Below are 57,671 nucleotides of genomic sequence, written 5' to 3' on the forward strand. Positions count from 1 at the left end.
GCCTCCACCACCACGGCCGCGACCGCCGCCGTAGCCTCCTCCTCCGCCACCGCCGCCACTACGCGGCTCACGTGGACGAGCTTCATTGACTGTCACGCTACGGCCATCGATTTCATGACCGTTCAGGTTTTCGATCGCGTCTTTGGCGCCTTCGGCATCCGCCATTTCGACAAAGGCAAATCCGCGACTACGTCCTGTCTCTCGGTCCATGATGATGTTCACAGCTGACACTTCGCCATACTGTTCGAACGCGCCACGGAGTTCTTCTTCGGTGGCCTTGAACGAGAGGTTCCCGACATAAATGTTCGTCACTAATCTGATACCCTGCAAACCGTCACCAACAAGGCAAGATGCCTCTCGCATTCGGGCTCGTTTCACTGGAAAACGCTTCCAAAACAAACCAACCAACCCAAATGTGGTGCTCAACTGACTGCGCAGCGTGAACCATCCCGATACCCCAGTCAATCCCATCTTTTTGCCCCTCCCTCGGAATTCGCGAAACAATCCGAGAGCGTTCGAAGCGGCTTCACCCCGGAATTTGCGGGGAACTCAGACCTTCCACTTCCCCGCCAATCCGCCGCCGAGCGGAAGTCTTGACGTCACTTCAGGATGCGTTCCGCGGTTCGTTTGGACGCCGCAATCACTGGAGCGATGCCGACGCCACCCAGTGCGTTTGTGTTCAGGTGCAGCCCCTCGAGTGATTCAACAGCGGCTCGGATTCGCAGGACTTTGTCCAAATGGCCAACTTCGTATTGGGGCATCGCGTCGTTCCAACGCACGACTTTCACCGTCGCGGTGATGTCTTCGAGCGACTGAGTTTGGTCCAGCCCGATCAGTTCGCCTAGTTCAGTACGAACAACGTTAACGATCTCATCATCGCTGCGTTCGAGAATTTCAGGTTGCATCACGCCGCCCACAAACGCCCTCACAATGACATAGTCATCAGGTGCACGCTGAGGAAATTTGGTGCTCGCGAAACTGCCTGCCAAGACGCGGCGGTTTTCTTTTGGCGGCACGACAAACCCAAACGTCGTCGGCAACCGCGAGATGCAATCGCGTCGGACTGCCATCACGACAATCGCGGTTGACGCAAATGGAATGGAGCGAAGCGTGGACGCGGCTTCGTCGCTGAGTGGTTGCAGTAGTGCTGCCGCGACGTGTGCGGGTGTTGAGACGACGACCTGATCAAATTCGTCAGATGCTTGGCCATCGGTTTCCGGTTCGACGTTCAGCTGATAGCGATTGCCCGGAAGTGGGACGATTGATCGCACCGCCGTATTGAGACGAATGTTTTCGCGGCCGGTGAAGTCGGCAAGCGTGTCGATCCATTGCTTCATGCCATTTGGAAACGCGCGAAACTTCTCGTAGCGAGCTCCACTACTGGCTTGCTCAGTGGAGTCTTCACCCGTCCGAATTCGTCGCAACGTCGCTTTGGCGAGCGAACCGTCGTTGGTCTCCATGTCCCAAATTGGTTTCATCGTGGCCGCCATGCTCAGGCGATCGACATCCGCGGTGTAGATACCAGCGACCAGGGGAGCGACGATGTTGTCGAGGCACTCGTTGCCTAGTCTTCGACGGACAAACGATCCGACGCTCTCATCGGTCACGCTGTCAGCGCGTCGTGTGATGAAGCGTTCTTGCAGCAAGCGAAGTTTGCCCGAGAGGCTTAGCAGGGGCGTCGTCAGCATCGACCCGAGTTTGGTCGGACGCATCAAAACGAATCCTTCCGGGATCGGAATCAGACGGTTGCCTCGCGCGATCATCGCGCCGCGACCGAGCGGACTGGGACGCAGCAATTGATCCGCGACGCCGAGTTGCTCACACAAGTCGATCGCTGCGGATGGGGCGGTGGCAAACATGTCCGCACCGTGATCGATCACAAAGGTGCGGCCGTGGTCGTCCGTCAGCGTCTCGGTGTGAATCACGCCTCCGAGACGATCGGAGGTTTCGAAAAGAGTGATGTTCGGAACGGACTTGTTTTGCTTTTGGGCCAACAAGCGGATGTGAACGGAAGTGGACAACCCTGACAGTCCACCACCAATGATCGCAATCTTCATCAATTCATTGAGCTCATTGGTTCATCGATTCCATGCCGTAGTTCGAACCACTTTGGTCCATGCTGCCATCTTCCATCATGGTCTCGTCATAGAGCGGGTCCATTCCCATGTCTTCGTATCCAGAATCGCCCATGCCGTAACCGGAGTCGCCGTAGCCTGACATCCCGTTTGCATTTCGACCACCGCCCATCTTCATCGCTGCACCGGCCATGCTCAGGAATGGTTGAAGTGGTGCGAGCATCTGTTCGGAAGCTTCATGGAAAGCCGTGGCATCGGCAGCGGCTTCCAACGCCGCCAAATTTTGGCTCATCTGGGCAGCCATGCCAGATGCCATCGCAGCGGCGGGGCCCGCCTGAGGGATTGTCAAACCGGAGACTTCGGCTGCGTTCGTTTCGCTGATTTGTTTCCGTTGGTCTTCAACCCACTTCGGGAACTGATCTGCCACGGACTTAGGAACCCAGTAGCCTTCGACTTGTACGAAGTCAATTGTTTCGCCACGGCTCGGACGCCGTTGTCCTGGTTGTTGGGTGCCCGATCCGGCACGCTTGATTGTCGCGGTCTTCTCGTCAAAACGGGCGACCTCCCATCTTGGATCAGACGATGTGAATGACTGAGTGAGTTGCCGAAAGTAAGGTGCCATCGCTTCGCTACGTTCGCGAACCCAGTTTGTCAGGCCCTTTTGACGAATGGTTTCTGAGTTGCCGGCACCTTCGGCAAGGCCGACACGAATCATGTTCGCGACCGGCAAAATCATTTCATCAATGACTTCCACATAAGGGCTGTCGCTGTCGGGAGAACCGGCGGCCAGCCGCGGATGCGATTTGATCCAATTCTGTCGCGTGACGATCAAGTCTGCCCATCGGTGAAGCTCTTGAACGCCTTCGTTCAAACTGTTCGCGTCGGCCTTCTGCAAAGCCAAGTCAGCCAGCTCATCAATGTCACTTCGATAAGAAGGCGGCAACGCATCAATGGCGACTGCCAAATGTCCTTCGCGAAGTTGCGTGTGAATCTGTTGGATCGCTTCGTCGATGGAGAGATTCGGTGCCAACGGTTGGTACGCGGCAGGTGCAGGCGGAGTCGGCAACGGATCCGGGGCAGCTGCAGCTTCTGCGTCCGCGACTTGTCGCAGTTCCTCGCTCAACATTTCGCGTTGTTCTGCCAAGCGAGTCGCGATCTCTTCGGCTTGAATCCGGCTTTCTGCGATCAGCGATTTCATGGGGACGCTGACACGTTTTCCGTTGGACATCAGCAGGATGACGTTGTCGTCCCAAAGTCCAACCATCTGGGCTTGGATCGTTCGGTTGCCAACCAAGCTGGTCCAGTTCTCCGCCGATAAGTTCGACGATGTGCCCAGCACGATCGAAAGAGCGATTGTGCCTGATAGGATCGAGAGACGATGCGGAAGTTGCCGAAAGAAGACTTGGCGATCAAGCATGATCGAAGGTCCGAATGAAAGGTGAGGCGGTGAGATCGCGAAGTCGAGACAAGCGAAGCGAGAGTTACTGCTGTGATAGCAGTCGCTGATTCACTCGGCGGAGGGCCTTCTTTCTCAGCCGATCCGCATCGCTTTGCGGCCAAGACATTTGTCAAAAAATGCTGGGCTGACAAAGCGAGGTGGACACAACCACGCCGCTCGACCTCATCCACTATAGTAACTCAGGCGGACGAGGTCGCCGACGTGAAAAAGGCATCTGGGAGTTGAAAACGCGATGGATGAATTGGACTACCCGGACGATGAAGAGAAGCGTCTGCTTCGCGAGCGGCACTACAACGCGACCATCATCAAACGAATGGATCTGACGGAAGATCTGGCCCGGTTCCGCATCCAGTGCGATGAACCCGTGATGCCGTTTGAGCCCGGGCAGTACGTCGCCATCGGGCTCGGGAACTGGGAACCGCGATTGCGTGGTACTCAACCCGAGGACATTCCAATTAAAAAGTCGCGAAAATTGGTGCGGCGGGCGTATTCCATTTCATGTCCGATGCTTCACGATGCCGAATCGCCCAAAGCGGGTGAGTTGGCGCCCGTCGACCAGATCGACTACTTGGAGTTTTACATCACGTTGGTGCGTCAGGGCGCAACTGCCGCGAGCAAGCCTCCCGCCCTGACACCTCGTTTGTTTGGCAAAGGCGAGGGGGATCGAATTTGCGTCGAACGCAAAATCACGGGGCGGTATCTGTTGGGTGATATTCCGGCGGATGAAAACGTTTTGATGCTCGGGACCGGCACCGGTGAAGCTCCGCACAACGCGATGGCAACCACATTGTTGTCTCGCGGGCACCGTGGAAAGGTCGTCATCGCAACCAGCGTCCGCTATCAGTCGGACATTGCTTACCAGAGCGAGCACGACGAACTGATGCGACGTTTTCCGAACTATTGCTACCTGCCGTTGACGACTCGTGAGCCCAAGAACTTGGAACCGAACCGGCCCGACTACGTTGGCAAGCAATATCTGCAAACCATGTTCACCACCGGCAAGCTGGCGGAGTTGGTTGGTGATCCGCTCGCGCCCAGCAACACGCACGTCTTTTTGTGCGGAAACCCAGACATGATCGGTTACGTGCCGCCCGGCGGAGAGGTCCCCGATCGACCCGGCATGCTGCCTCTGCTTCGGGCTGCCGGTTTCCACGATGCCACAGAAACACCCGGACCTGGCACCATTCGCTTTGAGAAGTATTGGTAAGCTAGTCAGATCCGAAACAAGCGTTCACATTCACCATCCTTCACACTAACTAGCACGTCATCCCACGAGAGTGATCATGGACTTGAACAATACAATCGCGTTGATTCTTGGCGGTGGCCGCGGAACACGGTTGTTCCCGCTCACAAAGATCCGCGCCAAACCCGCTGTGCCCTTGGCTGCGAAATATCGATTGATCGACATTCCGATCAGTAACTGCATCAACAGCGGACTGAATCGCGCCTATGTGTTGACACAATTTTTGTCAGAAAGTCTTCACCGTCACCTTCGGCAGACGTACACGTTTGATCACTTCAGCGGTGGCTTTGTCGAATTGTTGGCCGCGCAGCAAACCGTCAATTCCGGCACCGATTGGTACCAAGGCACCGCCGATGCGGTCCGTAAGAACCTGGTTCACTTGCGTGAAAGCTGGATCAAGCACGTCCTGATTCTCTCGGGCGATCAGCTTTACCGAATGGATTTTCGCGACATGATGCGGACTCACATCGAGTCCGGAGCTGCCGCGACCATCGCTGGTATTCCCGTGACTCGTAAAGACGCGTCGGCTTTGGGGATCATGCAGGTCGACGATAACGGACGTGTGACCGGGTTCGTTGAAAAGCCGCAAACAGAAGAAGAGATCGCAAAGGTCCGCATGGAGCCCAGCTGGATCGACGCTCGCGGCATCGAAAGCCAAGGCCGTGATCTGTTGGCCAGCATGGGGCTGTACATCTTCGACAAAGACCTCATGGTCGACATGCTCGAGAACAGCCTGCACAGTGACTTTGGGAAGGAAGTCTTTCCCGAAGCCATCAATACTCACAAGGTTCAGTTGCACCTGTTTGACGGCTACTGGGAAGACATCGGAACCATCCGATCGTTCTACGAAGCGAACCTGTCGCTCGCTAGTAAGAACCCGCCGTTCGACATTCGCAATCGCCATTCACCGATCTACAGCCGGCCACGCTTTTTGCCGCCAACGATCATGGGCGATGCCAAGATCACTGGCAGCTTGATCGCCGATGGTTGCCGAATCGGCGACAACGTCACGATCGAAAACAGCGTCATCGGTCTGCGAACCGTGATCGGCGACAACGTGACGATCAAGGACAGCGTTGTGATGGGAGCTGACTTCATCGAGATGCGAGGTGCTGCTCGCGACGGGAAGTTGCCAGTTGGCGTCGGTGCCGGAAGCGTGATCCAGGGTGCGATTCTGGATAAGAATTGTCGCGTTGGTGAGAACGTCCGAATCTTGAACGAAGCCAAGATCGATCACCAGGGCGAAGATGATGACCTGCAAATTCGCGATGGAATCAGCATCGTGATCAAAGACGGTCAGATTCCTGACGGATTCAGCTGCTAGTCATCTCTGACTGAATCGAGGCTCGGCGGTTCGCCGCCGAGTTTCTAGGCGGCGATATTCTTTGGCAAAGAGCCGTGTGGCCGAATTTAGAATGGACGTTTGTGGAGCGGGCTACTCGCTGTTTCCAGTGCCCGGCCCTCACCCTCACGTACGCCTGAACGGCGCCGCTCGACCTGATACATCGCTCTCACCCAAACTTCGTTTCGGGAGAGCTGCACCATCGACAAAGATGCCGAAAAGCGGTATCAGAAAACTGAACGACCTCATCGTAGCGAGGGTTCAGGAATCGGCGGCTTCTTTGGATGCGCCGAGTTGTCGGGTGACTGCTTCGATTGGGATTGGAATCCCACGCAGGCAACCTTCGAGAACCAGTTCGGTGCCAACGACGCCTTGGAATCGGGCCACGATCATGCGTCCCCGGCGGGCTTTTTCGAGCTTCACCAGCACGATGAGATTATCGCCGGGAGTGACGACCCCGCGGAAGCGAACTTCATCGACCCCGCCGAAGCCGACCATTGCGGCACCAAGCAGGTCGTGCTTTTGGGTGTAATAGCTGGATAGTTGAGCGACCGCTTCCAGCATCACGACGCCGGGCATGAGCGGCATGCCGGGCATGTGACCGCGAACCCAGAACTCGTTTTCGGTGATCGCTTTGTAAGCGGCGCACGCGTGCTGATCGAGATCCTCATAGAGGATCGCGGTCAGTTGTTCCATTTCGTGCCGCTGCGGGTTGTACTCGCGAATCGCCTCGATATCGGCGATTGGCTTGTCAACGTCCAGCAGAGCCGGATCAAGGATGAATTCGCTGCGTGCCACGATCAGGTCTTGATTTTTTTCCGCTTAGCTTTGCGTGCCTTCGCATTTGCGGGGCGTTTGCCGTGATTGGCTTTCTTCGTTTTCCGGTGGGGCTTGGCCACTGTATCGGTCGCTGTTTCTAAAGGAAAGACGTCTGGAAATGGCAAGCAAATCGGCGATTGAAACCGTCAGCCAACGCAAGCGGATGTTAGCGTTCGCGGTAAACGATACGACCTTTGGTCAAATCGTATGGCGAAAGCTCCACGCGAACTTTGTCGCCTGGAACGATCCGGATGAAGTGCTTTCGCATTCGGCCAGCAACGTGGGCCATGACCTCGTTGCCGGTTTCCAATTGCACACGAAAGCGAGTGTTGGCGAGGGCTTGTGTAACGGTGCCCTCGACTTCAAAAGCTTCTTCTTTCTTACCCAAAATTGAACCTTCTTAGCGTTTGCTAAACTGAACGCCACGGCGAGCACCACGAAGGCCTGGTTTCTTACGTTCCTTCATGCGTGAATCACGCGTCAGGAAGCTGCCTTCACGCATCGGGTCGTGCAGTGCCTCATCGTGGCTGCACAGAGCACGAGCGAGGCCCATGCGAACGGCTCCGGCTTGGCCGGTCATTCCGCCGCCCGAAACACGAATCAGCAGGTCGACCGATTCGGTCAAGCCAGCGGCTTCGAGGGTTTCAGTGATCGCGTAGCGATGTTGGTCGTTGACGAAGTAATCTTCGATCGACTTACCATTGATAGTGATTTTTCCGCTGCCTGGACGAACGCGTACTCGGGCAACACTGCTTTTGCGACGTCCTGTTCCCAGTGCGTCGCCGTTGATCTTGTCTTTTTTAACTGCAATCATGGATCAGACCCGCGTGATGCGGTCGGTGAGGGCGTGTGGGAACTAAGCGCTAGCTTTTTTGCTGGTGCGAACCAATTCAACGGGTTGCTGAGCGGTGTGTGGGTGCTCAGGGCCAGCGTAGATTTTCAACTTGCTCAGCATTTGGCGAGCGAGTTTGTTCTTTGGCAGCATCCGACGAACGGCGTGATACAGCAAGTATTCCGGCTTGCGATCGTGACGATCTTGGTAGCTTTCCAGACGCAGGCCTGGGTAGCCGGTGTACCAAGTGTAGTGACGATCACGCATCTTGTTGCCCGTCATGCCGATCTTGTCGGCGTTGGTGACGATCACGAAATCACCGCAATCAACGTGAGGTGTGTACTCAGGACGATGTTTTCCCATCAGCACGACAGCGATATCGCTGGCGAGTCGACCGAGGACTTCGTCGCTGGCATCCACAACATGCCATTGCTTTTCGATTTGGCCGGGTTTGGCCATGTAGGTTCGTTGAACAGCCACTGCTCACAACTTCTGACAAAAGGGCACCGAAAATTTGAATCGCAGAACCTAATCGACTGAACCCAAATTCGGCAAGGGCTATTTGGGAAACGTTTGTAGGCTTTTTGGGCGAAATGGGATAGCCGAGCTAGCCAACCTTGGACTGAAGTTCCCCCGCGTCGGCGGGTTGGGGCCGAGTCTTGGCGGTCGCCTTCGCTTTTCGCTCGGGCTTTGCCGTCAGTTGAATCGGCGGGACGGAAGACGATCCACCATGAAACGTACGCTTGCCTTCAATGGTGTGGTCGAGCACAAAAGCTCCGCCTGGCATCCCCTTTCGCGGCGAGACACGCAAGATTGACGCATGTCCGCACTGAGGGCATCGAATCCGAAGGCTATGTGTGTCCAACATCTTTTGGATTGAATTGGCAAGTTCTCGGTTTTCGTTGAGTGTCGAGAGCGATTGGCCAACCAAGCGCTGCAGTTTGGATTGCAACGTCAGTCGAACCGTTCGCTGGATTCGGTTGAGTTCCCACTGCAGGGATGTCAGCATCTGCCCCGTTTCGGAACTCTCGGGTGCAGAAGGTTGGCTGCCGGATGGTTGCTCGCTTTTCCCCTCATGCATCGTGGGCCTTTCATTGGCCAAGTCGCCTTCTGGAGAACCACCGCCAGCGGGTCCGCCATCGTATGTGTCGGGTTGATCGTCAGGTGCAGCCAAAGTGGGCGTCCAGGCGGAGGTGCGTGTCGGAGAAGTTGGGGCGACTGATTACTCGAGAAAAGTGGTCGTTGGGACGCGGAAACGAGTTCCGTGAACTTTCCGACTCAAGTCTGGACAAGAGGTTATACAAAATGTATAAGTTGTCCAGCGGGAATCGTTGCAATCGATTTTCTCTGTGTTTTCAGCGTTGTCGGAGTAGTCGCGTTGGGGGGAAAGACCGGGGTAACCGGCGTTTCCCATGCCAGCGTCACAGTTCGCCAGCGAAGAATGCAAACTCCGCTTTTGAAGCGACTTCCAGTGGCGATCTGAGCGGATTTTTAAGTAGTGTCGGCCCACTGGACATTTCCGCCCCCTTCTCGCCCGAGCAGTCAGACAGGCCCATGTCGGTCAATCAACAAACGGTCGAAGAAACCAAAGCGCAGATCCGCGGTTTGGTTAACGAAATCGCAGCTCTCACAAAGAGCGGTGCCACCGCTTCGGAGTTTTATCCGGAGTTGCTGAGCAAAATCATCACTGCCCTGGCTGCGGCCGGAGGTGCGGTGTGGTTGCTGGATGAGGATCAACAGCTTCGGTTGCAGTATCAAATCAACGCAGAGCCGTCGATTTTGACCGAAGGCACCGAGGACGCCGATCGCCACAACCGGTTGATCCGTCGCGCCGCCGCCTCGGGGCAGTCGTTGCTCGTTCCTCCGTATAGCGGAACAACCGACGGAGACGCCGAAGGCAACCCAACCCGTTATCTCTTGGTTTTGGGTGCCCTTCAGCACGACGGTCAAAAAGACGGTCTGATCGAGATCTTTCAGCGTCCCGATACCGCTCCCGACACACAACGTGGCTACCTGCGGTTCTTGCAGCAGATGTGCGAGTTGGCCGCAGAATGGCTCCGCAGCCAAAAGCTCCGCACACTCGGTGATCGTCAAACACTGTGGCAACAAGCCGACTCGTTTGCGCGTGCCGCTCACGAATCACTGGATCTGAAAGAAACCGCCGCCATCGTCGCCAACGAAGGCCGACGGCTGATCGGTTGCGACCGTGTCAGCGTGGCCATCAAGAAAGGTGGCAAGTGCAAGGTCGAGGCCATCAGTGGTCAGGACACAATCGAGAATCGATCGAACATCGTTGCAGCCCTGAACGTGCTGGCGACGCGAGTTGTCGCGGCTGGCGAACCTTTGTGGCACGACGGGTCCACCGAAGACTTGCCACCGCAAATCGAAGAGGCTCTCGAAGACTACGTCGACCTTTCTTATGGCCGTAATCTCGCCGTGCTTCCGCTACGCGAACCGCAACGCAAACTCGGCCAGGAAGCTGAGATGGGTGCGGCCGGCGAAGTCGATCGCGATGACGCTCACCGCGGCGAAGTGATCGGTGCGTTGATCGTCGAGCAAATCGAAACGGATCTCCCGCCTGAAATCTTCCGTCAACGATGCGATTTGGTTTACGAGCACGGTACGCGTGCAATCGCTAACTCACAGGCTCACTCGAATCTGTTCTTGATGCCCGTCTGGCGAACACTCGGACGAGCGACTTGGGTTTTGCGAGCTCGAACACTGCCAAAAACTTTGGGAGTGATCGGTGCGATCGCGGCATTGATCTGTGGATTGATCTTCATCCCGATGGAATTTGACCTCGAGGCCGACGGAACACTCAAAGCCGAAGCTCGCCGGGAAGTCTTTGCGGGGATCGATGGCGAAGTCCGTGAGGTGCTGGTCGATCACAACTCGATCGTTGCCGCCGGTGATCCACTGGTGAAGATGATCAACCCGGACATTGGCATCGAGCTGGAAGATCTGCGTGGACAGATCCGAACCACGATGGCGGAATTGCAACGCATCCGGACTCAATCCAGAAACCGATCGCAATTGAAGGCCACCGAACGGCGCGCGATTGAATTGGAGGAGGTCGAGATTCAAACCAAGCTTGAAGCACAGCGTGCGAAGCTGAAGTTGAAAGAACAGCGAGCGGAAGACTTGATCGTGCGATCGCCAATCGATGGCATCGTGGTTTCGTGGGAAGTCGAGAAGATGCTGCTCAACCGTCCGATTCAAACCGGCCAAGTGTTGATGGAGATCGCCGACCTTTCCAAACCGATGTATCTCGAAATCGAGATGCCCGAAAAACGCGAAGGGCACCTGGATGAGTTCATCCACGACAACAAAGTTCAGACATTGGACGTCGACTACATCTTGGCATCCAACCCCGACGAACCGTTGCCTGCCAAGTTGCCGGTCGAAAACATCTCGTTGCGAGCGGAAACCAACGAAGAGCATGGCTCGGTCATCAAGATGCGAGTCCTGCCTGATCTGGAGGCGCTGAAAGAGCTGTCTCCGAGTCCCGGCACCAAGCTGACCGCGGACGTCAAGTGTGGCAAACGAGCCAGCGGCTTTGTTCTGCTGCACGAAGTCTTTGAGTGGGCCTACAAGTTCGCTTTCTGATTCCTACCTTCTCTTCTCTATTGAATCTTCTCTCTTTGTCCCTCCACCACGAGATCCCTTTGATGAAATCCTGGCGATTGATCGTTGCTGTATTGGCTGGCGTTTGCGTCTCCGCAATCAACGCTGAGCCCGCCACGGCACAAGCTAGCCTGAGGGGCGAGTCCCCACTGGTCGCGGAGTATTGCCAAGTTCGATACATCCGCAAGGTTGACATTCCCGCCGAGGTGGAAGGCAAGTTGGTTGAATTGCCCATCGAAGAAGGGATGACCGTCGCGAAAGACGATCTGCTCGCCTTGGTCGATGACACCTCCGCTCGTTTGGCACTCGAATTCAAAAAGGCCGAAGAGAAAGAAGCTCAGCTCAACGCGGCCAACGAAGTCAACTTGAAGGACGCCCGGAACAACGAAGAGTTGGCTCGAGCCGAAGCGGAATCGTTCCGTGAGCTCTACGAAAAGGGTGCCACGCCTTATTACGAGATGAAGAAGAAGGTGCTCGAAGCCATTCGTGCGTTGCTTCGAATCGACTTGGCGGAAATGCAAAAGAAGATTGCCGAAGCACAGTACATCGCGAAGCGTAGTGAGCGAGAGATCGCCGAGTTCGAACTGGACCGTCGCCGCATCACCGCATTGTTTGATGGTTACATCGAAATGCGAATCGCCCAGCTTGGCGAATGGGTGCAGCCTGGTTCGCCAATCGCAACGTTGGTTCAGCTCGACCGAGTTCGAGTCGGTGGTGACATAGACGCGTTGGCATCCAACGGTGCCGTTCGTGCGGGAGCACCGGTGTTGGTTCGCGTTTTCAACACGGCGAATCCCGACCAGAACTTCGAAGTAAATGCTCCGCTGGGATTTGTCAGCAGTGAGGTCGACGGACAAAAACGCTATCGCATTTGGGTCGACGTGGACAATCAAAAAGACAGCAACGGCAATTGGATGATCAAGCCAGGGATGGAGGCAGAAATCATCTTTCAATGATTTCTAGCACGCTTGCCCGTGCCCGATTTTACCTGCTGCTCTTCTCTTCCTGATCTTCTCATTCGACACCTGGCCCCATGACCACTCTGGCTGAATCACTGGTAAGCAGTTCGTCACGTGCACTGACGGTGCGCCGACGTCCTGACTTGACCGCCAGCCGCCACCACTACCAAGGACAAGGGTATTGGGTGGTCAAAGAGCCGGTGGGTTTGCAGTACTTCCGTTTTCACGACGAAGAGTATTTCATCCTGAACATGCTGGATGGGCATGTCAGTTTGCAGCAAATCAAAGACGGTTTTGAGCAACGGTTTGCACCGCAAAAGATCACGTTTGGTGATTTGCAGCAGTTCATCGGAATGTTGCACCGCAGCGGTTTGGTGATTAGCAATTCGCCTGGTCAGGGAAAGTCGCTTCGAGAACGCGGGCGGAAGAAAAAGAACAAAGAGTTGATGGGGAAGATGTCCAACGTCTTCGCCGTCCGTTTTCGCGGGATCGATCCCGAGAAGATTCTCAATCGGATGTTGCCGATCTTTGGATGGATTTTCACCGTCCCGGCGTTGATCTTCTTCGCTGGGTTGCTGTTAGCGGCGTCGTTGCTGTTGGCGACGCAGTACCAAACGGTTTACGCGAAGCTACCGACGTTCCATCAGTTCTTTGCTGCGGATCGTTGGATCATCTTGGCCGCGACAATGGCGATCGTGAAAGTCATTCACGAATTTGGTCACGGTCTGAGTTGCAAGAAATTCGGTGGTGAGTGTCACGAAATCGGCTTCATGCTGTTGGTGTTCACGCCTTGCTTGTACTGCAACGTGTCCGACTCGTGGATGTTGCCGAACAAGTGGAAGCGGATTTGGATTGGTGCCGGCGGAATCTATGTCGAGATGATCCTGGCGTCGATTGCGGCGTTCGTTTGGTTCTTCAGTGAACCGGGGACGACGATCAATGACTTGTGTTTGAACATGATGTTCTTGAACGTTGTCAGCACGATCTTGGTCAACGGGAATCCGTTGCTCCGGTTCGACGGCTACTACATCATGATGGATTATCTGGAGATCCCTAACCTCCGCCAAAAGAGCACGGAAGTTCTCAAGCGTTGGTTCCAAACCACTTGCTTGGGTTTGGAATTGCAGGACGATCCATTCCTGCCCACACGCAACCAATTCATGTTTGGAATGTTCACCGTCGCCAGTGTGATTTATCGCTGGGTGGTGGTCTTTTCGATCGTATGGTTCGTGATGCAGGTTCTCGAGCCTTATGGCTTGCAAGCACTTGGCCGGATTTTGGCCGTGATTGGCTTCTCGGGCTTGGTCGCTCAACCCGTCATTCAAACGTGGAAATTCATCCGCACTCCTGGGAGATTGTCAAAAGTGAAACGCGGACCGTTGTTAACATCGCTCGCCGTGTTGGGCGTGGTCATCGCCGCGGTGTGCTACATCCCTTTGCCTCACCACATTGATGCGGCATTCGAAATCCGTCCCAGTCGTGCTGGAATGGTTTACGCCGGCGTCGTTGGACGTGTGGAAGAAACCGTGCCGGTTGGGACTCTCGTCAGCACTGGCGACACGATTGCATTGCTGAAGAACCCAGAACTCGAAATTCGTTTGGCTGACCTTCACGGTGAACGCAAGCTTGCCCAGGTGCAACTCGCGAACTTGAAGTCGCGTCGATTGGACGATGCATCCGCAAAGATTCAGATCGAAACTCAGGAAGAAATGCTGGACTCGATCGAAGCGTTGCTTGCCAAGACTCAAGAAGAACTGGACCGTTTGACCGTGCGAGCCAAACGGGATGGTTTTGTGCTTCCTCCACCAGAAAAGAAGGAACAAGATCCTGGTGATGGGCGTCTACCAAGTTGGAGTGGGACACCGCTTCAAGAACGAAACCGAGGAGCGTTGCTGACGGCGGATGATTTGATCTGTGAGATTGGATCGCCCGAAGCATTCGAAGCTGTGTTGATCATCGATCAAGGTGACCGGCAGCTGGTTCGCGAATCGCAAGAGGTGGATCTGAAGCTCGATTCGCGACGATTGGAAACGTTCCACGGTTCAATCGAAGAGATCTCCAAGAAGCCACTGGAGGCCGCGTCGGCTTCGATGTCGAGCCAGACAGGCGGCAGCTTGCAAACCGAAATCGATCCCAAAACCGGACAAATCAAACCTCGTAGTGTTTCGTATCAAGCTCGCGTGCCGATTGATGGAATCGAGATGCCATTGCGACCTGGATACCGCGGTGCAGCCAAGGTTCATGTGGACCCCATGTCGCTTGGTTCACGTTTATGGCGAGTGATCATTAAAACTTTTAACTTTGACTTCTGAGTGGACAAGTAGAAAAGAGAGTCAGGTGTTATTGCCGGTACGACCCACCGACCGCATTGCACAAAAGGTCCTGGTACTTTTCTCCCAACCCCTTCGGAGTGAGCTAGGCTTCCACCATCCTTTCCATTTGACGTGGTTTAACGTTTGGTTTTTGAAGACAAACAAAAAAACGGATTCTTGATCCCCGCTAGTCGCTTTCGCGTTGCGACGTTGGGGGGGATCACTACATTGGCCCCAAACACGCGAATCTCAACTTACCTGTTTCCCTTTTGATTTTTTGGAGAATTTGATGGCAGACGAAACCAAGACGGCTGAAGCCCCCGCCGCAGAGAAGGCCGCTCCCGCTGAGAAAGCACAAACTCAAGCTCAGGCCCCAGTTCAAGTTCAGGTTAACGACGACAACGCCGTCGCAACCTACGCGAACTTCTGCCGCGTGACTGGTTCGCCCGAAGAGTTGATCATCGACTTCGGTCTGAACCCACAGCCGATCGGTGTGCCAAAGGACCCCATCCAAGTCAAGCAACGTATCATCGTGAACTTCTTCACCGCGAAACGTTTGCTCGCTGCTTTGCAAATGTCGGTTGCCCGTCACGAATCCGTCTTCGGTGTTCTGGAAACGGACATCAACAAACGCGTTCGTCCAGGCCTGCAACAACAGCAAGCACCTGCGAAGTCGTAATCGACCCGCAAGAATTGAGATTCAAAAAGCCATCCCGCTTGTTCTTCAGCGGGGTGGTTTTTTTGTGCGCCGGCAGAGAAGGCGAGCTCTGAGCGTATCGAGTCGGTTCGAGGTGGCAAAAACGGGCCGCATCGCGGAAGATGGCGATGCGTCGCTGGGACGCGAATCATTTTTGCCCGCCACTTACCCACCGAACGAAAGATCGGATGTCGTCTCTCGCATCCAATTCCAATCCGTCCATTGATCCTGAATCGCTGCTGCCACGCTTTGGTCTGAAAGAGTTTCGGCCCGGCCAACGTGACGTGGTCGATGCATTGGCCGCCGGGACGGATTGTCTTTGCGTTATGCCAACCGGAGGCGGAAAGAGTCTGTGTTATCAGTTGCCATCGCTGGCTCGCGAAGGAACCACCATTGTCGTTTCACCGCTGATCGCGTTGATGAAGGATCAGGTCGACACCCTTCAGCGGCGAGGCATCCAAGCTCGATTGCTCAACAGCACGCAATCGCCCGGCCAACAAGAATCGGTCATGGAGGAAATGGCCGCGGGGAAGTTGGACCTCATTTATGTGGCTCCCGAACGATTGCGGAACGGTCGTTTCTTAGACGTGGTTCCCAAAGCCAACGTGAGCTTGTTGGCAGTCGACGAAGCACACTGCGTGAGCGAATGGGGGCATGACTTTCGCCCCGACTATTCGCGGCTCGGGCGATTTCGCGATCGCTATTTGGGCGGCGTGCAAACGATCGGATTGACCGCGACGGCAACGCCGACGGTTCGCGATGACATTTGCGAGTTGTTGAACCTGAAACAGCCTCGCGTGTTTGTAACCGGTTTTGCACGAACCAATTTGCGGTTCTCGGTCACGCCGTGCAACAACGATGTCGCCAAGCAGAACGCACTGCGTGATTATCTGGCGAAGCAACCCGGTGCCGGCATCATCTACGGTGCGACACGCAAACGTTGCGAAGAGATTGCCGAATGGTTGCCGGAAAAGACGGGACGCAAAGTCGGCGTGTATCACGCTGGCATGCATCCGGACGAGCGACGCCGTGTGCAAGAGTCGTTCATGAAAGGCGACTTGTCCGCGATCGTCGCGACCAACGCCTTTGGAATGGGCATCGATAAATCGGACATCCGGTTTGTGGTGCACTACAACATGCCGGGTTCGTTGGAAGCGTACTATCAAGAGGCAGGACGCGCCGGACGCGACGGTGGTACGAGCCAGTGTTTGCTGTTGTTCGCCTATTCCGATCGCCAGATCCAAGAGTTCTTCATCGAGAATCGCTACCCATCGCGAGAAACGGTGAAGAAGGTTTACGAATACCTGCTGTCGCGCGAAGAAGACCCGATTGAGCTGACGTTGGATCAGGTGCGCGAAGCGATTGGTGTCCGCGACGGCAGCGAAGCGATCGGGACTTCGGAAACGTTGCTGTCCAAGGCAGGTGCTCTTCGCCGTTTGGACGCCAGTGCCAACCAAGCCGTGCTGCGAATCGATAGCGACGTGCCGACGTTGCTTGATTTCTTGCCGCGTGAAGCCAAGTTGAAACGTCAGGTCATGACGGCGATCGAGAAGATCGTTGGACCTCGCCGCGGCGAAGACGTCTTTGTTCGGTTGAGCTATTTGGCGACACGGGCTGGCGTGGAACGGGTTCAATTGACGCGAACGCTGCGGGAACTGACGAAGCTGAAGTCGTTCGATTACATCCCGCCGTTTCGTGGGCGTGCCGTTCACATCATGCGGCGGGATGTTCCATTCAATCAGTTGAAGATCGACTTCGAAGAGCTGGCACGACGCAAGCAAGCCGAGTACGAAAAATTGGATTCTGTGATCCAGTTCGCTCGTTCAACATCGTGTCGGCAACATGTCATCCTGAATTACTTTGGCGATCCGAACGCGGAAAATTGTGGCCGGTGCGACCACTGCGATCCGGCCGGCGATTGCATGCCCAAGGTCGATCCGTCGAAGTTAGCTTCGAATTTGACGACGGCGAAGACGCTTGGAGAGAGTGGTTCGGTGGGGGCTTTAAGCGAGCAAGCGGGCATCGACATGGCCGCCCTGACAACCGCCATTCGAGTCATCCTCAGCGGAGTCACTCGAACACACGGTCGGTTGGGAAAGAATCTGATCTCGCAGATGCTGGCTGGGTCAAAGAACAAGAAGGTGACGCAGTTGCGGCTGAGTCGACTGAGTACATACGGCATGCTGACGGGCATGAAGCAAGGTGAACTGACCGATGCGATGGATTCGTTATTGACCGTGGGGTTGTTGGACCAGAAAGAGCTGAATGAGCGCAGGCCAACTGTTCACATGACAGACCTTGGTCGCCAAGTGATGAATGGGCACGTGCCGTTGCCACCATCTTTGCAGTTGAAGTTTCCGCTTGCGAAGAAGCTGGCAAAGGTCGCCAGCAAGATCGAATCTGGGGATGTCGCCGAGGAAGAGCCCGGTGACATCGAACCACCCGTCTCGGCGGCGGTGGATGTTGCGGCGAAGCAACCTGAGCAACCATCGCCACAGCAGGAAAGATCCAAATCCGAAGCGAGTGTGGTCGCGGCAGAGCCATTGACATCGAATGATGCCGAGGAGTTGCTCGACCAAGATCTTTCGGACCGGATCAAGCGTTTTCGCCGCAAACGATCGGCGGCGTTGAATGTCGCGCCGCACCGGATTTTGTCCGAGTCCACGATCAAACGAGTGATCCAATCCAAGCCCGCCAATGCGACGCAGTTGGAAGCCGTGTCAGGAATTTCCAGCGAGTTCATTGAGGCGTACGGCAGCGATCTGTTGGAGTTGATCGCCAATACTCTGGCCGAGCACGAGATCGACTGCCCACCGAAATCAGCCACGCCGCCTTCGAACCATCAGGTGGAACCGAGCGAGTCCGCCGAGTCGCCCGCTGTCGATCCGCGACCAAGTCCTGCTGCTGATCGCCCCACAGAAAAGGTCGTTGATCCATCCGCATGGCGAAACGAGTACTGGACCTGGAAGCTATGCCGGGACGGCTACACGTTGCAGCAAATCTCCGAAATTCGCGGTGAGTCAACCGAAGTCCTGGTCGATCATTTGATCGCTGCGGCGCGGGCGGGACAGACGATCGATCCCGCTTGGGCCGACACGCCTGCAAACGCAAAGCGGCTGAGGAATTTGTAGTCGTTGCGGTTCGTCACGCGAGTTCACTTATCCGCTGCGATCAAAACTCACTTCGGTTGATCGGCGTTGTCGGATTGGCTGAGCAGTTCGTCGATCGCTCGCAGGACTCGTTCGGCTTCGTGTTGCAAATCGGCGAGCAGTTCAGGCGATTCTTGCACGCGATTTTCTCGGCCAGCTTCCTCGATGCGTTCGGCTGCTTCTTGAAGTTGTTTGGCACCGAGCAGTCCGCAGGCTCCTTTTAGAGTGTGAGCGTTCCGACGTGCTTCATCGTTTAGACCGGCGGGAATTTCCTTGCTGAGTTGCTCCACCAGCTGTGCGCATTCGGTTCGGAATACAAATGCCAACCGCAGGACGCCGGCCGTTCCGCCGGGGATGCGTGATCGGGCTGAATCAAGATCTAAGCACCCAATGTTCTCCGGCGAGAGCGAGATCGCATCGGAGGTCGAACCTATCGACGGGAACGCGGCGTGGGCAGCGTTGATCGTGGTCGAGTCCTGTTCGGTTGCCAGATGGACGTCTGGTGAGAAAGCTTGTTCCAATGTTTCGTCGCGCGATCCATCGTCGGTGGGTGGCAACTCTCGTTGGTAGGGTGCCAACGCGTCACGAAGTTTGCGACTGTGGATTGGTTTGGTGAGGTAGCTGTCCATACCCGCTTCGCGACAGGCGGCAGCGTCTTCGCTCATAGCCGCGGCGGTCAGAGCAACGATCGGCGTATGACGTTCGGTGCCCCATTCTTCTTGCCGGATGGCACGGGTCGCTTCCAATCCATCCATCACGGGCATGTGCATGTCCATCAACACGACGTCATACGAATCGGATCGCCACTTGGTCAACGTTTCGCGACCGTCGCTTGCGATGGAACACTTGTGGCCGAGCGAACGAAGCAAACCGGCAATGACGTGTTGGTTGGTGACTCCATCTTCGGCGACCAAGACATGCAGTGGAGCGAGTCGTTGGCGAGCGGGGCCACCGAGGTCTTCCTCTTCGTCGTCGTCTTCGCTCGGCATCGACTCCGGGCAAACCGGCATTTTGAGCTGGAATGAAAATGTGGTGCCGAGGCCAACTTCGCTTTTCAATTGCAGTTCACCGCCCATCAATTCCACCAATTGGCGACTGATGCTCAAGCCGAGGCCGGTGCCACCAAAACGACGTGTCGTGGAAGCATCGGCTTGTGTGAACGGATTCAGAACCGCGTCCTGTTGAGCGGGAGGGATCCCGATACCCGAATCGCAAACGCTCAATCGAAGTTCGACCATGTCATCGCGTTCGGGTGATTCGCGACCGTTGGAAGTTGCGGCGAGATCACGATTGTCGGATTCTTCGCGGCGCAGCACTTCGACTCGCACGCGGACGCCACCGTGGTCGGTGAACTTGATCGCGTTGCCGATCAGATTGGTCAGGACTTGGCGAACTCGTCCCGGGTCACCGATTAATCGATCGGGCAGTTCCGGCGAGATGTCGCGTTGTAGCTCCAAGCCTTTCTCGGATGCTTTAAACGAAAACGATCGGAGAGTCGACTCAATCGTTTTGCTGAGCGAGAACGGCACCGATTCCAATTCGAGTCGTCGGGCTTCGATCTTGGAGAAATCGAGGATGTCGTTGATCAGCCGAAGCAAACCATTGGACGACTCTTGGATGATTTGAACGTAGTCTTGTTGGTCCGGATCGAGCTTCGTTTGGGAAAGGAGATCCGCCATTCCGATCAGAGCGTTCATCGGCGTGCGAATCTCGTGGCTCATGTTCGCCAGGAATTCGCTCTTGGAACGGTTCGCGGCGTCGGCCATTCGGACCGCTTCATGAAGTGCGGCTTCGGAACGTTTGAGGTCCGTGATGTCGCGAGAAATTCCAAACGTACCGATGATTTCGCCGGTGTCACTCCGCAGCGGCATTTTGGTCGTCATGCACCACGTGTCTTCACGATCCGGCCAAGTTTCGCGTTCGACTCGGTCAACCAGTGCCTCGCCCGTTTCGATCACACGCAGTTCATCCAGCCGCGCACCTTCAGCGTGCTCGGGGGTAAAGATGTCCGCGTCGGTTCGGCCGTGAACTTCGTCCACACTGGCTCGGCCAAACTTCATCGCCATCGCATGGCTGACACGAATGAAACGACTGTCGATGTCTTTGAAGTAGATCGAATCAGGAATGTTGGCGAGGAGAGTTTTCAGCAACGATTGCTCGAACTGCGTCGCCTTTTCTTTTTCGACTTTCGCGGTCACGTCCCAAAACAAAACCTGCACACCGAGCAAGTTGCCATGATGATCATGCACGGCAGTTTTGACGCGTTCGATCCATCCGATTGAATCGTCCGCCAATTTTGCCGACTCAACGCTGTGCAGTGACTCGCCCGTCTGCATGACCTTTTGATCATCTTCACGATACTTGCGGGCGATGTCCGGTGGGAACAGATCTTCGTCGTGCTTGCCGGCGAGTTCTTGCCAGGTGACGCCGCGCCATTTCAGGTACGAATCATTGGCGAAGACACGCCGTCCATCCGCGGCCTTGATCAGCAGGTTCAGCGGCAACGCGTTGGCGAGCGCGCGGTAGGTCGAGGATGTTTGGAACTCGGAGACACTACTCATCAGTTCACTCGGCACCGCAACGTTTGACCAATGTGATTTGATTCCCCTCGTCATTGAACCACATTTGATCAACGAAGCTGGCAATCAGCAGCAATCCTTGTTTGTCCGCTTGTCCCACTCCGTCGGCACTGGCGGCGAGTGAGCTGGCATCGAGTTCACCGGCTTGTGGCACGTTGGACGTGTCGAACCCCGGGCCTTGGTCGGTGATGACAATGCGAATGGCATGTTCCGAAGCGGTAGCCTCCACGTGTGTCTCACGACTCTTGTAGGGCTCTTGCGACAACCGTTCCTTCATCGCATCGTTGATCATGCCTTCGCGAGCAAGCTGGCCATGGCTCGGTTGTTTGTCGCGGGGAATTTCGAGGTTGCCGTGCAGCATCGCGTTGGTCAGCGCGTGTTCAACGGCGACGCCCAGTCGAACCATTTCGATGCTAGGAAGGAGTTCCATTCCGGCGCTGACTTGCATCAACAATCCCACCAACGGCGAGATCAATTCAGGGTCCGAAGGCAAATCAAACACGAAGACGTTTTTCTTCAGCGTCGAAATCAATTTCGCGTAGGAAGCATCGCTGCGGATGACGCCGAGCACATCGACAATGGTGTCGTTGAGCAAGTCCGACATGCGAGTTTTCGGGACGTAGCCCGCGGCACCGCGACGGAGGGCTTCGGCGGCAAGTTCCTCGCTGCCGTGGCTGGTGACCAAGATGCTGGGGATGTGCGAGAAGTTTGCTCGCATGCTCTCCACCAACTGAAGTCCATTGATTTCAGGCATCTCCAGGTCGGTGATGACGAGGTCCGGGGCTTGGTCTTTTAGGTGCGAAAGACCGAGCTGTCCGTTGGCGACATGGACAACTTCGTGGTTGGCCGCCTGAAGTAGCATCGTCATTTCTACCGCCTGGGTTGCACTGTCCTCGACGAGTAAGATCTTGGCCATCGCATCTACCTCTTTCATGTTGAGCAAGCAGGACAGGCTTGGTTCTGGTGAGGAACCACCCCTAATCTTAGGGTTAATGGGGGAGAGTGTGTGCAGTACCCTTCAAAATTGTCGCTGGAGCGAGCCGAATGACTCTTTATTTTTCTGTTGGATCGGAAACCACATCGCTGACGACAGACGACCTGCGCGACGCTCTGAAGCAGACGTTTGACGCGATCAAACGGCCTGAACGTGTGTTGTTGTTGCCTCCGGATGCGACGCGATTGTTCAGCCGCGCAGGCGAACTGACGGTGCTGTGCCACGAATTATTGGGCGATCGAGTCAAGGACATCATGCCGGCGCTCGGCACTCACACGCCGATGAAGCCCGCCCAGCTGGACCACATGTTCCCCGGTGTGCCCCACGATTTGTTCCGTCCGCACCGTTGGCGAGAGGACGTTGTGGAATTGGGGCAGGTTCCGGCGGACTTTGTCAGCGAAGTCACCGGTGGCATCTACACCAAAAGCTGGCCCGCACAGGTCAACAAGATGCTGCGAGATGGCGGTCACGATCTGATTTTCTCGTTGGGCCAAGTGGTGCCTCACGAAGTGATCGGGATGGCGAACTACAACAAGAACGTGTTCGTCGGCACCGGCGGCGTGTCAGGTATCAACGAGAGTCACTACCTCAGCGCGATGGTGGGAATCGATGAGACGCTCGGCATTGCTGACACGCCGCTGCGAAAGATCCTGAATTACGCCTCGGATCACTTCTGCGATAACATGCCTCTGTTGTACGCGTTGACCGTGATCCAGCAGATGAAGGACGGAACGAAGCACACTCGAGGTCTATTCATCGGCGACGATCACGAGACGTTCTTCCGCGCCGCTGAACTTGCTCGCAAGGTCAACATCACGCACTTGCCAAAAGCCCCCCAGCACGTTGTCGCTTACCTGGACCCCGACGAATTCAAAAGCACGTGGCTGGGCAACAAAGCGATCTACCGCACTCGAAAGGCGATCGCGACCGGCGGTCGATTGACCGTCATCGGTCCTGCTGTGGAAGAGTTCGGTGAAGACCCACGTATCGACCAACTGATTCGCAAGTATGGCTATCGAACCAAAGCCGAAGTGATGCAGTTGGTGGCCGAGAACGAAGATCTGGCGGGCGATCCTTCGGCTGCTGCTCACTTGGTTCATGGTTCTCCGGAGAACCGATTCGAGGTCGTTTACGCGGCCGGGAAACTATCCGATGAAGAGATCGCTTCGGTCGGATTCACGCCGGGTGACCTGGATGCGTTGATGAAACGTTACGACGTTCATTCGCTAGAGGATGGCTTCCACACCGATGTCGACGGATCGGAGTTCTACTTCGTGCAAAATCCCGCGTTGGGATTGTGGGAAGCACCGCTGAACTGAATCAGTGTTCGCCGTGAATCAGTGTTCTAGCTCGAATCACTGAGCCGAATTTTCGCGATCGCGTGCGGCGACTTGTTGCCCGCGTCGCGCGACGGCCAGGATCGTTTTTGAAAACTCGTCCCGAGTCGCTTGGTTGACTTGTGGCAAACGAGCCGCGATGTCCAGCATGGCAGACGGGTTTCGTTCGCTCGCTTCACTGACCTGAGCGATGAACTGTGCGGTCTGTTCAAAGTTGCTGTCCGCGGAACGCCCGATGATGGGACTCATCGTTCGAGCGATCAGGTCAATGCCGAGGCTGTCGAGTTGCACGAAGCAGTCAAGGGTGCCTGAAACTCGGGTGCGTCCGTCTTCGCCCGCCGTGTAAGTTGACTCCAGAACAAAGACACCTTTGCCGCGAATTTCAGTCGGCGTCATTTTGCCGTCGTAAGACCCATCCACCACAAAGATGTGTTTGTTGGCGTCGCCGTAGACGAGATCGACTCGGCATAGCGTTCCCACACCGTCGCTGGCGTCGAGCTGATAAGGACCCGTCCGAGTGGATTGAACTTGGGTGATCCCCATCAGATCCCACAACCCAACCAAGACGTCGGGGTTGCGAGTCAAGAACAGGAACATGTCTCGGTCGCAAGGAACGATCTGCGACGGAAGCCGGCGGAACAAAGTCGGCTTTTCGGCGATGCCCAAAATGCGTTGTTTGGCTTCGTCGGTCAGACGATCCATCGGCAACGCCGCGAGGATCTCTTCTCGGTGTGCCATCGATCCCACGCGAGGCGATCCGGAACCGGGCAGCAACGAAAATCGACGTGGCGCCGAATCCGTTGGCGATTGAGCCGAGGCCACGCTGCACACCATCGCCAGCATCAACGCACTGACCAATGGCACCTGCGCCAATCGGCGCGGCAGCGATGTCGTGGCGACACTGTTCTTCGGGAACGAATCGGTTGTCACACGGGCTCCGACGAGAGAACGATCGGCGGCATTGGCGGCCGCGAAGTCTCGAACCAGGGTGTCTCGCGATGATGTGACCGTTTGGCCATGGCGCATTGCAATCCCGGCGCGAGCTCTCACCCGCACCACCCCCGCTGGTATCGGTTGCGATCAAAATCGGCCCTGAGCTTTTGGCTCGAGGCATTTTTCGTCGCGAAAAAGATCACTCGTGGCGAATGATCATCCAAATTGACCCGGTCGACGTGCGTCAGTTCCACCAAAACTCACGGCGGACCGGTGCTGTTGACGAGCCGCATGCGAATCGTCACCGCTCTCTTTGTTTCGGTTGTGACGGTGGCGCGACGTGAGAAAAAGACGCTTGGGAGCGACGTTCCCGCCGGGGGGACCACGCATTGCCGCGAAAAAAGCGGGGTTCCGCCGGTCCCCTTCGCGAAATTGGGTCGCTGGCCGATACTTGGTTGAAATCGACCCCACTCAACACAACCTCGGAGTTTCCCGGCAGATGGCCAAGAAAACCATTGATCAAATCGACGTTCAAGACAAAACCGTTCTCATGCGAGTCGACTTCAACGTGCCGTTGGACGAATCGCTCGCCATCACCGATGACCGCCGCATTCGCATGGCGTTGCCCAGCATCAAGAGCGTCATCGACCGCGGTGGCAAAGTGATCTTGATGAGCCACCTGGGACGACCGACCGGTGGCGAAGGTGACGAGAAGTATTCCCTGGCTCCAGCCGCGAAACGTTTGGGCGAGTTGCTCGGCAGCACCGTTCACTTCGCGACCGACACAGTTGGGGACGACGCATCGGCCAAGGCGAGCTCGTTGGCCGCTGGCGAAGTCTTGGTGCTGGAAAACCTGCGTTTTAATCCAGGTGAGAAGAAAGGCGACGCTGAGTTCGCCGGCAAGTTGGCCGCGATGGCCGACGCCTACTGCAACGACGCATTCGGAACTTGCCACCGCAAAGACGCATCGATGGTCGCCGTCCCCGAAGCGATGGCTGGCAAGCCACGCGTGGTTGGGCACTTGGTCGCCAAAGAAATTCAGTACCTCACCGATGCGATCAGCAAACCAGAACGACCCTTTGTCGCGATCCTGGGTGGAGCAAAGGTCAGCGACAAGATCAACGTGATCAACAACTTGCTAGGCATCTGCGACGCGGTTTTGATCGGCGGTGCGATGGCTTACACGTTCTCATTGGCCAGTGGCGGCAACGTCGGCAATTCGTTGGTCGAAAAAGACAAGGTCGATTTGGCGAAGGAATTGATGGCAAAGGGCGGCGACAAGCTGCAGCTTCCCGTCGACACGCACTGCGGTGACGACTTCGGCAATATCGCTGGTTGCAACAAGAAGGTTGTCGCTGCGGGCGAGATTCCTGACGACATGGAAGGTTTGGACATCGGTCCTGAAACCGCGAAGAAGTACGCTGATGTCATCAAGTCGGCCAAGACCATCGTTTGGAACGGACCGATGGGCGTGTTTGAAAAACCACCGATGGACGAAGGCACCAAAGCCGTCGCTCAAGCAATCGCCGATGGCGATGCCGTCAGCATCATCGGCGGTGGTGACAGCGCTGCTGCTGTTGATCAACTCGGGTTCGCCGACGATGTCAGCCACGTCAGCACCGGTGGCGGAGCCAGCTTGGCAATGTTGGAAGGTCAGGCCTTCGCAGCTGTCGATTTGCTCGACGAAGCCTGAGCTGAAACAAGCTTTCGGACTTAGATTCTGAGAGTTGAGAGAAGCAAGCGGTTGGTTCATTGGCCCGCAACGCAAGTCGTGGATGTCGATGATCCTCTCGCTTGCGTTCGGCTGGTGCGGCTGCAGAAAGCCAGATTTGGCTTGATCGCGTACCGTGCAAGTTGCGAACGGCGGATGTCAGCCCGTCTCGGAACGATTTCGGAATTGGCGGCGGGATTGCATTAAACTGGGGAGGACATTCGAGTTCTTCCCTCCCGTGCATCCTCCTTCAGGAGCCCGCCGACCATGCCGAAAACCACTCGCTCAAACAACACCACGTCGCCAGCCAACGGCGACATCGCCGCCGGCTGCGAGGCAACCAACCGCCGTCGTTTCATGAGCACCGGCGCGGCTCTGACCGCGGGAGTCGCTGCTACTTCGGCGGCACGTCCGATTCGCGGGGCGGAGCCTGCTGAGTCGGTGAGCCACTCACCCAACTCGCACATTCGATTGGCATTGATTGGAGCCGGTGGTCGTGGTTCCGGAGCGATCAATGATTCGCTCACCATCAACGAAAACGTTTCTCTGGCCGCGATCGCGGACTTGGAAGGCGAGAAGCTTGGCAAAATCTGTGAGTCGCTTTCCAAACGACACGGTGATAAGGTCTCCGTCGAACCCGGCAAAATGTACGGTGGGATTGATGCTTACAAGCGGATTCTCGATGACCCCGAAATCGATGTCGTGTTGTTCGCGACACCTCCTGGTTTTCGGCCGCAGTACGTCGCCGAAGCGGTCGACGCGGGGAAACACGTCTTTGCGGAAAAACCGACTTGCGTTGATCCCGCTGGCTACCGCGTTTGTGTGAAGGCGCACGAGCAAGCCGTCGCGAACAAGACCTCGATCGTGACTGGCACTCAGTATCGTCGGCAGACCAATTACGTCGAAGCGATCAAACGACTGCACGATGGTGCGATCGGCGACATTATCTCCGCGACGGCTCGCTATTGCAGCAACGGGATTTGGAACAAGACTCGCAAAGAGGGCATGAGCGATACCGAGTACCAAATCTACAACTGGATGCATTTCATTTGGTTGTCGGGTGACCAGATCGCTGAGCAAGCGGTTCACAACATCGATGCGATCAACTGGATCATGGGCGGTCCGCCTGAATCTGCTTATGGCAGCGGCGGCCGGTTCACTCGTCCCGAAGGCAGCGAGATGTGGGATAGCATGAGCATCGACTACCTCTATCCTGGCAACCGAACCGTTTCGTTCAAGTGTCGTCAAATTCCAAACGCCCAGAGTGACAACTCCAATGTCATCTATGGCAGCAACGGCATCTGCACGATCTACGGACTCAACCGCGGTGCTGAGATCCGAGACAAAGATGGCAACGAAGTGTGGTCGATGAAAGGCGACATTGGTGCGGCATACAAACAAGAACACAAGGACTTGGTCGACAGCGTTCGTGCTGGAAAACCAATCGTCGAATTCAAAGAGACCGCGGACAGTTCGCTGACCGCAGTGCTCGGACGCATGGCCGCTTACACCGGCAAGCTGGTGACGTGGGACTTCGCGGTGAACGAATCGACGTTGAGTTTGTTCCCGGAGAGCCTGGACATGAACGCGTCCCTTCCCGAACCCGCGTACGCGATCCCCGGCAAGACCAAACTGGTTTGACCGAAAGTGGCATAGGCTTCCAGCCTGTGATCAGGACCACGTAGATCAGGACCACGTAAACCGCTCACCGGATTCGCAATGAATCCGGTGGCCGGTGACCAAGCAGCTAAGAAAGTTTCGGCGAGATGCCTTGCCGGATTGCCGACAGAAGTTGGATGGTGGCTTCAGTTTGGCGATCTTGTCGAGATTGGCTTTGAAGTTGAATGCGAGTGGCCTGCAGTGGCTGTTCGCGTTGTTGCACGGCGATGAAAATCACTCCGTCCAAAGCCGATGGCGCGTCGGGACCGAGGTGGCCTGTGATGGCGGCGGCGATCGTCGCGTCGGGAGTGTTTTGCAGCACCGCAGCGGCCATCTGGTTGGTTATCTCCTGGCTCTCAGCGGTGAACTGAGCCAGATCGATTGTGGTGATGCCCAGCCAAGCTTGCTTGGTGGTTTCCCGATACGTCACGGCACTGCCGCAGAAAACGTTCGACGCACCTGGGATGCTTCCGATTGCTGCTGCGGCGGCTCCACAGGTGCAGCTTTCGGCCAAGATCAATCGTTGCTGCGATCGTTTCAATTGCGAAACCAAATCGGATGCGACCGCTCGCGGGTCAGTCGACTCATTCGTCGAGGCATCCGCGGTGCTCATGTCGTCACGTCACTCGGTGCGGAGTTCGCCGCTGACGCTTGCACACATTCGCGAACCAGACGTAGGACTTCGCCGCGAACTTCGTCGGGCGACATGCCATCGGTTTGAACCACAATTGCGTCGCTGGCAGCTCGCAATCGTCCAACCGGTCGCATCCGGTCTTCGAGATCACGTTGATTTTGCGCGGTCAAGATTTCTTCCACCGACATCACTCGGCCGTTTTCAGCGAGCTGGCGTTGTCGACGTCTGGCGCGTTCTTCCGGTGATGCGGTCAAGAAGATTTTGCAGTGTGCGTCGGGGAAGACTTCGGTGCCCTGGTCGCGGCCTTCCGTCACGATGTCGCGTCCCGTTGCGATGCGACGTTGTTGGGCGGTGATTCGTTCGCGAATTCTGGGCGGGTCGGCCAAGTATCGGATGTGGCTGGTGACCCGCGGCGTTCGGATCTCTTCCGAAATGTCCTGGTCATCGAGATAGATGCGATCGTCCTGCCAGATCAATCGTGCGGCGTCGGCGAATTCGACCAACGATTCAACGTCATCCCACGCGATTCCCCGCTGCATCACACCCCAGGTCACGGCACGATACATCGCACCCGTGTCCAGAAACTCGAATCCAAGTTCACTGGCGACTCGTCGTGCGATGCTGCTCTTGCCTGCTCCGGCTGGGCCATCGATGGTGATGATCATGAGGGGGAACGCTTTGCAATTTGGCGAAGAGAGTTCAATGCATCTTCGATGTCAGGACTCGAAGTGGCCGTCGAGCTCGATTTGGTGGACGCGTCAGACGCTTCGGAATTCGAATGTGCTTTCGTGGATCCGTCGCTGGAATCCTGGCGAGCAGCATGAGGCATCGCTGACGCTTGGCCATACCGTAATGAGTAAAACGCGTCGGTCAAACGGCGCATGGGTCCGAGAGCTTGTGTCCACTCTTGGTGGTGATCCGGTGTCGCTCGGGATTGTTCATCCGGACCGCGAGTGGGCGCCGATCCAGGCGAGGCACCGGCGATCGCGAGTTGCCGAGTGAGTTCTTCCGGGGTTTGGCCGGGACGTCTTTCGATGCCCAGGTTCGAAAGCAAATCGAGTGCTTCGGCATAAAACGGGATCGAGGGGCGTGCCGCTTTTTGCTGGCCATTCTTGCCAAGCTTGCTTCGTAGCCAACGCGGGAAGCGGATCTTCAGACCGATCAACGCCAAGATGCTGAGCACGACGGCGATGACGGCACCCTGCCAGGAAAACAGTTTGCCTCCTCCGATCCCTTCCACATCGCCGGCGTTGATTCGCATGGCGAGTTCGCGAGTTCGGTCGATCCACGATCGATAGGAGGCGGTCATGGGTGCCAGTCCCGGTGTCGACATCAGGGCCGTTTGCTGTCGTTTGGAATCCATCTCGATGACATAGTCGTCCCACAAATCGCGTGCCAAATCGAGCATTTGGTTGCTGCCGACTTCCGCCCCATCGATTCCGCCTCCACCCGGGGTCGGATCCAAACGCAACCAATAGAAATCTGACCGAGGTTGTCCGTACACCGATGTCCCAACCGGAATGTCTTCACGAGGGATCAATGCCTCGACCCAAACGTGAGCATGGTTTTGACGAACGATGAAGTACTGACCCAGTTCGCTGAACTCGTCGGTGTGATAACCGACGACCAGTCGTGCAGGAATGTTCTGGCTTCGCAGCATCATGACCAATGCCGAAGCAAAGTATTGGCAATGACCGCGCCGATCGGTCGAAAGGAACTGGTCGATTGGATCGACACCGACCGTGGTCGACGGATTGGGTCGCAGCGAGTAGCGGAAATCACTGCTGTAAGCCAAGTGCCTTTCCAGAGCGTCGGCAATTCCGGCAGACGTCCGTTTGTTCGGCGGTAGATTTTCGACGATCGAGTTCGCCAGGATCTCAGCGTTGGGAATCAGGACTTGCGGGTATTCCAGCAACTGGTCCATGTAGTTCAGGTCGTTGGCAGTGAGGTCCGTCGGCGGTTCGTCTGATTTGATGGACCTTTCCAACATAGGTGTCTTGTAGGCCAGCCATCGGCTTTGAGCACCATTGCGAAACGCGTGAGTTCCGAAGTGGTATTTGACCGGTGGATACCAAGGCAGGCCCATCGAGCCGGCTGAATTTGAACCGCCGGATGAGTTGCGGCGGGTAAACGTCCACTTGCCGCTGAGTTCCACCAGGTCATCGCTGCCAGGTGACCAGTGATAAGGTGCAATCGCGAACAGGTTTGCCGTGCTGAGAGATTCGCACGCGATGCGAACATTGACGCGGTCGTAAAAATTTGTATCGCTGGAACGATCAGGAACAAACTCCGGAGGCAGCGGATTAGGTGGCGAGGTGGAAACTGAAGTGGCACGCCAAGTGGTTGCGCCCTCGACCATGTATTGTTCCAGCACGGCGCCGCGAAGATACAGATCGTTGATGGCCGGGTAAGGTTTCTTGGTTTTCCGATCGATCAGATCAACTCGCAGAGCACGCTGGGTGCTTTGTTGCATTTCCTGAATCGTGCCGAATCGAAGTTCTTCGCTGAACCCGGTCATCGCGACACCTTGTGAGCTTCCTCGGGAAGCATCCACTCGTCGCGGCAGGCCAAAGAAGAACAGAGCGGAGAACAGTAGCACCGCAGGGAACAGAATCACGGCGACCATCCACGGCAAGTTCACTCCTGCTCGCGCGAGTGAATCCACCGCGGCGGAATTGTTCCACTGAATATTTGAATCGTCGGGTTCGGTGATCGAAGCCGACGGACGTGCCGCGAGAGTCGCGTTTTGGTCCGGTGATTGTGACTGCTCGACGACGTTGTCCGCGGCCAGCAACGCGATTGCCATGCCACCGCAGATCGATAGTGGGATGAAGAAAATCGCGTAGGCGAATGCATCGTTGAAGACCGCCGCGACCACACAGTTCAGCAACGCGAAAATCATCAGTTGCTCAAACAGTCGAGACGTCTTTTCTTGCAGCATCAAGATCGATTGCGCGATGATCAGCAGTTCCGCGACCGCACTCATCTTGTTGCCGACTTGCATGTCGTTCTGCATGAAGCCGGAGACGCAGTAGATCGCAGCGATGGCCATGGCGGCGTACGCGATCACGGCGGGCAAAGCGAATAGCTTCATCCAGTCGACAAACAGAAATCCGACGACGCTGAAGAAGATGACGATGATCGGCAGTGATTGAGTTTGTCCGCTGCTGCCGATGACCAATCCCGACAACATCGTCACCAACGCAAAAGCAAGCTTGGTGCGGAGCCGAAGTGGCGAGTCCGGAATGGTCTCGGTGATCGCCTGCAGTTCACGCAGGTTGAGTGCGTCGGTGCGACTCATTTGGTCGTCGGTGATCGAAGCGTCACTCATGAAGTGCCTCATCGGATAATTTAGACGACGAACCTTCGGCAATCCAATTCGTGGCGTCTCGGCCGGACAAGTTGACCCAGTTCAAGCGTCCTCTCTGCTGCCATTGTCGCAGGAGTGAGGATTGGTTGTCATCCGCAGCCAAAACTTCGGACAGTGGTCTTGGGCTGAGCACGACCAGGTCGGGCAAATGCTTGACCGCCTTGGCGACTTGTTCAAGCGATTGATCCAAGTCGGGCGTGGCAGTGGTTTGAACGCGGGCGAGTATTTGCAGCATTCGTCGCAACGCTTCGCGTGACAAACCGCCGCCGCAGGTTTCATTTTGTTGGCCAGCGACGCTCAGCATGATTTGACTGCCCGAACCGCCAAACAATTGAACCACCAACGAGGCGGCGAGGCTGATCGCCGTTTCGACGTTTTGATGGGCGGCATCGTTCTCGCCCGCGGATGCTGGGCAATAGGAGTCCACCAGAAAGCAGATGTCCAAACGCCGTTGTTGTTCGAATTGACGCACCACCAGATCACCGATTCTGGCGGTGGTACGCCAGTGAATGTGTCGTCGGCTGTCGCCCCGGCGATATTCGCGAAGACCAAAGAAGACTTCGTCCGCGTGGCCTTGCCGGTGTGCCGACGATGAAACGTTGCCGACTTTGGTGGGAAGTCGTTGACGCCAAGAACGAGGCAGATTCAACAGACGCGGGTAAACGTCCACGAACTCTTCTTCGTCGGTCGATTCACGCCATGCGGTCGACAGAGCAAAGGGGGCGGTTGTGGAGACACGCCAACGTCCCAATCGGTATCGACCGCGTCGTTCAAAGGTCAGGTCGAGGTAGGCACTGGTGGCTTGATTGGGAAGCAACAGTCCGACGCCCGTGTGGATGGTGCGAGTTTCGGTGGCAGTCGCCGGGACATTGTCGGTTGATTCAGTCGCTTCTGTGTCCGCGCCCGTTCGCATGATTTGATCACTGAGGCAGACCAACCAAAGCGGCATCAATCGATGCTGGTTGCTGACTTGATAGCGAACTCGTGCGGGTTTGCCGGCAAACACTTCGCTGGGGACTCGACGATCGACGCGAACGGATTCGATCGTGGATCGGCTGACACGCCATTGCGCCAACAACACCGCCAATGTCATCGCAGCGACAACGATCAGCAGGTTCAATCCGTTGAGCGACCCGCCAAGAAGACCAAACATACCGATCAGCATGAATTGCCAACCGAGTCGCGTCAGGCGATTGCGAGTGTTGCGTCGCTGCAGGGCCATCGTGGTTTAAACCGGCACGGGAATGGGTTCGATCAAATCTGCCAACTGCTGTTCGACAACTGCTCGGTTGCCACCTTGGAAGATGCCTTCTGCCAAAACTCGGTGAGCCAGCGAAGGAACTGCCATTTGTTTGATGTCGTCGGGAGTGACATAGTCGCGACCTCGTCGAATCGCCATCGCCTGGCAACCTCGGTGGAAGCTGAGCAAACCACGTGTGCTGACGCCGACCTGAAACGCATCGTGATGACGTGTCGCTTCCACGATGTCCAGCAAGTAGTCCACCAACGATTCGTCCATGCGGACTTGTCCGACGTTTGCCTGAGCAGCGGAAACTTCTGCCGCACCGACGATCGACTGAAGGTCGTCGACGGGTTCGCCTGATTGGTGCGTCGTCAAAATATCGCGTTCAACGTTTCGCGACGGGTAACCGATCGATGTTCGCAGAAGAAAACGATCCAGTTGACTCTCAGGCAACGCATAGGTGCCCTCGTATTCAAATGGGTTTTGTGTCGCCACCACCATGAATGGTTTCGGCAATTCGTGAGTCACGCCATCGACGGTGACTTGTCCTTCGCTCATCGCTTCCAGCAACGCCGATTGCGTTCGTGGCGGAGCGCGGTTGATTTCGTCCGCCAAAACGATGTTCGCGAAGATTGGACCCGGTGCGAATTCGAATTGGCTGGTGTCGGTTCGGTAGATCATGCTGCCGGTGATGTCGCTAGGCAGCAAGTCGGGTGTGAACTGGAGTCGCGTGAATTTGGCGTCCAAACTTCGAGCGAGCGCTTTGGCGGTCAATGTCTTACCGACACCAGGAACGTCTTCCAGCAAAACGTGTTCACCGGCCAGCAAGGCAACGACCAACAAGTCCACCAGCTCGTCTTTGCCCAAAACGACTTTTGCCAAGTTATCGCAGAGGTTTTGACATAAGTCGGACGCGGCCCGAAATGACATATGGTCGACCGTGAATTGTGAGCAAAGGAAGAAGGAACGAAGAACTCGTCTGAGAAGAACTGTATGCTAGTGGCTCTGGGAAAGCATTTCTATCGGCCTGATCCTTGGGGGTCGGGCACATCCACCTTGTTCGTCATCTCGGGCGAACATCGCGTTTTTGATTCTCTCACACGCATTGTTGGAGGTTGTCGACGTTGCGTGAGAGTTATGTTGATCACGCGGACTTGCACCCAAAACGAGAAACTTGAAGGGGAGACTCTTTCACCTCGATCAGGTGAAATGTTGTGCGGGTGAGAAGCAAGCTCGATGGAGTGGAGACTCTGGAGCAGCCTCATCGCGAGTCAGCCCGTTTGAGTCCATTCCATGGTGATCATCCGATGAACGACGTTCGATCGATTCCCGGTAGCGATGTTTCTGAAATTGAAAACGTTTCGGAAGCCGAGCCAAACACCAATTCGAATCCAGCCAGTTCGGAAGTCCCCCACCAGGAACTTGTCTCGCAGGACGAAATCGCTTTGGAAGAGACAGGCTCAACGGCCGATGACACGACCCGCGAATTGGTTCAGTTGTGCTTGCTTCCCGGGTTGGGCCCGCGGACGTTGACGTCTTTGATGGAAGCGTTTGGCTCGGCTCGTGCGATTTTGAATGCAGACAAAAGCTCGTTGGCGTCGGTGCACGGGGTGGGGCCGAAGTTGGCTCACGTGATCGACACGGCGAGCGATCACGTTGATATCGAGGACGTGTTTGCTTGGTGTGCTGCCATGGATGTCAACATTCTCAGGCGGGGGCAGTCGTCTTATCCGGCGGCAATGGAAGAACTCGATGACGCTCCACCGTTGATGTTTTGTCGCGGTTCGATCTTGCCACGCGACACGATTTCGGTCGCAATTGTCGGGACTCGGCATGCGACCGCGTATGGATTGCAGCAAACTCGACGCATCGCGATGGATCTGGCTCGGGCCGGCGTGACGATCGTCAGCGGGTTGGCTCGAGGTGTCGACACAGCAGCTCATCGCGCCGCACTGGAGGCCGATGGTCGAACGATCGCGGTTCTTGGTGGCGGGCTGGGGAAAATCTATCCGGCCGAAAATGCACCTTTGGCCGACGAAATTTCAGAGCGTGGGGCGGTCATCAGCGAGTATGCACCGATGGCCCAACCCCGTGGCGGGATGTTTCCGCAACGCAACCGAATCATCGCGGCTTTGGGGCAAGCCACTCTGGTGATCGAGGCTCCCATGCGAAGCGGATCGCTGATCACGGCCCGTTTGGCGTCTGAACTGGGGCATTCGGTTGGTGCCCTGCCCGGCCAGGTGAATAGTCGGGCGTCGCAGGGGTGTCACCATCTGATTCGGGACGGTGCCACGTTGGTTCAACACGCCGATGATGTACTGGAATTGCTGGGGCCTTTGAGCGGAAATGTGTCTCAGGCAACGGCGGTTGAAGGTGGCGATGTTGTCCGGGACGGTCGCGAAATGACTCTCAATGATGTCGAGCGTCAGGTTCTCGCTGCGGTGGGGACATCTGGCACGGCAATCGACGAAGTGACGCTCAGCAGCGGGCTGCCCGCGTCCCGCGTCAACGCGATTGTCAGCATTTTGGAGATGAAACGGTTTGTTCGCCGCTTGAGCGGTCAGTATGTGTCGCGGATCTGAGAAGGTTGACAGTTCGGGCCTGCAGCGCTATTCTCCCGCCTTGGTTCCAAGCCCCCGTTTGTGGCTGTTTACCGAAGGTCCTCGCGACGCTGACTTGGCGGCGGTGTTTCATTTCGCCCCAATGTGGCTTCATCTGCGATGGTGAACGACACTTACGATTCAATCTCAACCGTTTCTTTCGATTCGATCGCCGCAATGTTTTGACCGATGGCTAGGTCACTCGTGAGAGAGATTTTGCCACGCGCGCATTCGAATCGTCCCACGATGCTAGCAAAGCGACCGACATCCGATGACTGTTGATCTGGACGCAATCGCCCAACGCGGGCGATGCGAGGTCTCGAGTTTACGCCTGGCCCTGCCACTGATTGAGCAAGGTTACACGCCCCCGTTTCTTTCGCGATATCGTCGTGACGAACTCGGGGATATCGACGAGGCCAGCCTCTGGAACCTCGCGCACGCGGTGCGGACGCAGAAAAAGCTCGATGAATATCGATCTGATCTGCAAGAAGCCTGGAAGCAAACTCCGTTGGTGGACCCCGCCATCGGACGAGCGATCGGCAACGCACAATCCAAGCGTCTGCTCGATCGGCTGAGTCGGCGGGTCAAGCTGGAAACGGGTGAATCCGCGAACTTGGCCCAGCGATTGGCCGTTCGCACGCTCAACCCGCAAAAGGGCGATGGCGAAGACCTGAAGGCTTTGGCGGAATCCTTGGCAGCCGATCCAGCCGCGGCTGAAACCAAGACCGAGGGCGAAGCGGCCGCACCAGAGCCCGCCTCGAACGATGTCGACGGTGCGTTGGCAAAGCTGGATGCGACAATCGCCAAACGCTTGATTGGTGATCCACGAATCGTCGGTGCCGCGGTCCGATGGCTTTCCCGCAACGCGAAAATTCGCGTGATGGAAGTTCACGACCCGCACATTCAGGCTGACGACGACTCCTCGGAATCGTCTGGTTCTCAGCCCAAAGCCCAAAAGTCGGCTGCTGCAGCAAAGGATCAACCGAAAGCGGCCGCCAAAACCGAGTCGCCAGAAGCTCCCGCCTCGGAAGCCAAGACCGAGGCTATCGAAGCAGTCCCAGCAGCAGATGCCCCTGCTGCTGAAGCTGCTCCTGCTCCTGAAACCGCCGCTCCAGAAGCAAGCGGAACCGAAGCCGCCAGCAGTTCAGAGACTCCAGCTGAAGGGACGCCAGCCGCGGAAACAGCCGAAACGCCCGCCAGCGAACCGGTTGCTGAGGCCGCCCCGGCGGAACAAGCTGCTCCCGCCGAGCCAGCCGCCGCGGAAGCTCCCGCGGATCAATCTGCAGCCGCAGCGACACCCGCCGCCGATCCTCCCGCCCCAGCGGCGGAAGCAGCCGAAGCGACCGAGCAACCTGCCTCGGAAAAGCCAGCCGCCTCGGTGACCAAGCAGGCTCCCGCAGCCAAAGCGGCTCCCGCCAAAGCGAAAGCCAAGAAATCGAAGAAGATCTCTCCGCGGCAACGTCGTCGTCGCTGGTTGGTCAGCACGCTCAAACCGTTGGCCGGAAAGAGCATGCCCGCCAACAAGCTCAGCTCGTTCCAATTGGTGATGCTCGGGCGTGCCCTGCGAAGCCAAGTGGCCCAGTGTGCGTTTGATTACGACGCAGCGAAGTTGGTCGCTGAATTGCAAAAGACCGCCGCCGGATTCAATCGTCCGCTGGCGGATCGTTTGTCCGGATTGGTGCTCGAAAACGAAGCCATCATTCGCGACGCCGCCGAAGCAGCATGGTGGGACGAATTGCAGGAACAGGCTTCTGCACGCTTGGTTTCCATCGCCGCCGACAACTTGCATTCGCAGATCAACCGTGGCGGAGTCGAAGCCAAAGTGGTGATGTCGATCGATGCCGTTGGGCCTCGTACCGCCGCCACTTCGATCGTTTCATCGGACGGACGCCTGCTGCATAGCGAAGACATCCCATGTCAATTGTCCGCCGCCATGCGGACGTTGGCCGTGACAAAGATGGGCGAGCTGATTCATGCTCACCACGTCGATCTGATCGTGATCAGCAACGGTCCCGCCCGCCGGGCTTGCATGATCGCGGTTGGCGAACTGATCAAGCAATCAGCGGACAAATCGGTTCGTTGGACTTTGGCTGACCGCAGTGGCGCCGACGCATACGCTGGCGGACCGGCCGGCGATCAAGAAATGAAATCGACGCCGCGTCGATTCCGAGCGGCCGCCTGGATCGCTTTCTCGGCGATGCAGCCCGCTCAAGCGCTGGTCAAGGTCGACCCACTGAAATTGCGTCTTGGTTCGTTCCAGCGCGAATTGTCCGATGACGCGGTTTTGTCGGCACTCGAAGACGTGATGGTCAGCGGTGCTGCCCGCGGCGGCGTGGATGTGAACTCCACCGCAACGACCTGGATGCAGCGATTGCCGGGCATCACGCCCGAGATTTCTCAAGCCATTGATGAACGTCGTCGTGAGAAGCTGATTGCTTCCCGCGAGGATTTGGCGACCGCGGTTGAATGGCCCTCCGTCGTTCATTCGCGTCAAGCGATGCCGTTCCTGCGTGTCTTTGCCAGTGAAGAAACGCTCGACGGAACATTGATTCACCCGGATGACTATGCACTCGCGAAGAAGCTCGCCACCGCTTTGAACGTCGAGCTGCCGCCAGATCGTCCGCCAGCCTACGAGCTGCCTGATTACAGCACGCCGGCACCGGCTCCTGCTGCCGCTGCGGTGGAAGCACCCGCGGAAGCGACCAGCGAAGCAGCTCCCGCCGCTGAAGAATCAGCAGCAGACGGTGCTGAGTCGGAAAACGCCGATACCGGAGCCGCCGCCAGTGAAACCTCCGCTGAGTTGTCAGCGGAAACCGCGACGGAATCGACTGAGGCTCCTGCTGCGGATGCGGCAAGCGAAGAACCGGCCGCGGAAGCCAGTTCTGACGAAGCACCGGCGGAAGCCGCAGCTCCAGAAGACGCCCCCGCACCTGAAGCCGCCGCCGAGTCAGATGGATCTGCTTCGAGCGATGGTGATTCCAGCGAAGAGCCCGCAGCGTCCGGAGACGATGCAGCTGAAACCAAGGCCGAAGCGGACGCTCCTGCGGCACCCGCCGCACCGGAGCCTGTTCGTCGTCCGATGCCAGAACGTGCCGCTGTCGACAAGCTGATCAAAGAATGGCAAATCGGAAAACGTCGTTCGCATCAATTGGTTCGTTGGTTGTGCGATCCGTTCGGCGAAGGAGCTTCTGAGGGCGAAGCACCTGCCGTGATGACCGCAATGCCATCGTTGTCTGAGCTCAAGCAAGGCGATCAAGTCATCGGCGTGGTTGTCGGTGTAATGCCGTTCGGCGTGTTCATTGAGCTGTCGCCTGATTGCAGTGGTTTGATCCACGTCAGTCGTATCTCGGATAGCTACGTTGAGGATTTGCACGAAGCCGTTCAGGTCGGTGACGTCATCACCGCTTGGGTGACCGGGACCGATGCAAAGCGTCGCCGGGTGGCACTGAGTGCAATCTCGCCGGAACGCGAAGCAGCGATGGAGTCGCGACGCCAAAACGAACGTGGCGGACGCGGTGGGCGTGGCCCCGGCGGTCGCGGTCAGCGTGGCGGCCAAGGCGGTGGTCAAAGCACCGGACAAGGTCAACGTTCGGACTCGGCACCACGTGGTCGTGGTGGACAGTCCGGAGGCGACGGACGCACGGGCCAAGGTGGTCAACGCGGCGGTCGTGGACAGGGTCAAGGCCGCGGTGGACAGGGCGGACGTGGTGGCAAACCAGGTGGTCGTCCAGGCGGACGCGATGGTGGCCGAGGCGGTCGCGGTCGTGGACCAAAGAAACCAGAAGTCTACGAAGTGATCGGCAAGGATCCTGAGAAGCCAAAGATCAGCGATGCGATGGCCAAAGGCGATGAGCCCATGCGATCCTTCGGCGATCTGATGCAAATGTTCAGCAAGGAGAAAGGTCAAACGACTCCTCCGGCGGACAAGAAGCCAGCTGCGAAGCCTCCCGCCGCCGAGAAGCCGGTTGCTGAAACGCCTGCAGAAGCGAAGCCGGCTGACGCACCTCCAGCGGACGCGTCCAAGACCGAGGCTCCAGTCGTCGAAGCATCGAAACCAGCCGCTTCCGAGGGAGACGAATGAGCGACGACTTTCAGTCTCGATTGGAATCGGCCATCGCTCGCGGACGTCGGCGTGCGGAGCATGAAGCTTCGCAGGAACGGCAGAAGGAGATGTCCGAGGAAGAGCTGAAACGACTTCACACGTCGTATCGTTTGTCCTTGTCAGAACAAATTGAAACCGCCGTGCGACGCGTGGCGGATCACTTCCCTGGCTTCCGCTACGAATCTGTCTTCGGTGAAGAAGGCTGGGGTGCGGCCTGCTACCGTGATGATTTGAGGCTCGATGCCGGGCGTCGCACCAATTTGTACAGCCGCCTGGAATTGGTCATTCGGCCTTACAGCGATTTGAGAGTGCTGGATCTGAAAGGCAAAGGCACGGTCATGAACCGTGAGCTTTTCAATCGCACCCACTACACTAAAATCGCAGAAGTGGAAACGGAAGACTTCAGCCAATTGATCGACGCATGGGCGATCGAATACGCCGAGATGTATTCCGCCAAAAGCTCGACGTCTTGAGCATCCGCTGGGTGCATTCCTCAAACGCGATCAACTGGACTTCGGTCCGAAGTTGAACTCGTTCATCTGAACCGCAAGTTCGTCTAGCGGCCTGTTGATTCAATGAGCCTGACCGCGTTAGCGTCGGTTTATCAGACACCAACCTGAGCGAACGCCCATCGGCTGATTGTTGCCATTCGGTATGCGACTGAATCAACAGCCCGCTAGGTCGATTGTTCTTGGACGGCATTCTTTGCCACCTGCATCCGAGCGTGCGTCGGCAAGTGGTTTTTGCCAATTCGTCCATCGGCTTTGGCCCATCCAAGCGGACGCCCTTGATGTTGCACAATCAGCCAACCGCGTTGATCCGTGGGGACCGTGCCGCCCGCCAAAAAGGTTGCGGCTTCGGCATCGTTCAGTTCGATGCGTGCGACATTCACGGTCAAAGGATCATTGGTCTGTCTCAGTGCACACGCATGCGAGGGTTTCCAAGTTTGTCCGGTGCGGTGGGCGACTTCAGGGCCAATCGTCCAGTCTTGTTTGACCCACTCGGGAGCGCCTTTGCAGAACGCTTCCGTGATCCAGTCTCTTTGTCGAAAGAACCCTGAGTCTTCTTCGGTGGTGGCATCTGATGGGGATACTCCGAGCACGGATTGGATCAGTTCATCGCAGTCGGAATCCAGTGGTTGCTCCGATCGCAACACGCCTCGGCGAAGCAGCCATGGATCTTCCGAGAACTCAGCGGTTTCTTCGGTTGGGGCTGTGGCGATTGGTTTGGTCAATCGAGCCGCGAACGCACCGGCACATCCATCGCGATGTGGCCACACTCGGTACCCGCACTCGGCGAGCGGGCTTTGGTAGTCGGTCAAAGTTGAGACGGGAGATGGTTGCATCTCCAATTCGCGAATCATCCAATCGACTTGATCCTCGTTCTCCGCCACTGCAAAGGTGCAGGTGCTGTAGACGAGCGTTCCGCCAGGTCGAAGCAGTTTGTGGGCAGCTGCAAGGATTCGTTGTTGGCGTGCCGCATTCGTGGCCACCATCGATTCGTTGACGGCGCCCTTGGATTGCCGGCCTCGCGACAGCAAGGCTTGGCCGCTGCAGGGTGCATCAATCAGAATTGTGTCGAAGACGCCCGGAAGCTTTTCCGCGAGAGCGTCGGGATCTTCACTGCTAATCGCGTAACGATCGGAGCCCGTGCGAGACAGGTTGTACGCCAGCGGCGCAATCCTCGAACGGATTGGTTCGTTGGCGAGCAAGAAGCCGTCGTCGCCGATGGCTTCTAAAAGTCCGGTCGCCTTTCCGCCAGGAGCTGCGCACAGGTCGCAAACCAGTTGCCCAGACAGCGAATCGGTATGTGCCTGAGCGGCTGCGAGAGCGAGAAGCGATCCAGCGTCCTGCAAGTAGAATTCACCGGCAGCGAAGTCAATGGAACGAGAAGCGTGAAAGCCATCCGGTATCGCGAGAGCCAGCGGGTACCACGGCACATCGGCTTGGTTATGCGAATCGGCGTCGCTGCGGCTAATTCGAAACGCATCGGTCCGGTCGCGACGAACGCGCATCACATTCGCGTGACGCTGACTCATCGCGGCGGCGAGACGCTCCAGTTCATCGGTTGGCAATTCGATCGGTGCGATCGCCGCGGAGACCTGTTCCACATCCAGCTCAACTGGTTTGCGATTGGCGGATGGTTTGAAAGACGCCGAGGATTTGCGGCTGGCTTTCTTTGAGCCTTTTCGGGACCGACTCACGTTCGTGTGATCTTGTTCCAAACGGACATCACCAACGACAGCGTCATCGCAATCACGAGTGGCGAGGTGAAGGTGAACATGATGAATAGCACCTGCGCGAGGCTGCCGGAGTCATCTTCGGGAGGTTTCGCACCCGCCCAAATCGCGATGTCGGTTTGGACGCTCGGAACGCGAGACGCATAAAACAACCCTGCCAGAAAGACGGCGCTGATCAGGACCAGCAGCAACGAAACCGCGATGCTGACCTGCGGGCGAGGTGCGTTGCTTGAAGGCGTCCTAAAGACGGGCGGATGAACGGGATCGGCTTCAGTCATTAAAAATGCCAGACCCAAAGTTGTCGAACGGATCCGAGTTTTCTTGTGACGAGTCGTCGGGTTTCGCTCCTCCAGCGTCGCGGTTTGGCGAATTGGTCACGGTTGAACCGCGAGACCCTCCGCCACGACGGTGAAGATGGGGTTGAGGGATGCGTTTTTCATCGCCTTGCTCGCCACGAACGATCAGTGTTTCAGAATCGTCTTCTGTTGCATTGCCGCGATCGGAACCTTCGTCGGATGTGGATCCGGAATCGCTCGACGAGGAATTGGCGTAGTCGGCTTCGTCGTAGTCTCCGGCGTCAAAGTCGTCCTCGTAACGACTTCGGTAACCGGGTTGCTGCGATCGATCGAGTTCGGCTTCGAATTCTTCGATCACCGCCTGCTGAATCATTTCGCGGCATTCGCTGTTGATGGGGTGTGCGACATCCGCGTAGAGCTTTTGTGGCGAGTTCGCGTTGTGGCCGCTCAGCTTGGCGCCACAATGGTTGCAGTAGGTTGCTCGCAGGTGGTTCTTCGAACTGCAACGTCCGCAGTGGCCGGTCAACTTTCGGCTAGGCATCGCGACGAAGGGACCGCTCGTACCGTCGATGATTTTCAAATCACGAACGACGAATGATTGATCAATGGTGATCGAGCAAAACGCCCGTAGACGATCCTCCGAACTTTCCATCAGCTTGATGCGAATCTCGGTAATTTCCACGACGTACCCCTATGCGATGTGGATCTCCGACGGCACCACACAACTCATAACCGCTCGGATCAATGCGCCGCCCGGAAAAGTCGAACGCAAAGTTTCAGCAGCAATTGCTGCTTGTTGCGACGAGTCTGCCAAAGCGAAGCAAGCCGAACCGCTGCCCGTCATGTGGCAATGTGTCAGTCCAGCCTTCGACAGACATTCTAGGGCGGGATCGATGCGCGATGAAAGCCCGCGTGCGGGCGCTTGCAAGGCGTTATGCAATGAAAACTCGGATTCCGCTGTGATTCCTTGCAAAGCACGCAGTAAATCGTTGCTAGATTGGGGAGAATCGGGGACTTGGCACCTTGAATAGACTTGTGCGGTCGAAACACTCGCCGCGGGGTAAATGACGACTGCGTGCAGCGGATTGGCTAATGTGAAGAACTTCAATTTCTCACCGCGTCCCGTTGCATGCGCGCATTGGACAACACGATCGGCTTCCAGATCACCTAAGAAAAATGGGACATCACTTCCAATTTCCGCGGCCAAGGAAAGCAGCGTTTCGTTCTTAAGCGTTGCGGGCAGATCAGATCGTGTCTCGCATGCGGCGGCCCATCCTAATTGCAAAGCCGAAGCCGCATCACTGCTGGCGCCACCCATTCCCGCCCCGCTTGGAATGTTTTTGTTCAGTTGAACTTCCCAGCCGCCTTCTAAACGCAACGTTTCGGTGAGGCGATTGAGAGCACGCACGACGAGATTTTTGTCATCGGTCGGGACAAGCAGCAATCCGTTGTCTTCATCGACTTGCAATTCTGCAGCAACCGAAGTTCGACCATTCGTCCAATCAACCGACAGTTGGACGCCGGGCACCGTTGTGCGACGAACGCGAAGTTCATCACGCCAATCGATCGCGACCATCACGGTATCCAGTTCATGAAAACCGTCATCGCGACGTGCCAAGAGCTCGAGAAAGAGATTGAGTTTGGCGGGAGGCGACGTGGAATACCAACGAGATTCGGTCACTGGTTCAGGCTGCTTTTCGAGAAGACGACAGGTGGTCTTCCATGGTATCAGCAGATGCCATCGCTACCAAAGCGATCCCGAGTCGGTCGGCAAGTTGGATGGTTTCTTCGCTGTCGAGCAGGATCGTTTTGTCGGCTTCGATTGCGATCGCAGCTCCGCCCGCTTCATGAACGCGTTGAATCGTTTGTGGCCCGATCGTTGGCACGTCGAACCGCATGTCTTGATCTGGTTTGCTGACTTTGACCAATGTCCAACCACCGCGACGACAAAGTTCGCCAGTTCGTGCGATGCACGCGTCGGTGCCTTCAATGGCCTCGACTGCGATGATCGTTCCATCTTTGATCGTGATGGCTTGTCCGATATCCAATCCACCCATCGTTTTCGCGATTTGCCATCCAGCAGAAATGTCGGACTGATTCACTGATGAAGGTTTACGGCGAGTCAGTTGTCCTGTTTTGGCAAGCAACTCAGGGGCTAAGTCCGTGGCGGAGCATATTTTCATCGCGTGATTCTCATAGGTGTCGATCACCGCACCGAGCAATCTGTCGTCGCGTGCGTCCCGGCGAGCGCCAAACAAGCAGGGCCAAAAGGTTTTGATACACGTCCAGTCCGGCGTATGACGAATCCAAACCGAACCACTGTAAAGCAAATCTGACTTGAAAAGTTTGCCGGCCATCGTCACATGCGCGACGTCATTGCGTTTGAAGTATCGAAGATGGCCTCCGAAACGTCCCACGCCTGACCAAAGCACGCTTTCACAAATCTCGTTGAGCTCTTCGCCCGCATGACCGGTGATAGCCACGCAGTGAACCGGATGGCCGAGTGCCTTCAGCTTTTCGGCAACGCAGATTGGAAAACGTCCCCACCCCGCGATCAAACCAACCGGCGCGCCATCGGGCACGTCGCGAAGAATTGATTCGCAATCAAGCGGCCGGCTTTCGCTGGTATCGTGAACCGCGTGTCGCATTGGGAGAGCGTTTGTCATGGCAGTGCAGCTATGCGGGAACCTAAGTTGGTCAGGCCGCTTTGCGCTGGTTGGTGTCGGCGGGTTGTTCTTCCAAAGCTTCACTCAGCCGACCGATTCGTTGAGTCAGTCGTTTCAGTTCACGACGCATCTCCGGCAGTTTGCGTTGAACGGCCATGATCTGCATTTGATCGCGTTGCGGTGTTGCCGGTGAACCCAAATAAACTTGGTTGGGAGCAAGGTCATCCATCACACCGGCTTGAGCACCGACGATGACTCCGTCGGCCAATGCGATGTGGTCCTTCAGCCCGACTTGGCCGGCCAAGACGACATAGTCCCCGGTTGTGCAGCTGCCTGCGATTCCGACTTGGCTGCACAACAAGTTGTGTCGACCAATTTGGCAGTTGTGCGCGATCATGACTTGGTTGTCGATCTTGGTGCCTTCACCGATTCGTGTCGCACCATAAGTGCCACGGTCGATCGTTGAGCTGGCGCCGACTTCCACATCGTTTTCGATCACGACATAGCCGAGTTGTGCCGTTGGGATGTGGCGACCGTCGACCATTTTGTATCCAAAGCCGTGGGCTCCCACGACGGTGCCGGCATGCAACGTGACACGCTCGCCAAGTTGGCAGTAGGCATACAGAGTCACGTTGGGATGAAGCGTGCAGTCCGCACCGATTTGGCACCCCGCCCCAATGTTGACTCCCGGTGCGATGGTGCAACCGGGACCGATTTCGACATTCGCACCGATGTTGGCCGAGGGATGCACTTGGCTGGTTGGATCCACCTTGGCTGTCGGATCGATTCCGCTGACCGGCATTGTCTCGGCAAGTGCCGGACGGTAGTGGCTGACCAGTTTCGTGAACGCTGCGTGGGGATCATCGACCAGAATCTGCAAGCGAATCGGGGAGGCTGCCACGTATTCGGGTGCGATCACCGCGAAGGCTTGGCTGTCAGCCAATTGGCCCGCGTGGTTGGCTTGGTCGATCAGCGTGATTTGTTGAGGTCCCGCTTCGGCCGGCGGGGCAGCACCTGTGCAAATTGTGGAGGAGATTTCAACGCTTGGGGATTTTCCTTGAACGGCACCGTCCGACGCATTGGCCTCGTCAGTGGTGCAGTCGCTGAAGTCGAGCAATTGACCACCGACGAGATCGGCGATTTCTTGCAGTGACAATCCGTTGGAAGACGCCATTTGAAAAATCCTTTTTTCGTGACGTGTGTCGGGGTGCGGGGCGAGACCGTGGGTGCCTTCCTTGTAGCGGCAACCCACAAATTGACGCAACGTGAATCGTCGGTCTTGCGACGGTTCGTCAGAAAGGACTAGTACAGGGCTGCATGACGCGCGTTTGTGTTCAACCTGCGCGTTTTCCGAATGGCTCCAGCACCCAGTCGCTAACGATGCCCAGCCCTGCTCTTCGCAACGATTCTTATCTTTCGTCCGCCTCCCCGGTTTCGGTCGGCAAGCCGTTGCATGCCAATGACGCGACCACAACGAACCCGAACGGCTTGCGGATTTTCAATCCAAATGACAACGCGGCGGCGGGATCGGCAACTGAGCCCGTTCGGCAAAGTCGATTGACCATTTGGAGTTGTTTGACCGCCTCCCTGATCGCGGGAACGATTTTCGCCACGATGACCGGGTGCCAATGGGCCGCCGGAAGTCAGAACACGCAAGGTGCGGCTCTGTACAACCAAGGCCAATACACGGCGGCGATGGAGCAATTTCAGAAAGCGATTGCTTCGGATCCAACCGACTCGGACGGCTACTACAACTTGGCCGCCACGACGCACCGATTGGGAAATCAGCGACAAGATCCCAATCTGATCCGCCAAAGCGAAGCCCTTTACAATCAATGTCTGGATCACGATCCCAATCACGTCGACTGTCATCGCGGTTTGGCGGTATTGCTAGTCGATTCCGGACGTCCTGACCGAGCCTTCACGCTGCTGAAGAACTGGGCGGCCCAAAATCCAGCCCTGGCCGAGCCTCGCATCGAATTGGCACGCCTCTACGAAGAACACGGCGAACCACAAACCGCACTGAAGTACCTGGAAGACGCTGTGCAACAAGACGCCAACAACGCTCGAGCATGGTTGGCACTGGCTCGTTTGAGAGAGGCCAGCAACGATCCTGTTCAGGCATTGCAGAATTACCAGCGTGCTCTCGCTCTCGGTGGCGGCGTTTTGGGCCCCAACGGTGCGATGGTCAGCGAACGAGTGGCGGCACTCAGCCGTCAAATCAACTCGACCCGCGACGCGGCATCGTTTAATGCGGGCGGCACGCAAATGGCCACCCCGGCCGGATTCGGCTCGTCACGCTATTGAATTCCGGTTTGAAATCTCCCGGGATTTCGGCGGTTTTTCGTTCCAAACGCTGTCAACTCAGGGCAGATTCACGGTTCTTCGCGTTTGGACCAGTGGGATAGGCTAGCGAACGAATTTGGGGACAATGTTGGGTTGGATTTCCCTTCACTCCCCGATTGCCTGCCCGATTCTCATGAAATCAATGGACGCCTTGGTGTCGTTGTGCAAACGACGCGGTTTTCTTTTTCAATCCAGCGAAATTTACGGCGGTGTCCAAGGCTTCTGGGACTACGGGCCGTTGGGCGTGGAGCTAAAACGCAATCTGAAAGATGCGTGGTGGCACGACATGATCTCTGGGCACAACGAATTGGTGTCGCCCGCCGGTGCTCCGTCGACGTTTGAGATGGTGGGGTTGGATTGCACGATCATCATGCACCCACAGGTTTGGAAGTGCAGCGGCCACTACGATCTTTTCCATGATCACATGGTGGATTGTCGCGAATCGAAGAAGCGATATCGCTTTGACCAAGTCCGTGGCCGTTTTGTGGAATACCAGGGCAAGAAAATCTTTGTTTCGACGCTTGCTGAGATCGAGCAAGAAGAAGGCGAAGTGCGACGCCGTGGCATGAAGTTCTTCAAGCTTCGTGCCAAGAACGCGGATGAACTGACCGTCGAAAAAGAATCGCTGACGCTGGACAAACTCGACTCGACTGAGAACGTTTTGGCGCCCGACGCGAAGGCACTCGGAACACTGACCGAGCCCCGCGAATTCAACTTGATGTTCAAGACCACCTTGGGTGCTTTGGGTGGTGAGGAAGACACGACATTCTTGCGTCCGGAAACCGCGCAAGGCATTTTCGTCAACTTCAAGAACGTCGTCGACAGCTCTCGCGTTCGCATTCCCTTTGGAATCGGCCAAGTCGGCAAAAGCTTCCGCAACGAAATCACGCCGCGAAACTTCACGTTCCGTTCGCGTGAGTTCGAGCAGATGGAGATCGAATTCTTCTGCCACCCAAATCAGTCGCAGGAGTGGTACCGCTACTGGCGTGATCGCCGAATGGCTTGGTACACCAAACTTGGTTTGTCCAGCGAATCGCTAATCATGCGGGAGCACCACACCGAGGAACTGGCTCACTACAGCGTTGGAACCGCCGACATCGAGTACGCATTCCCCTTCCTTCCCGAAGGTGAATATGGCGAATTGGAAGGGATCGCGCACCGCGGCGATTTCGACCTTCGCAGCCACATGGAAGGCAAGCTGGATCCGGCAACCAATCCGATGACCGTCGAACTGAACGAGCACGGCAAGCCGAAGCATCGCGGCAGCGGCAAAGACCTTGCCTACCGCGACGACATCACGAACGAGAAGTTCGTGCCGCACGTGATCGAGCCTTCCGCAGGTGCGGACCGTGCTGCACTCGCGTTCCTCTGCGAAGCGTACACGGAAGACGAAGCGCCCGACGAAAACGGCAAAATGCAAACTCGAACGGTCATGAAATTGGACCCGCGTTTGGCACCGATCAAAGCCGCCGTATTCCCGCTCGTTAAGAAGGACGGGATGCCGGAAGTCGCGCAAGAGATCTACGGTGCGCTCAAAGAGCATTACAACGTCTTCTACGACGCCAAGGGAGCGGTGGGTCGACGTTACCGCCGTCAGGACGAGGCTGGAACGCCGTACTGCATCACCGTCGATGGCGATTCCCTGACGGACAAAACCGTCACCATCCGCGACCGAGACACCCTGGAACAAACCCGAGTCAAAATCGACGACGTCGTTTCAGAGATCCAGTCCCGAATGAAAGCCTCCACCTGATTCCGACAGTGAATCGGATAGACGTGTTGCGCTGTCGAACGCCGTCAAAGCAACGACTTTGATGGCGTATCCTCATTCGAAAACTCGTAGCCAAACAGTTTGCAGTCTCTCCAATGGCGAGATGCGATCAAGTCGATACCGCGTTGCGAATAGTACTTGCGGTAGTCGTCTTTGGTGGACACGTTCACTCGGCCAGTTGTCGGTGAGACATCGATTTTCAGCTGCTCGATCATCGCCAGCAGTTCTTCCAAGAGGTTTTCTTGGTGCAAGACGTGATCGACATGGACATGGCCGTTGTCATCGCAGATCCAATCGGACTGCTGTCGCTTGAGGTAGCCCTGAGGAGACTGTGGAGCATCGTCGTCGTCCAGCCAATTCAGATAGTCGTCGAATGACATCCTGCGAAAGAGCTTGTGTTCAATCTTGAGTCCTGATCGTTTGCCCCAGCGGTCGCGACGGACGTAGTTGTACCAGGAAACGTGCCAGGCCCAGGGATTTCGGACCACGGTCAGAATCTGGTTGTCATGAATGTCTCCGCTGTGGTCCTTAAACACCCGCGCGTACTGGTTGTAAGTCAAATGCCCTCTGGCATCCTCCCACCGAATCGTGGGGCAGGTTTTTGAATAAGGGGAAAAGGTTTTTTGAACAAAGGACCCGCCGCACTTAGGAATGTGCAAGTAGATCAACGAAATTTCATTTGAATCGGTTGTCGGAAGTTGCATCGGCAAAGTCCATCGCAGCGAAGATCGGGCGAAGCCAAGTGATCCAAGCCAGCATGCAGATGTTTGCACTCGACAGGGATCTGGTTTGGCAGGGACTTTTGCGTTGAAGAATTCAACAAAATCAAATTCACCCAACAAAAAACTCCCTTTGAGTTCAATGAACCCAAAGAGAGTTTCCGTTTCAAGGCCGTGATTTTCGCTCTCAGGCGGCTCGGGCAACGAATTGCGATTCGCGAGCACGCTGCATGGCAGCTTTCCAGCAAAAGTTTCTTGAGCGGCTTCCGTCGAGAATTCCGGAGTAGTCATCACCGATCACGCGGTCGTAAGTTAACGCCGCCGTCAACGCGTTGTTCTTGCCATCGATTTCCGCAGAAATACGTTTGCGATGCATCATTGTGCGGAGTTTCTCGATCCGTTGGCTGTACTTTTTAATTTTGCCAGCGACGGCAACGCTTGTGTCACTCGCCTCGGCGAGTTCTGCCTGAGTTCCTGTCTTTTCGGCGTAATTAGCCATGTGTTCAGCTAATTTTTGTTTGGTCTCGTGGTCCCCCGCACGCGCGGAGTTGAGAACGTAGTGATACCAAGCACGGTAGTCAGGCCGATCGATTTCCTGCGGTGAAATTTCGCGAATGGTTTCCAGTGTTGAGAAGAACGCATGGGGAACAGTCACTGCGTAGCCGATCGCGTCACAGAGGAAATCCTGCTTGTTTTCTTGCTGAAACATTTGAGCAGGTTTGCAGCGAGGGTCGCCGGCTTTGTAGGCATGATGGGCTCCACCTGTGCTAACAGGGCTGTAACCGTTCAGCGTAAACGGGTGTGCCACATGGAGTGCGTGGGCGTCTCTCAAAACGGCTTGGTAGGTGACATACACATCGGGGTTGCTGCTTGCAAAGCAAATTCCGTCTTGTGTTTCAATGCTGCGCAAGAATTGCCGCGAAATGCATCCGTGATAGATTGCAGGTTTCGGGCCGAGTGCCCCAATGTTGCATTCCAGCAGCTGTTGTTTGGCATTTTTGCTATCAATTGTCTCGAGCTCGCCAAACAAGCTATTCCGTTGGAACTTCACGCTGCCAGTTCGCTTTCCATAACCATCGACTGGCCAGCCGTAAGTCGGCCTGTCCCAGCTCAGTGCATCTGGCCGGTGTTGTTCAAGGATTTGGCGAAGGAAGCGGAACTGACCTGGGAGAATGCAATCATCGTCTCCGATGTAGACCACATAATCGCCTTTGCAATATTGCAAAGCGAATTCGAAATTTTGACGCATCGAGATGCGTTCGCCGGTATTGAGATACTTCAGTCGTGGGTCCTGGATGGCGTCGATGACCTGCCGTGTGTGGTCATTGCTAGCATTGTCGCTAACGATAAGCTCGAACTGATCGTCCTCGATCTGTAGTCCTGTTTGCACGGATTCTTTGAGGTAGTCAGCTCGTTCCCGAGTTGGAATGATGAGACTAATGATCACGGTGAACTCTCAATGATCGAGGAATGTTTGGGAGCAACAACTGCCCGATGGGTATGGGCACAACGCAAATTCGGCCAAGCAATGGAGTTGACGGAACAGATCCAACCTCATTAGCAACCCCGCCGGGGAGCGGTCAATGTCGAAGTGACGGCATGGCGAAATGGCCAACGCAATTTCGGTATTGTTGGAAACTGCGAGCAACGCTAAGGTTTCACGCACTTCGGGTGCCCAAAGGCGTGGGGCTCACTCGTGCTTCGATGACTAAAGGAATGGTCAATGTCGATCGTATTGCTTGCCGGTGGACTCGGCACCAGACTGCAGGAAGAAACCACTAGTCGACCGAAACCCATGGTCGAGATTGGAGGCCGTCCAATTTTGTGGCACATCATGAAGCATTTTGCTCATCACGGCCAAGATGAGTTCAATATTGCCTGTGGGTACATGGGCGACTTCATCAAGAATTACTTTCTCGATCAATACAATCTTTCTGGTGATCTCTCGATCGACTTCGGTCGCAACGTGGTCGCCCGAAAAGAAACTGAAGCGGAAAGCTGGCGTGTCAATTTGTTTGACACAGGAATTGACACGCAGACGGGTGGCCGGTTGCTGAGACTGAAGTCCCGTTTAGACAGTGGTACATTTATGCTGACCTACGGCGACGGTGTTAGCGATGTGGATGTGGAAGCCTTGCTGGATTTCCATCGTTCACATGGTCGCCTAGCAACCGTCACTGCTGTTCGTCCACCAGCTCGATTCGGCGGGCTGATCATGAGTGGCGACTTCGTGGATCACTTCACTGAAAAACCAGTCTCCGGAGAAGGCTGGATCAACGGTGGGTTCTTGGTCCTCGAACCTGGCATCTTTGATTACTTGTCGTCGGATCGGGACAGCCTGGAAGCAGACGCTCTTGAGCGGGTAGCAGCGGACGGACAATTGGCCGCCTATCGTCATGACGGATTCTGGCAGTGCATGGATACACTCCGTGACAAGCACTATTTGCAGCGATTGTGGGACGAGGACCGCGCCCCATGGCGAACATGGGATCGCGATGTGCAACAACCCCGTTTGCGGATCGGTCCCACAAAGGCCAAAGCTGCGTAGACAAATTTTCGCAATGGGTGTGAACTTTGGTGGCGCCCGACACCATCCTCAACGATCTACAATTTCACGAGTTTATTCATGAACGTTTCCCACAGCAGCAAAGCAGCCTTTCAGCCAAGCTTTTGGAGAGACCGTTCGGTATTGGTGACTGGCGCGTCGGGGCTAGTTGGCGGATGGCTAGTCAAGCAATTGTTGGAAGCAGAAGCCGATGTCATTTGCTTGATTCGTGATTGGACGCCGAATGCTGAGATCGTCCGTTGTGGCGATCTTGATCGCGTGACGGTTGTTCGCGGAGATATCTGCGATCAAGACTGCCTGGAGCGAATATTGGGGGAACACGAGGTCTCGACGGTCATGCACTTGGCGGCGCAGACCATCGTCGGAATCGCCAATCGCAATCCTATTTCGACCTTCGAGGCCAATATCGGCGGAACATGGAAGTTGATGGAGGCTTGCCGTCGCAGTCCCAAGGTGGAGCAAATCGTCGTGGCGTCCTCGGACAAGGCCTATGGCGATGCGAAGGTGCTGCCCTACACGGAGGAAACTCCTTTGGTTGGAATGCACCCGTACGATGTCAGCAAATCGTGTGGCGATTTGATTGCACAGACTTATGCAAATACCTACGACTTGCCAGTCTGCGTGACTCGTTGCGGCAACTTCTATGGTGGGGGGGATCTGAATTGGAACCGGATTATCCCTGGCACGATTCGGTCAGTGTTACGTGACGAAGCACCGGTCATTCGATCTGATGGTTCGTTTGTTCGCGACTATTTCTATGTGGAAGACGGTGCTGCTGCTTACATGCACTTGGCCGAGCAGATGGCCCAACGCCCCGAACTCAGCGGAGAGGCGTTCAACCTTTCGACGGAGATCCAAGTTTCTGTCTTGGACCTAGTCAATCAGGTTCTTGAAGCGATGGGCTCTTCGCTTCAGCCGAGCGTGTTGGGAGAAGCTTCCAATGAGATTCAGCATCAATACTTGGACGCGAGCAAGGCTCGGGATATGTTGAATTGGCGGCCAGATTTTTCACTGAACGAAGGGTTGGCTCGTACAATTCAGTGGTACCAGGATTATTTTGAGAACCATCAAAATCAGCGGTCCGTGATTGCCAACGTCGCAAATTCGATTGCTGCGGCCTGAACCCATTGGATGAGGCGGTTCAGCCTCACGTTGACACACGGATGTCAGTTGTACAGTTCTGTGACATGAACTGTCGGATCACTTCGGTTGTTTGGACGTGGTTCTCTATTGCCGCCGTTGCTGGCCCAGCCAGCCAAAGCACAGAACGACTTCGCCACGCCTGTTCGGCATCTTAGGTGGCTCTGTTGAAACCGCGGAAACGTCTCACTTCGTTCGTTTCAAAAAACCGTCGGGTGCGACGGTGATCAGCAATTTGTCGTTGAATGCTTTGTCAATCGTGAAGTTGTCGTTGTCGCCAATGTATTGGTGAACGGCTGTTTTCGCATTGTCGCCTTTGCCCCAGGGTCGATCAGGAAACATGTCTTCTGGAAGATCTTCAATGATTGTATCGAAGACGACGCAATAACTGCCGACGGACGTCATCGGAGCGTATGCCCGCAATTCGGCCAGGACATGGTCGTGAGTGTGATTGCTGTCTAGGAATACGAGCACCCGTTTCTTTCCGTTTGCAAGTTCGGCAACCTGAGCGACAATTTCAGGGGCTATGCTGGATCCCTGGATCATTTCAATGCGTTTAAACATTGGGTGTTCTTCGATCGCACTGCGGTTGTGGTCGCGAATATCGATGTCGATCCCGACGACTTTCGCGTCCTGGTTTCCTCCACATGCAGCATTTAATTCCAGCAAAGAAGCCGAAAGTATCAGCGAACCGCCGTGAGCGATTCCGGTTTCGATGATGAGGTCAGGCTGTATGCTCCAAATCAGTTCTTGGATCGCAACAATGTCTTGGGGGTATTGAATGATTGGACGACCCAGCCATTCGAAGTGATAGGAATATTTGTGAGCGTTTGCCTGGTTGATCCAGGTTTGGGTGGCGTTCTTCAGTTCTTGTGATTTTCCCTGCGTTTGAATTTCTTCGTCGCATTCGGATTTGAATTTTTCGTACGGTGTCATGAGTTGGCTTTCGTGATATTGATTCTTACTTCGTATTTGTTTCCGTCCGCTTCAAACCAGCATGACGGGTGTTCGTTGAATGTTCGAGCTCTCAAACGGTTTAGTAAATCTTCCGCTTGGTACGATTGCTCCAACATGATTTGACTAGCCGGTTCCAGTTCCGACGAATGATGAAAACTGCCCTTGCTCAAGTCCTGGGGGGTTCTCGCGAATTGGAGCAGGCGAATTTTCGGATAGGTTTCTCGAAAGAGATCGACCATGGCTGTCTGGGCGCGGTAAAAGAGCGATTCACCATTGTCTTCCCAATCGTAGGCGATTTTACGCTGGGCCACGATGTCACCGCTGTCGACCCCTTGTTCGACCATGTGGAGCGTGACTCCGAAGGGTGCCTTCTCGACGATAGCCCAAAAATTGTAGTGCTTGCCTCTGTTGAATGGCAGCAAACTGGGGTGGGTGTTTATGAAGCCGTGCCGTGGAAAGTCGAGGAACGCCTGACGAATCAGTCGGGGCCACCAGGCTAAAATGCCCAAGTCTGGTGCGATTGACCTTGTCCCGGCAAAATCGAGGACCTGTTGCTCGGAACGAAACGCAACCACCGGAACATGGTGCTGCTTAGCGGCTTCAGTAATGCTGTTTTCTTGTGTCGTAACAACGAGGCAAAGATCGTCTGCGTAGTGCTTCAGCAGCCAGTCGGCGATTTGAGTCCCAACGTGTCCATCGGCAAAGAGAGCAAGTTTCATTTCAAGAGCTCCCAGTCGGATTCAGATCTCGGACAATGGCTGCAACACGGTGAATGTCAGAGTCTTTTATGTCGTGATAGCTGGGCAGATTGAAGGAGCGTTTGGGCAAGTCGTATGAATTGACGTTCTCAGGTTTGCTATCGAAAAAGTCGAGGCTGCTCAGCGGGTGGAAGAACACTCTGGCATCAACGTTTTCGGACCGGAATCGTTCGGCGAGCATGTCGCTGGTGATGCCAGAGTCTTGAGAACAGACGATAGATGGCATCCAGGCTCCATTGACCGTGCCTTCGCCCTCGGGGTTTAGCGAGACCCAATCGAGGTCAGATAGTTCTGTCCGGTACGCTGACATGATTTCGCGTTTGCGATCAATCAGCGACTCGATGCGTTCCAGTTGTGCGCATCCAATTGCTGCTTGGATATTTGATATCTTGTATTTGAAGCCAACCATGTCGGGCCAAAACTGTTTGGTCTGAGTTCGAGACCGACCGTGGTTGGATAATGTCAAAACAGTTTCGTACAGATTGGCGTCATTGGTCACGAACATGCCGCCTTCACCGGTGGTCAGTGTCTTTGTGCCGTGGAACGAGAATGTTCCGAAGCGGCCGATGCTTCCGGCTCGCCGACCATGGTGTTCTGAGCCAATCGCTTCGGCTGAGTCTTCGATGATCGGTAGGTTCTTGCGTTCCCCCAAATCGCACAGAGACTGCATGTCACAAACATTGCCGTACAGGTGGACGGCAATGATGGCTTTTGTCTTGCTAGTGATCGCCGCCTCGGCTTTTTCCGGATCAATGCACCATGAATCTTGCAGGACGTCGACAAATACCGGTGTTGCACCCAAGTGAACGATGGGTGCTGCAGTCGCGATCCAGTTGGTGTCGGCCAGGATCACTTCGTCGCCCGGTCCAATTCCTAGTGCGGCCAGTCCCATGTGGATCGCGCCAGTGCAACTGGAGGTCGCGATGGCATGGTCAACACCGAGGTGTTCTCGGAACGCTTGTTCAAAGCGGCCGATGTATTCATAGCACTTCGCACCCCATCCGTTTTCGGCAGCATCTGTTGCGTAACGGACCTCGAGGTCCGTGATGGATGGTTTGGTGTAGTGAATCCTGGGTTTCATATGATTCTCAGGCTTGGGATGGCACTTACCAATTTGGCGTTCCATTGACGCGTGTAATCAAGTTGTTTCGCGATTTCGTCGAGGAGGTTCCATGGAAGGACCACGATGAAGTCGGGTTGCTTGGAGCGCAATTCATCTTCGTCGACGATTGGAATTCGACTGCCGGGCATGAACTTGCCCTGTTTCGCAGGATTGCGGTCGACGACAAATTGAATCAAGTCCGGCCGAATGCCAGCGTAATTGAGCAACGTGTTTCCTTTTGCAGCGGCACCATACGCTGCCACACTTTTGCCTGCTTTCTTAGCGTCGATCAAGAAGCGAATAAACTCGTCCTTGACATCATTGGTTTTTTGTTGGAATCCGAGATAGAAGTTGGCGGTTGTCAGTCCGATTTTTGCTTCGCTATGAAGTAGCTTCTCGACTTCGGAAGAGATTGCTCTTTGTCCAGTGTTGGCGCGTTGGGCGAACACGCGAAGGCTGCCGCCATGTGTTGTCAGTTGCTGGACATCAAACACACGCAAGCCATTGGATTCGAACACCGCCTTGACTGCCGTCAGCGACAGGTATGAGAAGTGTTCGTGATAGATCGTGTCAAACTGAATTTCCTGGACCAGTTTCACTAAGTGTGGGAATTCAAAAGTCGCGACACCGTCATCCTTCAGTAGAATGCTGAAGCCACGCACAAAGTCGTTGATGTCGGGAACGTGCGCGAGGACGTTGTTCGCGGCGGTGAGGTCCGCTCGTTTATCTTGCTCAGCGAGTTCGGTTGCCAAGCCAACGCCAAAAAATCGTTCGACAACTTCAATTCCTTTCTCGCGAGCCGCTTGCGCTGTACTTGCCGTGGGTTCGATGCCCAAACACGGGACACCGGCCGCCTGAACGTATTGAAGCAGGTAGCCATCATTGGCAGCGACCTCGACAACATGGCTGTTTTGGTTGAGCGAGAACCGCTCGGTCATTTCATGAACATACTTTTCGCTGTGTGCCAACCAACTGGTGGAGAAACCACTGAAATAGGCATAGTGGGAATCGAAAAGTTCTGCGGCATTGGAGAAGTCTTCGGTTTGGACCAGCCAGCATCGATCACAAACTAATACTCGCAGCGGGAACCACTTTTCAGGTGATAGCAGTGATTCTTTTGTGAGATAGGCGTTGGATGGCGGCGCGCTGCCCAGGTCGACAAACGGAAGTGTCAGCGGATGTTGGCAATGTCGGCATTTCATAGTTGGATTCCGTTGAAACTATCGTCAAGTTTCGGAAGTCGATTGTCGCGGTCAGAGCGTTGCGAGACTTCCAGCGGCCATTCGATAGCCAAAGCAGGGTCCATCGCATCAAGGCCGGCTTCTGAGTCCGCGCGATAGAACTCCGTGTGCAAATACAGCAACTCGCAGTCATCGGTCAAAGTCTGGAATCCGTGCGCGAATCCTTCGGGAATGAAGAAAGTGCGGTGATTGGATTC

47 protein-coding genes (1 of these 47 only partly in view) are annotated in these 57,671 nt (G+C 56.0%); 17 read left to right on the forward strand and 30 right to left on the reverse strand.

Features of this window, described 5'->3' with window-relative positions:
- The 3 genes from B2R17_RS25845 to B2R17_RS25855 all read right to left on the reverse strand — a co-directional run.
- Positions 1-378: RNA recognition motif domain-containing protein (locus tag B2R17_RS25845; RefSeq protein ID WP_286766273.1), on the reverse strand; the 378-nt coding region annotated here is incomplete at its 3' end.
- 221 nt (positions 379-599) lie between these two features.
- Positions 600-2,057: a protoporphyrinogen oxidase gene (hemG, locus tag B2R17_RS25850; protein ID WP_286766274.1), complete on the reverse strand. Its 1,458-nt coding sequence runs from the start codon at positions 2,055-2,057 to the stop codon at positions 600-602.
- Positions 2,058-2,070: 13 nt separating this feature from the next.
- Positions 2,071-3,492 carry a hypothetical protein gene (locus B2R17_RS25855; RefSeq protein WP_286766275.1) on the reverse strand — a complete coding sequence of 474 codons (1,422 nt, stop codon included), beginning with the start codon at positions 3,490-3,492 and terminating at the stop codon, positions 2,071-2,073.
- A 274-nt stretch (positions 3,493-3,766) separates the two neighbouring features.
- Between B2R17_RS25855 and B2R17_RS25860 the strand changes: the two genes are divergently transcribed.
- Entirely contained in the window at positions 3,767-4,741 is a 975-nt protein-coding gene (locus B2R17_RS25860) for a ferredoxin--NADP reductase (RefSeq protein WP_008662634.1), read from the forward strand.
- Between the two features lie 70 nt (positions 4,742-4,811).
- Entirely contained in the window at positions 4,812-6,101 is a 1,290-nt protein-coding gene (locus B2R17_RS25865) for a glucose-1-phosphate adenylyltransferase (RefSeq protein ID WP_008662633.1), read from the forward strand.
- Positions 6,102-6,380: 279 nt separating this feature from the next.
- Here the strand turns inward: B2R17_RS25865 and B2R17_RS25870 are convergent, their stop codons facing one another.
- From B2R17_RS25870 to B2R17_RS25890, 6 genes are all read right to left on the reverse strand, one after another.
- Complete coding sequence (locus tag B2R17_RS25870; RefSeq protein WP_008662632.1) at positions 6,381-6,917, reverse strand: 3-hydroxyacyl-ACP dehydratase FabZ family protein; 537 nt, start codon at positions 6,915-6,917, stop codon at positions 6,381-6,383.
- A 2-nt stretch (positions 6,918-6,919) separates the two neighbouring features.
- Positions 6,920-7,018 carry a 50S ribosomal protein bL37 gene (locus tag B2R17_RS28470; RefSeq protein WP_390173962.1) on the reverse strand — a complete coding sequence of 33 codons (99 nt, stop codon included), beginning with the start codon at positions 7,016-7,018 and terminating at the stop codon, positions 6,920-6,922.
- 86 nt (positions 7,019-7,104) lie between these two features.
- Positions 7,105-7,326: a translation initiation factor IF-1 gene (gene infA, locus B2R17_RS25875; protein ID WP_007328023.1), complete on the reverse strand. Its 222-nt coding sequence runs from the start codon at positions 7,324-7,326 to the stop codon at positions 7,105-7,107.
- A gap of 12 nt (positions 7,327-7,338) precedes the next feature.
- Complete coding sequence (gene rpsI, locus B2R17_RS25880) at positions 7,339-7,752, reverse strand: 30S ribosomal protein S9 (protein WP_007328022.1); 414 nt, start codon at positions 7,750-7,752, stop codon at positions 7,339-7,341.
- A 42-nt stretch (positions 7,753-7,794) separates the two neighbouring features.
- Positions 7,795-8,229 carry a 50S ribosomal protein L13 gene (gene rplM, locus B2R17_RS25885; RefSeq protein WP_007328021.1) on the reverse strand — a complete coding sequence of 145 codons (435 nt, stop codon included), beginning with the start codon at positions 8,227-8,229 and terminating at the stop codon, positions 7,795-7,797.
- Positions 8,230-8,377: 148 nt separating this feature from the next.
- Positions 8,378-8,944, reverse strand: coding sequence for a hypothetical protein (locus B2R17_RS25890; RefSeq protein ID WP_286766276.1), 567 nt, complete (start codon positions 8,942-8,944; stop codon positions 8,378-8,380).
- A gap of 380 nt (positions 8,945-9,324) precedes the next feature.
- On the opposite strand from B2R17_RS25890, the gene B2R17_RS25895 reads away from it, so the two are divergent.
- The 5 genes from B2R17_RS25895 to B2R17_RS25915 all read left to right on the forward strand — a co-directional run bounded on the left by B2R17_RS25895 (position 9,325) and on the right by B2R17_RS25915 (position 18,493).
- Positions 9,325-11,376, forward strand: coding sequence for an HlyD family efflux transporter periplasmic adaptor subunit (locus tag B2R17_RS25895; protein WP_286766277.1), 2,052 nt, complete (start codon positions 9,325-9,327; stop codon positions 11,374-11,376).
- Positions 11,377-11,438: 62 nt separating this feature from the next.
- Entirely contained in the window at positions 11,439-12,350 is a 912-nt protein-coding gene (locus tag B2R17_RS25900; protein WP_286766278.1) for an efflux RND transporter periplasmic adaptor subunit, read from the forward strand.
- Between the two features lie 77 nt (positions 12,351-12,427).
- Positions 12,428-14,665: a hemolysin D gene (locus B2R17_RS25905; RefSeq protein ID WP_315850974.1), complete on the forward strand. Its 2,238-nt coding sequence runs from the start codon at positions 12,428-12,430 to the stop codon at positions 14,663-14,665.
- A gap of 277 nt (positions 14,666-14,942) precedes the next feature.
- Positions 14,943-15,344, forward strand: coding sequence for a DUF3467 domain-containing protein (locus B2R17_RS25910; RefSeq protein WP_007328015.1), 402 nt, complete (start codon positions 14,943-14,945; stop codon positions 15,342-15,344).
- A 140-nt stretch (positions 15,345-15,484) separates the two neighbouring features.
- Positions 15,485-18,493, forward strand: coding sequence for a RecQ family ATP-dependent DNA helicase (locus tag B2R17_RS25915; protein WP_339886923.1), 3,009 nt, complete (start codon positions 15,485-15,487; stop codon positions 18,491-18,493).
- 47 nt (positions 18,494-18,540) lie between these two features.
- On the opposite strand, the gene B2R17_RS25920 is transcribed toward B2R17_RS25915, so the two are convergent.
- On the reverse strand, positions 18,541-21,072 hold the full coding sequence (locus tag B2R17_RS25920) for a PAS domain-containing hybrid sensor histidine kinase/response regulator (protein WP_286766280.1): 2,532 nt from the start codon (positions 21,070-21,072) through the stop codon (positions 18,541-18,543).
- A gap of 4 nt (positions 21,073-21,076) precedes the next feature.
- Positions 21,077-22,006, reverse strand: a complete 930-nt coding sequence (locus B2R17_RS25925) for an ATP-binding response regulator (protein WP_236615776.1) — start codon at positions 22,004-22,006, stop codon at positions 21,077-21,079.
- A gap of 128 nt (positions 22,007-22,134) precedes the next feature.
- On the opposite strand from B2R17_RS25925, the gene B2R17_RS25930 reads away from it, so the two are divergent.
- Positions 22,135-23,403, forward strand: coding sequence for a lactate racemase domain-containing protein (locus B2R17_RS25930; RefSeq protein WP_008667515.1), 1,269 nt, complete (start codon positions 22,135-22,137; stop codon positions 23,401-23,403).
- Positions 23,404-23,439: 36 nt separating this feature from the next.
- Here the strand turns inward: B2R17_RS25930 and B2R17_RS25935 are convergent, their stop codons facing one another.
- A complete protein-coding gene (locus B2R17_RS25935) occupies positions 23,440-24,447 on the reverse strand; it encodes a hypothetical protein (protein ID WP_286766281.1) in 1,008 nt (335 codons plus the stop codon).
- Between the two features lie 406 nt (positions 24,448-24,853).
- Here B2R17_RS25935 and B2R17_RS25940 point away from each other — a divergent pair, with 406 nt between their 5' ends.
- On the forward strand, positions 24,854-26,047 hold the full coding sequence (locus B2R17_RS25940) for a phosphoglycerate kinase (protein WP_286766282.1): 1,194 nt from the start codon (positions 24,854-24,856) through the stop codon (positions 26,045-26,047).
- A 285-nt stretch (positions 26,048-26,332) separates the two neighbouring features.
- A complete protein-coding gene (locus tag B2R17_RS25945) occupies positions 26,333-27,706 on the forward strand; it encodes a Gfo/Idh/MocA family protein (protein WP_286766283.1) in 1,374 nt (457 codons plus the stop codon).
- Between the two features lie 106 nt (positions 27,707-27,812).
- Here the strand turns inward: B2R17_RS25945 and B2R17_RS25950 are convergent, their stop codons facing one another.
- Genes B2R17_RS25950 through B2R17_RS25970 form a run of 5 tightly spaced genes read right to left on the reverse strand, consistent with a single transcriptional unit; the run spans position 27,813 to position 33,853 of the window.
- Complete coding sequence (locus B2R17_RS25950; RefSeq protein ID WP_286766284.1) at positions 27,813-28,337, reverse strand: CinA family protein; 525 nt, start codon at positions 28,335-28,337, stop codon at positions 27,813-27,815.
- Positions 28,334-29,023, reverse strand: a complete 690-nt coding sequence (cmk, locus tag B2R17_RS25955; RefSeq protein WP_286766285.1) for a (d)CMP kinase — start codon at positions 29,021-29,023, stop codon at positions 28,334-28,336. Before cmk ends, B2R17_RS25950 begins: the two co-directional genes overlap by 4 nt.
- Complete coding sequence (locus B2R17_RS25960; RefSeq protein WP_286766286.1) at positions 29,020-31,689, reverse strand: transglutaminase TgpA family protein; 2,670 nt, start codon at positions 31,687-31,689, stop codon at positions 29,020-29,022. The genes cmk and B2R17_RS25960 overlap by 4 nt, the downstream gene beginning before the upstream one ends.
- Positions 31,682-32,950, reverse strand: coding sequence for a DUF58 domain-containing protein (locus B2R17_RS25965; RefSeq protein ID WP_008667500.1), 1,269 nt, complete (start codon positions 32,948-32,950; stop codon positions 31,682-31,684). Before B2R17_RS25965 ends, B2R17_RS25960 begins: the two co-directional genes overlap by 8 nt.
- Positions 32,951-32,956: 6 nt before the next feature.
- A complete protein-coding gene (locus B2R17_RS25970; RefSeq protein WP_008667498.1) occupies positions 32,957-33,853 on the reverse strand; it encodes an AAA family ATPase in 897 nt (298 codons plus the stop codon).
- A 425-nt stretch (positions 33,854-34,278) separates the two neighbouring features.
- On the opposite strand from B2R17_RS25970, the gene dprA reads away from it, so the two are divergent.
- From dprA to B2R17_RS25985, 3 genes are all read left to right on the forward strand, one after another.
- Positions 34,279-35,553, forward strand: coding sequence for a DNA-processing protein DprA (dprA, locus tag B2R17_RS25975; protein ID WP_286766287.1), 1,275 nt, complete (start codon positions 34,279-34,281; stop codon positions 35,551-35,553).
- Between the two features lie 289 nt (positions 35,554-35,842).
- Positions 35,843-39,652: a S1 RNA-binding domain-containing protein gene (locus B2R17_RS25980; RefSeq protein WP_286766288.1), complete on the forward strand. Its 3,810-nt coding sequence runs from the start codon at positions 35,843-35,845 to the stop codon at positions 39,650-39,652.
- Complete coding sequence (locus B2R17_RS25985; protein WP_008662588.1) at positions 39,649-40,146, forward strand: hypothetical protein; 498 nt, start codon at positions 39,649-39,651, stop codon at positions 40,144-40,146. Before B2R17_RS25980 ends, B2R17_RS25985 begins: the two co-directional genes overlap by 4 nt.
- Positions 40,147-40,349: 203 nt before the next feature.
- On the opposite strand, the gene B2R17_RS25990 is transcribed toward B2R17_RS25985, so the two are convergent.
- Genes B2R17_RS25990 through lpxD form a run of 6 tightly spaced genes read right to left on the reverse strand, consistent with a single transcriptional unit; the run spans position 40,350 to position 46,048 of the window.
- A complete protein-coding gene (locus tag B2R17_RS25990) occupies positions 40,350-41,876 on the reverse strand; it encodes a methyltransferase RsmF C-terminal domain-like protein (protein ID WP_008667493.1) in 1,527 nt (508 codons plus the stop codon).
- Entirely contained in the window at positions 41,873-42,190 is a 318-nt protein-coding gene (locus B2R17_RS25995; protein ID WP_008667491.1) for a hypothetical protein, read from the reverse strand. Before B2R17_RS25995 ends, B2R17_RS25990 begins: the two co-directional genes overlap by 4 nt.
- Positions 42,183-42,860: a septation protein SpoVG family protein gene (locus B2R17_RS26000; protein WP_414707402.1), complete on the reverse strand. Its 678-nt coding sequence runs from the start codon at positions 42,858-42,860 to the stop codon at positions 42,183-42,185. Before B2R17_RS26000 ends, B2R17_RS25995 begins: the two co-directional genes overlap by 8 nt.
- Positions 42,861-42,899: 39 nt before the next feature.
- Positions 42,900-43,889, reverse strand: coding sequence for a 4-(cytidine 5'-diphospho)-2-C-methyl-D-erythritol kinase (gene ispE / locus B2R17_RS26005; protein WP_008667487.1), 990 nt, complete (start codon positions 43,887-43,889; stop codon positions 42,900-42,902).
- Between the two features lie 4 nt (positions 43,890-43,893).
- The gene (locus B2R17_RS26010) at positions 43,894-44,856 is read right to left on the reverse strand and encodes an LpxI family protein (protein WP_008667486.1); all 963 of its coding nucleotides are present in this window, start codon (positions 44,854-44,856) and stop codon (positions 43,894-43,896) included.
- Between the two features lie 49 nt (positions 44,857-44,905).
- Positions 44,906-46,048, reverse strand: coding sequence for a UDP-3-O-(3-hydroxymyristoyl)glucosamine N-acyltransferase (gene lpxD / locus B2R17_RS26015; RefSeq protein WP_008667485.1), 1,143 nt, complete (start codon positions 46,046-46,048; stop codon positions 44,906-44,908).
- 206 nt (positions 46,049-46,254) lie between these two features.
- On the opposite strand from lpxD, the gene B2R17_RS26020 reads away from it, so the two are divergent.
- Together B2R17_RS26020 and B2R17_RS26025 are read left to right on the forward strand one after the other, a co-directional pair.
- A complete protein-coding gene (locus tag B2R17_RS26020; RefSeq protein ID WP_008662575.1) occupies positions 46,255-47,181 on the forward strand; it encodes a tetratricopeptide repeat protein in 927 nt (308 codons plus the stop codon).
- A gap of 181 nt (positions 47,182-47,362) precedes the next feature.
- Entirely contained in the window at positions 47,363-48,973 is a 1,611-nt protein-coding gene (locus B2R17_RS26025; protein WP_286766311.1) for a glycine--tRNA ligase, read from the forward strand.
- A 44-nt stretch (positions 48,974-49,017) separates the two neighbouring features.
- Here the strand turns inward: B2R17_RS26025 and B2R17_RS26030 are convergent, their stop codons facing one another.
- Together B2R17_RS26030 and B2R17_RS26035 are read right to left on the reverse strand one after the other, a co-directional pair.
- Entirely contained in the window at positions 49,018-49,695 is a 678-nt protein-coding gene (locus B2R17_RS26030; RefSeq protein ID WP_158453548.1) for a sulfotransferase family 2 domain-containing protein, read from the reverse strand.
- Between the two features lie 202 nt (positions 49,696-49,897).
- Positions 49,898-51,157, reverse strand: a complete 1,260-nt coding sequence (locus tag B2R17_RS26035; RefSeq protein WP_008667480.1) for a glycosyltransferase family 2 protein — start codon at positions 51,155-51,157, stop codon at positions 49,898-49,900.
- Positions 51,158-51,433: 276 nt separating this feature from the next.
- Between B2R17_RS26035 and rfbF the strand changes: the two genes are divergently transcribed.
- A complete protein-coding gene (gene rfbF, locus B2R17_RS26040) occupies positions 51,434-52,258 on the forward strand; it encodes a glucose-1-phosphate cytidylyltransferase (RefSeq protein WP_008667477.1) in 825 nt (274 codons plus the stop codon).
- 78 nt (positions 52,259-52,336) lie between these two features.
- Positions 52,337-53,398, forward strand: a complete 1,062-nt coding sequence (locus B2R17_RS26045) for a GDP-mannose 4,6-dehydratase (protein WP_008667476.1) — start codon at positions 52,337-52,339, stop codon at positions 53,396-53,398.
- A 204-nt stretch (positions 53,399-53,602) separates the two neighbouring features.
- On the opposite strand, the gene B2R17_RS26050 is transcribed toward B2R17_RS26045, so the two are convergent.
- The 5 genes in view from B2R17_RS26050 to B2R17_RS26070 are tightly spaced (at most 1 nt apart) and all read right to left on the reverse strand, a layout consistent with a single transcriptional unit that may run on beyond the window.
- The gene (locus B2R17_RS26050; RefSeq protein WP_008667473.1) at positions 53,603-54,352 is read right to left on the reverse strand and encodes a cephalosporin hydroxylase family protein; all 750 of its coding nucleotides are present in this window, start codon (positions 54,350-54,352) and stop codon (positions 53,603-53,605) included.
- Positions 54,349-55,092, reverse strand: a complete 744-nt coding sequence (locus B2R17_RS26055) for a formyltransferase family protein (RefSeq protein ID WP_286766289.1) — start codon at positions 55,090-55,092, stop codon at positions 54,349-54,351. Before B2R17_RS26055 ends, B2R17_RS26050 begins: the two co-directional genes overlap by 4 nt.
- Before the next feature lies 1 nt (position 55,093).
- Positions 55,094-56,212 carry a DegT/DnrJ/EryC1/StrS family aminotransferase gene (locus tag B2R17_RS26060; RefSeq protein ID WP_286766290.1) on the reverse strand — a complete coding sequence of 373 codons (1,119 nt, stop codon included), beginning with the start codon at positions 56,210-56,212 and terminating at the stop codon, positions 55,094-55,096.
- Positions 56,209-57,435 (reverse strand): class I SAM-dependent methyltransferase, encoded by a 1,227-nt coding sequence (locus B2R17_RS26065; protein ID WP_286766291.1) that lies wholly within the window; start codon positions 57,433-57,435, stop codon positions 56,209-56,211. Before B2R17_RS26065 ends, B2R17_RS26060 begins: the two co-directional genes overlap by 4 nt.
- A protein-coding gene (locus B2R17_RS26070) for a dTDP-4-dehydrorhamnose 3,5-epimerase family protein (protein ID WP_286766292.1) crosses the window boundary here: on the reverse strand, positions 57,432-57,671 show its 3' end. It continues 324 nt past the right edge of the window; 240 of the gene's 564 nt are visible here — the last part of the coding sequence; its start codon lies beyond the right edge, outside the window — the gene reads right to left on this strand; its stop codon occupies positions 57,432-57,434. Before B2R17_RS26070 ends, B2R17_RS26065 begins: the two co-directional genes overlap by 4 nt.

The sequence above is a fragment of the Rhodopirellula sp. UBA1907 genome (genome assembly GCF_002337565.1).
GTDB classification, from domain to species: domain Bacteria; phylum Planctomycetota; class Planctomycetia; order Pirellulales; family Pirellulaceae; genus Rhodopirellula; species Rhodopirellula europaea.

Excerpts from the sequence above, each read along its gene's own strand:
- hemG (WP_286766274.1), bottom strand. The coding sequence starts at position 2,057 with ATGAAGATTGCGATCATTGGTGGTGGACTGTCAGGGTTGTCCACTTCC.
- B2R17_RS25855 (WP_286766275.1), bottom strand. The coding sequence starts at position 3,492 with ATGCTTGATCGCCAAGTCTTCTTTCGGCAACTTCCGCATCGTCTCTCG.
- B2R17_RS25860 (WP_008662634.1), top strand. The coding sequence starts at position 3,767 with ATGGATGAATTGGACTACCCGGACGATGAAGAGAAGCGTCTGCTTCGC.
- rpsI (WP_007328022.1), bottom strand. The coding sequence starts at position 7,752 with ATGATTGCAGTTAAAAAAGACAAGATCAACGGCGACGCACTGGGAACA.
- rplM (WP_007328021.1), bottom strand. The coding sequence starts at position 8,229 with ATGGCCAAACCCGGCCAAATCGAAAAGCAATGGCATGTTGTGGATGCC.
- B2R17_RS25895 (WP_286766277.1), top strand. The coding sequence starts at position 9,325 with ATGTCGGTCAATCAACAAACGGTCGAAGAAACCAAAGCGCAGATCCGC.
- B2R17_RS25900 (WP_286766278.1), top strand. The coding sequence starts at position 11,439 with ATGAAATCCTGGCGATTGATCGTTGCTGTATTGGCTGGCGTTTGCGTC.
- B2R17_RS25905 (WP_315850974.1), top strand. The coding sequence starts at position 12,428 with ATGACCACTCTGGCTGAATCACTGGTAAGCAGTTCGTCACGTGCACTG.
- B2R17_RS25915 (WP_339886923.1), top strand. The coding sequence starts at position 15,485 with ATGGCGATGCGTCGCTGGGACGCGAATCATTTTTGCCCGCCACTTACC.
- B2R17_RS25920 (WP_286766280.1), bottom strand. The coding sequence starts at position 21,072 with ATGAGTAGTGTCTCCGAGTTCCAAACATCCTCGACCTACCGCGCGCTC.
- B2R17_RS25925 (WP_236615776.1), bottom strand. The coding sequence starts at position 22,006 with ATGGCCAAGATCTTACTCGTCGAGGACAGTGCAACCCAGGCGGTAGAA.
- B2R17_RS25930 (WP_008667515.1), top strand. The coding sequence starts at position 22,135 with ATGACTCTTTATTTTTCTGTTGGATCGGAAACCACATCGCTGACGACA.
- B2R17_RS25935 (WP_286766281.1), bottom strand. The coding sequence starts at position 24,447 with ATGCGCCATGGCCAAACGGTCACATCATCGCGAGACACCCTGGTTCGA.
- B2R17_RS25940 (WP_286766282.1), top strand. The coding sequence starts at position 24,854 with ATGGCCAAGAAAACCATTGATCAAATCGACGTTCAAGACAAAACCGTT.
- B2R17_RS25945 (WP_286766283.1), top strand. The coding sequence starts at position 26,333 with ATGCCGAAAACCACTCGCTCAAACAACACCACGTCGCCAGCCAACGGC.
- B2R17_RS25950 (WP_286766284.1), bottom strand. The coding sequence starts at position 28,337 with ATGAGCACCGCGGATGCCTCGACGAATGAGTCGACTGACCCGCGAGCG.
- cmk (WP_286766285.1), bottom strand. The coding sequence starts at position 29,023 with ATGATCATCACCATCGATGGCCCAGCCGGAGCAGGCAAGAGCAGCATC.
- B2R17_RS25960 (WP_286766286.1), bottom strand. The coding sequence starts at position 31,689 with ATGAGTGACGCTTCGATCACCGACGACCAAATGAGTCGCACCGACGCA.
- B2R17_RS25965 (WP_008667500.1), bottom strand. The coding sequence starts at position 32,950 with ATGGCCCTGCAGCGACGCAACACTCGCAATCGCCTGACGCGACTCGGT.
- dprA (WP_286766287.1), top strand. The coding sequence starts at position 34,279 with ATGAACGACGTTCGATCGATTCCCGGTAGCGATGTTTCTGAAATTGAA.
- B2R17_RS25980 (WP_286766288.1), top strand. The coding sequence starts at position 35,843 with ATGACTGTTGATCTGGACGCAATCGCCCAACGCGGGCGATGCGAGGTC.
- B2R17_RS25985 (WP_008662588.1), top strand. The coding sequence starts at position 39,649 with ATGAGCGACGACTTTCAGTCTCGATTGGAATCGGCCATCGCTCGCGGA.
- B2R17_RS25995 (WP_008667491.1), bottom strand. The coding sequence starts at position 42,190 with ATGACTGAAGCCGATCCCGTTCATCCGCCCGTCTTTAGGACGCCTTCA.
- B2R17_RS26000 (WP_414707402.1), bottom strand. The coding sequence starts at position 42,860 with ATGGAAAGTTCGGAGGATCGTCTACGGGCGTTTTGCTCGATCACCATT.
- B2R17_RS26010 (WP_008667486.1), bottom strand. The coding sequence starts at position 44,856 with ATGCGACACGCGGTTCACGATACCAGCGAAAGCCGGCCGCTTGATTGC.
- lpxD (WP_008667485.1), bottom strand. The coding sequence starts at position 46,048 with ATGGCGTCTTCCAACGGATTGTCACTGCAAGAAATCGCCGATCTCGTC.
- B2R17_RS26020 (WP_008662575.1), top strand. The coding sequence starts at position 46,255 with ATGCCCAGCCCTGCTCTTCGCAACGATTCTTATCTTTCGTCCGCCTCC.
- B2R17_RS26025 (WP_286766311.1), top strand. The coding sequence starts at position 47,363 with ATGGACGCCTTGGTGTCGTTGTGCAAACGACGCGGTTTTCTTTTTCAA.
- B2R17_RS26030 (WP_158453548.1), bottom strand. The coding sequence starts at position 49,695 with ATGCAACTTCCGACAACCGATTCAAATGAAATTTCGTTGATCTACTTG.
- rfbF (WP_008667477.1), top strand. The coding sequence starts at position 51,434 with ATGTCGATCGTATTGCTTGCCGGTGGACTCGGCACCAGACTGCAGGAA.
- B2R17_RS26045 (WP_008667476.1), top strand. The coding sequence starts at position 52,337 with ATGAACGTTTCCCACAGCAGCAAAGCAGCCTTTCAGCCAAGCTTTTGG.
- B2R17_RS26050 (WP_008667473.1), bottom strand. The coding sequence starts at position 54,352 with ATGACACCGTACGAAAAATTCAAATCCGAATGCGACGAAGAAATTCAA.
- B2R17_RS26055 (WP_286766289.1), bottom strand. The coding sequence starts at position 55,092 with ATGAAACTTGCTCTCTTTGCCGATGGACACGTTGGGACTCAAATCGCC.
- B2R17_RS26060 (WP_286766290.1), bottom strand. The coding sequence starts at position 56,212 with ATGAAACCCAGGATTCACTACACCAAACCATCCATCACGGACCTCGAG.
- B2R17_RS26065 (WP_286766291.1), bottom strand. The coding sequence starts at position 57,435 with ATGAAATGCCGACATTGCCAACATCCGCTGACACTTCCGTTTGTCGAC.